We start from the raw sequence: 44645 nt of genomic DNA on the forward strand, positions 1-44645 counted from the left end.
GCGAAGGACAGCGGCAACCCGCAGGTCGATTACTTGGTCGCCTGGAAGCCGCCGGCTTCGGTGTTCGACGAACAGACGGCGCTCAAGGGCATCGTCAATCTGGGTGCCGGGGTGGATGCCCTATTACAGAACCCCTCGCTGCCCCGCGAGCTCCCCATCGTCAAGCTGCGCGACGCCGGTATGGGCGAGTTGATCGGCGACTATGCGCGCTACGGCGTGCTGCATTTCCAGCGCGACTTCGACCGCTACCGGCGTCAGCAGGCGACGAGCGAATGGCGCGAGGTGCCCGTGGTCGACAAGCCCGACTGGCCGATCGGCGTGCTGGGTCTCGGCGCCATCGGCACGCGGGTGGCGCAGATGCTCGCCGCCGATGGTTATCCGGTCCTCGGTTGGAGTCGCTCGCCCAAACAGATCGACGGACTCACCTGCCATCACGGCGACGACGGGCTCGACACGCTGCTGCGACAGGTCAAGACGCTGATCACCCTGCTGCCGGATACGCCGGCCACGCGCCACATCATCGACCGCGACAATCTGGCCAAGCTCCCTAATGGGGCCAGTCTGATCAACCCCGGTCGCGGCACGCTGATCGACGAGCCCGCCCTGCTCGACGCACTCGGCGATGGAGAGTCGGAAGGCCACCTGCGCGGCGCTCTGCTGGATGCGTTCCCGAATGAACCGTTGGCCGCAGACAGCCCGCTATGGCGCCATCCGCGCATCCTGATCACCCCGCACATGGCCGGACCGACCCCGATCGGCGCTGCCGCCGATCAGGTCGCCGACGCGCTGGACGCGATGTCGAAGGGCCAGGCGGTCGAGACCATCGATCCCGAGGCGGGGTATTGAACTTTTGATAGGCGGAACCTGACCGGGCAAACGACGTCTGAAGGGGACTCTAGTTTTCACATAGGAGCTCCGATGCCGACGAGCCTATTCAAACCTCGCATCGCCGCCCTTCTGGTCGCCTTGCTCTGCTGGAGCGGCTCGATATTCGCCGCGCCGACGCCGTTCACCGCCCACTATCAGCTCGACATCAGTGGCTGGCCGGACGCGACGATCACCCACCAGCTGTCGCGCGTGAGCAATGACTCGCACCCCGGCGGTGGCTGGGACAATGTCTGGGAGAGCACCATGCGCGCCAGCATCAAGGTCGCCAGCGGCGAAGAGCGTGGCCAGTTCGAGCTGGACGGTGACCGCGTGCAGGCGATCGACTACACCAGCGCCTATTCGCTGGTGGGGATCGGCGACGAGTATCACTTGGACCAGTCGCAGCTGCAGTCGCTGCCGGACCGCCAGACGGCGCTGTTCGAGCTGTCGCGCAAGGCGCCTGACGCCCGCTGCGCCAGCACGCAGGTATCGCCCTGCGAGCTCGACTACCAGAACCACAAGGGCAAGACGGAAACGCTCTACTACCGCGTGACAGATCGCGGCGATATCGATACGCCGGCCGGTACGTTTCCGGGCGTTACCGTGGATACCTGGGATCCGGAAAAGCGTGATCGCCATCTCTACTTCACCTTCCACCGCGAGATACCGGCTTTGCTGCTGAAGATGCGCTACGTCAAAGAGGGTGAGGAGCGTAGCCACCTGACGCTGACCGATCTGACACTGGATCGGCCGAACGACGCCACAGGAAGCACCGCAGAGCGATAACCGTCCGGCTGTCTTCCCTCTTCGACACGGATCCTCTAGAGTTCCTGCCCATTCACGGGCGCCGATTTATCGGCGTCCGTTTTCGTGTTGTGCTCGCTTTCCCTTGATACGCGCCTGGAGTCGGCATGCTGCTTGGACTGTTGTGGATTCTGCTCCCTCTGATCGTGGGCTACCTGATACCCGTACGACAGGCCGGGATCCGTCAGGCGATCGATCGTGGCGTCGGCGCGTCGGTCTACGTGATTCTGCTGCTGATGGGCGTGAGTCTCGGCGGGCTCGAAGATCTGCTCGGCCAGCTATCGCGGATCGGAGCCACGGCGCTGGTGCTGTTCGTGGTGATCTCGCCGATCAATCTGCTGGCGCTGGCCTGGTTATCGCGGCGACGGCTGGCGCGCCGTCAACCGCTGGTGAATAGTGACGAAGGCGGCTCGGCTCCCGCCGGCAAGCTGCAGGCGATGCTAGGGTCATTGCAGCTGGCAGGGGTCGTGCTGCTCGGCGTCTGTCTCGGCGCGGGCGCTCAAACTCTCGATTGGCACTTGGCTCCGCTGGCGGAAACACTGGCAACCTGGGCACTCTACGCCCTGCTCTTTCTGATCGGCTGTCAGCTGCGTAATTCCGGACTCGGCCTGCGCCAGATTCTGCTCAATCGGCTGGGGCTGGCGATCGCGGTGACGGTATTCGTGAGTTCGATGCTGGCAGGGCTGATCGCGGCACCGCTGCTGCAACTGCCGTGGAACGAAGGTATGGCGCTGGCGTCAGGATTCGGCTGGTATTCGCTCTCCGGGATTTTGATCGGCGACCAGCTCGGGCCGGTGCTCGGCGGCGCGGCCTTCTTCAACGACCTGGCCCGGGAACTGCTCGCCTTCCTGCTGGTGCCGCTGTTCATTCGCCGCGCCATGCCGCTGGCGATCGGCTACGCCGGCGCGACGTCGATGGATGTGAGCCTCCCGGTGATCCAGCAGTACGGCGGCATCACCTGTGTACCGCTGGCCATCGTCAGCGGCTTTCTGCTGTCGCTGCTGTCACCACCGCTGATTCTGCTGTTGCTGTCATTCTGACCTCGAGCCATCATTCTCACCCGATCACTCCCGCGATCTACGACGATGGCCCAAAGGAAAGGGTCAAACCACACATGATAATCTGCCTAGAAGTTACCGGTAACAACCGAAACAACAACCGGTCATAACCACTCGCTTCCGGGGATTGCCATGCCGCGTCGTTCATCGGGGCGCGTCACGCTTCAGCATATTGCCGAACGTGTCGGCGTCACCAAGGTCACGGTGTCACGCGCCCTGCGTGAACCCCATCTCGTTTCCGCGGCGCTGCGACTACGCATCGAATCCGCCATCGACGAGCTCGGCTACATCCCCAACCATTCCGCCGGGGCGCTGGCCAGCGGGCGCTCGCACAGCGTGGCGTTGTTGATTCCCTCGCTCTCCAATTCGGTGTTCTCGGAGATCCAGCGCGGTATCGAGGAAGGGCTCGGCGCCGCAGGCTATCAGGTACTGATCGGTCATACCGGCTACTCGATTCTCGAGGAGGAGCGGCTGATCGATACCTATTTGTGCTACGGCGTCGAGGCGCTGATTCTGCCCGGCTCTCGCCATACCGATCATGCTCGCCGCCTGCTGATCCGAGCCCGGGTGCCGGTGGTCCAGACGCTGGAACTGACCGAGACGCCTCTGGATATCAACGTCGGGCTCGACCAGCACGAGGCCGGCAGGGCGATGACGCAAACGTTCCTCGATCAGGGCTATCGGCGGGTCGGCTTTCTTGGCGCGCGCATGGATTATCGTGCGCAGCTGCGCCTGGCCGGCTGGGAAACGGCCATGCGCCAGGCGGGCCTGTCGACCGAGCGCTGCCTGACGACGCCGCACCCCTCCTCCTACCGGCTGGGCGGAGAGATGCTGGCGTCGATGCTGGAGCGATGGCCGGATCTGGAAGGCATCTTCTGCGGCAACGACGATCTGGCCGCCGGCGCGTTGTTCGAATGTCAGCGGCGCCGTCTCGACGTACCAGCGCAGTTGGCTTTGGCCGGCTTCAACGGATTGGACATCACCGAGGCGACCGCGCCGCCGCTGGCGACCGTTGTAACCCCGCGACGCCGCATTGGCGATACCATCGCCACACGGCTGCTGGCACGGCTCAAGGGCGCACCGCTGGCGCCGAACAGCGAGGATCTGGGATTCCGGATTCGGCGCGGCGGCAGTCTGTGACGGAGATATCAAACCGGCTTTTCATCACACCGGGTTTTACCGCTCTGCAGCCAGAAAGCGCTTTTCGAGTTTCAATACCGATTCATTGACCACCTGCTCGAGCGTCCCGGCGATATCGACGGTGACGGCTTCGTCATTGCCCGGTGCCTCGAGCGTGGCCAATTGGCTGTCGAGCATCGCCTCACCCTTGAAAAAGTGATCGCGACGCGACTGAATGCGCTGCAGCAGCAGTTCGCGGCTTCCGGCGAGGTGAACGAAGGTCAGGGCCTCGTCGCCTTTGCGCAGGATATCGCGATAACGGCGCTTCAGTGCCGAGCAGCCGATGACCAGCGTCTCCCCCTGCCCCTTGGCTTCGGCCAGAAACTCTGCCAGCCGGTTCAGCCAGCCTGCGCGATCGTCGTCGTCGAGGGGCTCGCCGCGAGACATCTTGGCGACGCTCTCCGGCGAATGGTAGTCGTCCCCGTCCAGGAAACGTCCGCCTAGTGCGGTCGCCAGTCGCTGCCCGACTTCGGTCTTGCCGCAGCTCGATACGCCCATCACGACGATGCGCTGACCCATCTTTGCGTCCATGACGTTGCCTTCCGATTGATGCGTGTGTGATTGATGCTTGAGCGGTTCTTGACCCAGTGATTTTTGACCGAACGATTCTCGCATAGCTGGCTGATGCCTGCGTCGTTCGCGTCGAGCCCTCGCCCCCTTCAGCCCGGCGACTCGCCCGATTCGATTATCGAGGAATCCGGACCCACTCGGCGACGGTTTGGCCTAAACCAATTTGGCCGTGATTGTCTCTACACCTTTAGGTGCATTGTTGAGATCGACTTGTTACCGGTAACATTCATTTTCTCCAACTCTACCGCGAAGCACAACGCCACCAAGGGCGTATATCCAGCTCTTGCGTCACGTGTTCTCACAAAGGATTTTCGTTGCCATGGATAGCCCCACTTCCCTGATACTTGCCGCATTGGGCAGCATCATCGTGCTGCTCTATCTGGTCATGAAGCTGCGCCTGCATGCGTTCGTCGCCCTGCTGGTGGTCAGCGGGCTGGTCGGGCTGTTTACCGGCATGGACGTCGACCAGTTGCTGGATACGGTCGAAAAAGGCATGGGCGGCACGCTGGGCTTCGTCGCTACCGTCGTCGGCCTGGGCGCGATGTTCGGCAAGATGCTGGAAGTCTCCGGCGGTGTCGACCGTCTGGCCAGCACGCTGCTCGATAAATTCGGCGAGAATCGCTCGCAGTGGGCGATGGGCGTCACCGGTTTCCTGGTGGCCATCCCGGTCTTTCTCGACGTCGCGTTCATTATTCTGGTCCCGTTGATCTATGCGCTGTCGCGCCGCACCAAACGTTCGCTGCTCTATTACGGCATTCCGTTGCTGGCCGGGCTCGCCGTCACCCACTCGTTCATTCCGCCGACGCCAGGCCCGATTGCCGTCGCCAAGCTGATCGGCGCCGATCTCGGCTACGTGATCCTGTTCGGTGCCATCTGTGGCCTGCCGGCCATGATCATTGCCGGTCCGCTATTCGGCCGCTGGATCGCCAAGCGCATCGATGCGCAGATCCCCGAGTACATGGATCTGCCGAAAAACGACGTCGATACCACCGGCCTGCCCAGTTTCAAGCTGATTCTGGCAATCATTCTGCTGCCGCTGGCGCTGATCGTGCTCAATACCGTTTCCGGTGTCATTCTGCCGGACGATAGCCCGGTCCTGGCCGCCCTGACCTTCCTGGGTCATCCGTTCGTGGCACTGACACTGGCCACGCTACTGGCGTTCACCTTGCTGGGCACGCGCCGCGGCATGAGTCGTGAACAGGTCATGGAAGTCGCCACGAAGGCGCTGGAGCCGGCCGGCATCATCATTCTGGTTACCGGTGCCGGCGGCGTATTCAAGCAGGTGCTGATCGACTCCGGCGTGGGCGAAGTGATGGGCAACATCATGGCCGACAGTGCGCTGCCGCCGATTCTGCTAGCGTTCCTGATCTCCGCCGCCGTTCGCGTGATTCAGGGCTCGGCCACGGTCGCCATGATCACCGCCGCCGGCCTGATGGCGCCGGTCATCACCACGCTCAATCTAGACGGCCCGGTGCTCGGCCTGCTGGTGATCTCGATCGCCTCCGGCGCCACGGTGCTGAGCCATGTCAACGACTCCGGCTTCTGGCTGGTCAACCGCTATTTCGGCCTGACCGAGGCACAGACGCTGAGAAGCTGGACGGTAATGGAGACTCTCATCGGGGTGATCGGGCTGGTGATGGCGCTGATTATTGGCCTGTTCATCTAGGCAAACGAGATGGACTGACGCAAGACGCCCGCTGCGTGAAACACGCAGCGGGCGTTGTCGTTGGCGGCCTCGGCGTCGCGCTAGCGGCCTTCCAGCGCCTCCCGCACCGTCTCTTCGCGGCGGCGCGACAGCTCCTTGCCCAGTTCCGGGCCGCGAAAGCCGTCATCGAGCAGCGCCTGGGGCAATATCTGCGCGGCCAGCCGCCAGGCCAGCGCCAGGTCGTCCGCCAGCTCGCCGTCATCATGCGCGATCAAAGCCAGCAGCGGCGCCACCCGCTCCGGCCGTCGCCAGGCATCGATGGCGTCGAGCCAGGTCATGATCGCTTCGGCGCGACCACTTTCGGCCGCGGGCCGCTCACCGTCCAGCTGCCGACGCAAACGACGGGACAGGGACGCCAGACGCATGGCATCCCGATACGCATTGGGCGCCTTGACGGCGTCGTTGAGCCGGGCCTGTTCGACGTCCTCGAGATGCTCGCCGAGTCGCGCCCAGCGCCACAGCGCCTGCTGCGACGTCGTGGACTCGTCCGGCACGCGACCGAGCCTGGCAATCACGTCGGCCAGTGCCGGCGTCGCCAACGGCGGCATCAGTTCGGTCAGTGCCCCGCAGTCGTCGAGCGTCTCGAAGTAGGCGCCGGGGTCGGCTTCGCCGAGGGCCTTGTGTGTCTCGGTCCAGACGCGTTCGGCGACCAGATGACGCATCTCGCCACTGGCCACCAGCTGACCCATCAGCGCCTGGGTTTCCGCTGCGATCGTGAAACCCAGTTTGCGATAGCGGGCCAGAAACCGGGCCGCCCGCAGCACGCGCAGAGGATCTTCGACGAACGCCGCCGAGACGTGCTTGAGCTGTCCGACGGCGAGATCGGCGGCGCCCCCGTAGGGGTCGATCAGCTCGCCGTCCGGCGTCTCGGCCATGGCGTTGATGGTGAAGTCGCGCCGCGCGAGGTCAGCCTCCAGCGTCACGTCGGGGCTGGCGTGAACCTCGAACCCGGTATAGCCGTGACCCTGCTTGCGCTCGGTGCGGGCCAGCGCGTACTCCTCGTGTGAATCGGGATGCAGGAAGACCGGAAAATCCCGACCGACCGACTTGAACCCGCGCTGGCGCATCGATTCCGGCGTGGTGCCAACCACGACCCAGTCACGATCGCCCACCGGCCACCCCAGGCGGGCATCGCGAACGGCGCCGCCGACTAGATAGACCTCCAGGCCGTCGAGTCGCGGGTCGAGACGTGAATCGGGTTGCGTGTTCATCGTCTGGCTCCGTAGTCAGTGCGGGGCGAAAACCTAGCGCTCGACGTTTTCGGGCCGGCGATGCTCCCAGTCCACGAAGCCACCATCCAGGCTGTAGACCTCGTCGAAGCCCTGGCCGGCGAGCCAGCTCGCGGCCTGCTGACTGGAATGGCCGTGATAGCAGACCACTACCAGCGGCGTTTCACCGGGCGTCTTTTCTACCAGGTCCGCCACCGTGGTGTTATCGAGATGGCGGCTGCCGGGGATATGGCCCTGCGAGAAGCTCAGCGGATCGCGAATGTCGACCAGCTGCAACGGCCGCCCTTCGCTCAGCCATTGCGCCAGCGTCGTCGGATCGAGGTGTTCGAAGGACTGAGTCATGGATCACTCCTGATCGGGGATGAGGAAAGGGCTAAGTCTTGAGACGAATCGGGCGCTGGGCAGGGGTCGCCAGAACGATTCAGCGATTCCCACGCCGGGAGGGTTCTTCGATGCGTTCGCCGCTGCCGAGATCGAGGGCGGTCAACGAACCGCCCCACACACAGCCGGTATCCAACGCTTCCACGTCGACTCGCGCCTCTGGGGTGACGCCTTCCAGCGCCGCCCAGTGGCCGAAGATCAGCGTAACCCTCTCCTCGGCAAGCGTAGACTCACGCGGCTTCTCACGAGAGTACTCGCTCGAAAGCTCTCGTGGGTAGGTGAACCAGGGCGCGAAGCCCGCCGGGGCGCTGTCGAGCCCCTCCTTGGCGGCGAAATCCAGCGTGCCGTCGGCGGCGATGAAGCGCATGCGGGTAAAAACGTTGATGATGGCCCGAATACGGTCCTGGCCGGTCAGCTCAGGCGTGAATCGCGCCGGAAGATTGCCGTACATCACGCTCAGAAAATCATCGACATCGTCACCGCGCAAGACCGCTTCCGCCTCGGCGGCCAGTTCGCTCGCCTGGGCTATCGACCACTGCGGCAGCAGCCCGGCGTGGGTCATCACGTAACGTTTGTCGAAAGCGTCATGCTGGCTATCGGTAACCATCAGCGGCTGACGACGCAGCCACTCCAGCATTTCGGTTCGATCCGGCGCTTCGAGAATTTCGGTCAGGGTGTCATGGCGCTTGAGCTTGCCATGACCGCGTGCCACTGCCAGCAAATGTAGATCATGGTTGCCCAGTACCACGCTGGCGGCGCCATCCAGCGCCACGCTCCTGCGCAGGCACCCCAGCGAATCGGGACCCCGGTTGATCAGGTCACCGGTCAGCCACAGATGGTCTCGAGAGGGCGAAAAGTCGAGCCGTGCCAACAGCGCTTCGAACTCGGCGTAGCAGCCATGCAGATCGCCGATTGCGTAGGTTGCCATGCCATTCCTCGTGTAGGTGATACGATCCGGGTGATGAAGCGATGCCGATAAAGAGACGCCATTCTAATGGCCGTCGAATCTCGTCAGTCAGTGGATCTGATTGGGACCGGCCAGACGAAATGGCGCGATGGCGACATCGAAGGAGGTCTGACTGGCGAGATCGACGCAGGTGTAGCTGCCCTGCATGACGCCTACCGGACACTCGATCACCGCGCGACTGGTATAGCGGAAGCTGTGACCGGCGGCGATCGTCGGCTGCTTGCCCACCACGCCGTTGCCGCGCACTTCCTGCACCTTGCCGTGGCCCTGGGTGATCTTCCAGTAGCGCGACAGCAGCTGCACGCTGTGCTCGGACTGGTTATGAACGGTCACCGTGTAACTGAACACGAAGCGCTTGTCGCCGGGTGACGATTCGTCTTCGCGGAACGAAGGCTCGATCTCGACCGTAACGGTGGGAGGCGCCTCGCTCATGAAGGTCTCCTCGTTACCGGGCTGTCTGTCGAAGCGTCGCCCATCGAATCACCGTCCGTCGAATCGCCGTCCGTCGCACCCGCACTCGTCAGATAGTTGCTGATGGCGACCAGCTCGTCGACACGCAGCGTCTGCGGCCGACGCCCGGGATCGATGCCCAGCGCTTCCAGCGCCTCGACCTCGATGACGCCCTTGAGGTTATTGCGCAGCGTCTTGCGTCGCTGCCCGAAGGCTTGCCGCACCACGTCGGAGAAATGCGCCTCGTCGTTGGCCGGTGAAGGCAGCTCGGCAAACGGCGTCAGCCGCACGATCGCGGAGTCGACCTTGGGCTGCGGCACGAAGGCATCCGGCGAGACCACGAACAGCGATTCAACCTCGCAGTGGTACTGGGTCATCACCGACAGCCGGCCCCAGTTGGTTCCGCCGGGCTCGGCCGCGAGGCGTTCGACCACTTCCTTCTGCAGCATGAAGTGCATGTCGGTAATCGCCCCCCGAGCAGCCAGCAGATGGAAGATCAGCGGCGTCGAAATGTTATAGGGCAGATTGCCCACGACACGCAGCGGCCGGCCATCCTGCTGCGATAATGCTTGGAAATCGAACTTGAGCGCGTCGCCTTCGTGAATCGTGAAGTCGGGATAGTCGTAGAACTGGACCCGCAGACCGGGAATCAAATCGCGATCGAGTTCGATCACTTCGAGCGCCCCGTTGGCCTCGAGAATCGGCCCGGTAAGGGCCCCCTGCCCCGGACCGATCTCCACCAAGCGATCCCCGGCGCGCGGACCGATGGCCCGGACGATGCGCGAGATCACGCCGAGATCCTGGAGAAAATTCTGACCGAAGCGTTTCCGGGCCCGAGGCAGCGGGGAACGATCGGAGGAACGTGTAGACATGAAAAACGAATTCCTTCAGTGGGCGCGGGCGGCCATCTGCCGAGCAACCTGCAAGGCGACCCGAAGGCTGCCGACGTCGGCCACGCCGCTACCGGCGAGATCGAGCGCGGTGCCGTGGTCGACGGAGGTGCGTACCAAACCCAGGCCCAGCGTGATATTGGCGGCCTGCCCGAACCCGGCATACTTGAGTACCGGCAGGCCCTGATCATGGTACATCGCCAGCACGGCGTCGGCATGATCGAGATGGCGTGGCGTGAATAGCGTATCCGCCGGCAGCGGGCCGACGATATCGAGACCCGCCGCGCGCAGTCGGTCCATCGCCGGAGTGATGATCTCCAGCTCTTCGCGGCCTAGATGACCGCCCTCTCCCGCATGCGGATTGAGCCCGCAGACCAGTATCCGGGGCGAAACGATGCCGAATCGATGCGTCAGCTCTTGAGCCAGAATGCGCGTGACGCGAGTCAGACCCGCATCGGTAATCGCGCCGGGCACCATCGAGAGCGGTAGATGGGTGGTGGCCAACGCCACCCGCAGCGGTCTGGCGGTACGCTCGGTGGCCAACATCATCACCACCTCGTCGACACCGCAGGCGTCGCGCAGATACTCGGTGTGGCCGGTGAAACCGGCGTATCCGCCGTCGATGATCGCGCCCTTGTGCAGCGGCGCGGTCACCATGGCGTCGGCCACTCCCCGCCGGCAGGCCTCGATGGCAACATCCAGCGTCTTCAGCACGTAGCGGGCATTGGCAGAGTCAAGACGGCCAGCCGTCGAAGGGGCTGCCAGCGAGACAGGCCATACCGGCAGCTTGCCGTTGACCGGCGCCGGCAAGGGATCGCCGGGGGTCAGAACTTCCAGCTCGATCGACCAGCCCAGGTGCCGTGCGCGTTCGGCCAGCAGATCCGGGTCGCCCACGGCGACCACTGTCGCATCGAGCCGCTGCCAGTCCCGAGCTGCCGCCAGGGCAAGCTCGGGGCCGATGCCGGCCGGCTCGCCGGTGGTCAATGCCAGTACCGGCGAAGCCATCACTCTTTATCGAGACGGTTGTCGATATAGGCGCTGGCACGGATCTCCTGGATCCAGGCTTCGATCTCGTCGTTGACCTTGCGTTCGAAGATCGCCTGGCTGGCCTGATCGCGACTCATCTGCTCGCTGCCGCCGCCCCGGGTATCGAGCAACTTGACCAGGTGGAACCCGCTGGGGCTGCGAATCGGCTCGCTGACCTGGCCCTTGGAGAGATCGGGGATCACGTCGGCGAAAACGGTCGGAATCTGTGCCGCCTGACGCCAGCCGAGATCGCCACCCTGCAACGCCTGGGCATCGTCGGATTCGGCCACGGCCAGCTGCTGGAAGTCGGCGCCATCCTGAAGCTGCTGGTAGATTTTCTGCGCCTCGGCCTGGGCCTGGGTCACCTGATCCGGCGTCGGCGACTGCGGCACGGCGATCAGGATCTGCGCCAGGTGATACGCCATGTTGCTGTTCTCGCTGCGCTGGGCCAGAAAGCGATCGACCTCGCGATCGGAAACGGTGATCTTGCTGGCCACCTGGCTCTGCTGCACCTGCCGAACCAGCAGCTCACGGCGGACCTGCTCGCGCACTTCAGCCAGGCTCTGGCCCTGCTTTTCCAGCGTATCGGCGAACGCTTCCAGGCTCATGCCGTTGTTCTTGGCAATGCCACGCATGGTGGTGTTGAGCTGGGTCTCGTCGATGCTCAGCTTGGCGTCGTCGGCCATCTGCAGCTCGATCTGTTCGACGATCATCCGATCCAGCACCTGACGCTCCAGCGCCTGCTCGGGGGGCATCTGGATGTTGTTGGAGCGGAGCTGGTCGCGTGCCTGGGCAACGCGGCTTTCGAGCTGACTGTGCATGATGGCATCGTCGTTGACCACGGCAACGATACGATCCAGCGGCACGACTTCCGCCATTGCGGGCAACGGCGACAGCAGCATTCCCAGCGCCAGGGGGATCCATACTCTAAGACGCATGCCTACCTCTCTTGCTTTGATGGAGAGGCGGGCCCTGCGGGCCCGCCGTTATACATTGATTGACCGCGTTCGTTGACCGGCTGGCTCTCGTTGACTGCTGAACCGACGCTTTCGATCGACGAATCTCGACAGCCTGTTTCTCGATTCCGTCCGTCTATCAGAACTGCGTCGCCTGATAACCCGGCACCGACCGCTCGAAGTAGCTGTCGGCTTCTTGACCGACGCCGCCCAGGCCCTTGAACACGAAGCGCAGGAACAGACCGCGATCGGTGTAGTCATCGTCCGTGTTATTGGCGGTGTCGTTGTCCTCGACCCATTCACGCCACACGACCTGCACGGCACTGCAGCAGCTGTTGAACTGGACGCCGCCCAGGGTTTCCAGATCGCGGCTGTTGGTGTTGTCGTACAGATAGCGACCGATCAGGTCCAGCGACGACGTAGCCTTGTAGGCGAACGAGACATCGTAATCCTCGCGGTTGTAGCTCAGCCGATCGTCGTCTTCACCCGAGGGGTCGAACCCTTGGAGCTGCCAACGGTAGCCGAGGTTCACCACGTGGCCGGCCGGGCTCAGGTACTGCAGGTAGGCCGACGCCTTTTCGGTCTTGGAGCGGTCCGCATCGTAGAACCATTCGTAACGCGTACGCCACTGGTCATTGATGCGCCAGTCCAGCTGGCTGATGACCGGCGAGCGATCGCGCGTGGCACGATACCAATCCTCGTAGTCGGTTTCCTTGTTCGGCAGAGTATCCGGATCGCCGTCCATGTCGATATTGCGATCGGAGAAGTACGCGCTCTGCCCCACCGACAGCGACAGCCGCTCGCGCCCGGTGTCGTCCTCGAGGAACCGGGTAGAGGCGCCGTAGGAAAGCTTGTCGACGTCGCCGACGCGATCGGACCCGGTAAAGCGATACGGCGACCACAGCTGACTCCAGGAGATCGCTCGCTCGTCGGTATCGAAGTCCGGCAGCTCGGACTGGTCGCGCTCCGGTACATAGGCGTAATAGAGCCGCGGCTCGAAGGTCTGCTTCCATTGCTGGTCGAACATCGACACGTCACGCTCGAAGATCAGGCCGGAGTCCAGCGAGGAGACCGGTACCGTGCGCGACAGGCTCTCGTCGCGATCCGTGTTGCGGTTGCCGTAATCGAGCTGGTAGTCGGTCTGCCACAGCTGGAAGCGCGGCTCCAGGAAACCCCAGCTGGGCTGCCCGCGCCAGCCGATGGCCGGGGTCAGGTTGACGCGCGAGCCGTTGGCCGCTTCGCGCAGCCGAATCTGGCGAGTGTTGCCGGTCTCTTCGTCCTCCCAGAAGCCGTCACTGTCGACCCCATGAAGATCGCGCCAGAAGTACGTCGCGTTGGAATTCCACTCCTGATAGAAGCCGTTGTCCTGATCCCAGCGCGCATTGGCGGACAGGCTCGGCAGCTTGTAATAGGGCCGATCGTTCTCGTCCAGCGGATAATCCATACGCTGGTAGCCCTGGGCTCGCGCATCGAGATTCCAGGTCGTGCCCTGGTAGCTCAGACGCGCCAGCCGCTCGAGATATTCGGTGTCCTGCTCGCCGAAATCACGCCCGAAGTCATCGAAATAACGCCCGTCGCTGGCAGCGCCATAACGCATGGCGTAGTCCAGCCGATCACTGAACTGACCGTAATGGCTATAGTCGATGTACCAGCGATCTTCGCCGTCGAAGGCATCATCGGGATCGTTGGGGTTCTCGCTCTCGCCGCCGCTGTCGTTGGGCAGGTAGGCACCTTCGACGGTTCCCTGATCGCTGCCGAACAGATAGCGGAATTCGCCGCCCAGCATGAGGCCGTGGTCGGTGATCTCGCGTGGGGTGATCGTGGCGTCGTAGTTTGGCGCCAGATTGAGATAGTAAGGCTGGCTGTAATCGAGGCCGTCGCTGGAGATCCCCATCGTCGGCCACAGAAAGCCGCTCTGACGCCGATCATCGATGGGAAAACGGACCCATGGCCAGTAGAAGACCGGCACGTCACCCATTTCCAGTCGCGCGTTGGAAGCGGTGCCGTAGCCCTGCTCGCGATCGATAGTAACGTCGCTGCCCACCAGTCGCCACAGGCGACTGTCCGGCGCACAGGTCGTGAAGCTGGCCTCGGTCATCCGATAACGGCCGTCGTCCAGGCGCTGCATCGACCGTGCATCGCCCCGCAGGCGCTGGTCGTGGACTACGTAGTGGGCGTCATCGATGCGGGCGGCATCGCTATCGAGCGAAACCTGGCCGTCTTCGCCGCGCACCAGCATGCCGGGGTAGCGAATCGTCAGCGGCCCATCGGCAAAGGCCGTATCCCGGGCGGCGTTGACCCGAACCTGCGGCGACTCCAGCTGGCTTCCGCCGCGACGCAGCACGACATTGCCACCCAGAATGGTTTCGCCGTCGTTGCCGTACTCGGCCGACCCCGAGTCGGACAGCACTTCTTCGGGAGTCTTGCCCTCGGGCAGGATATAGCCCGGTTCGATATAGCGGCCACCACAAAGGTCGCCGGCCGGTGCCTGATCGCCCCAGGGCGCCCAGTCCAGCTGATCCGCCGGTAATGGTGCGGGGGGCGCCGCCTGAGCCGTCGATGAAATCAGGCCAGTCAGGGCAGTCCAGACCAGTCGCTTGCCCATGTCCTCTGTGTCCTTGCCGTGTGGAGCCGGTAGTATACAGACCTCGACGGGACTTGCCGCGAAGCCATTCCTTGTTGAACCGTCTGGGCCTTGGCCGAACGCTGCTACAGAAGCCGACGATATCTATCGATTCAGTGACGCCTATCGATTCAGCGACGCCCTCAGGGCTGGCGAGGCTCTACGATTTGGCGGCGCCGGACAAAAGCGGCACACTGACCGACGGTCGCGGAGCCACCATCACGGTCGCCCTGCGAGACTCATGATCGCTCCGCGAAGCACTGTCTCGTACCGTCGGGCGAGGCACGGTTCGCACGGCGCGCCCAGAATGGAACCCAGCATGCGGTGCCATTCCCGGCCCGTCAACTCGCTGCGTCATCGGGCGACGACGAGCCACCTCAACGACCGACATCTCGATCGTCACACGACATTAAGCCACGCCCCAACGACCGGAAACCCGCATGACCTTGCGCCTCGATGCTCTTCGCCACTGGATCACTGCCCGCCATCACCTTGCGCCAGAGGCATGTCGGTTGGAAGCCGTCGCCGGTGACGCCAGCCTTCGCGGTTACTGTCGCGTCATTCTTCCCGACGCCAGCACCCGGATCGTCATGGATGCGCCACCGGCGCTGGAGGATAGCCAACCCTTCGTGACCATCGGCCGTGAATGGCACGCGGCGGGCCTGCCGGTACCGATGATCCATGCCGTCGATCTCGAACAGGGCTTCATCGAACTCGACGATCTCGGCAACGACAGCCTGCATCACCACTTCGATACCGACGCCGGCGCGCGGGCGGGTACGAGCCGTGCGCTTGTCGTACTCGACGAGATCGAACAGCGCGCCCCGAGCGTTTCGCTGCCACGTTACGACCTCGATTTTCTCGAAGAAGAGATGGACCGCTTCCCCGACTGGGGCCTGACACGCTGGCTGGGGATCGAAACGCCGTCGCAGTGGCCTGAGGTCAAGCGTCATCTGCTCGGCCATATCGCGACACTCCCCACTGTCGCCGTGCATCGCGATTTCGACGCCATGAATCTGATGATTCATCAGGACCGGCTGTGGATCATCGATTTCCAGGGCGCGCTGGCCGGTCCGCTCGGCTACGATCTGATATCGCTGCTGCGAGGCCGCTATCACCGCTGGTCGCGGCAAGAGATGGACCATTGGATCGAGGATTTTCGCCAGCGCTGCCTCGCTGCCGGACGGCTCTCGCTGGATACCGATGGCGAGACGTTCCGGGCAGGCGTCGAGGCGATCGGCGCCCAGCGCCAGCTCAAGATCCTGGGCCAGTTCTGCCGGCTCTGTCTGCGCGACAGCAAGCCGCGCTATCTCGAATGGCTGCCCCACTTCTACGCCCATCTCGACGAAGGGCTCGCTGCGCTACCGGCGCTCGGCGAGTTCCATCGCTGGCTGCGCGAGAGCTACCGTCCGGCGATGGAAGCCCGCCTGGCCGAGCACAGAACGAACAGCGGTGCCGGAGGGAGATCATGAAAGCGATGATTCTCGCCGCCGGTCTCGGCACGCGGATGCGCCCGCTCACCGATCACTGCCCCAAGCCGCTGCTGCCGGTCGCCGGCAAGCCGCTGATCGTCCACCACCTCGAACGTCTGGCGGCAGCGGGGATTCACGACATCGTCATCAACGTCAGCTACCGGGCGCAGCAGATCATCGACGCCCTCGGCAATGGCGAACGCTTTGGCGTCTCTCTGACCTTCAGCATCGAGGAGACCCCGCTGGAAACGGCCGGCGGGCTCCGCCAGGCCCTACCCGAACTGGACGAGGCGCCCTTCGTGCTGGTCAACGGCGACGTATGGACGGATTTTCCGCTCGAACGACTCGCCCTGGCCGAGGGCGATCTGGCTTCGCTGGCGATGGTCGACACCGCCGATTTCCACCGCCGTGGCGACTTTCATCTCGACGATCGCGGGCGGCTGCATGCCGAGGGCGAACCGCGCCTGATCTATGCCGGGCTGGGCGTCATTCACCCCCGATTGATCGCCGATCTTCCAGTCGGCACGGTTGCCAAGCTGGCGCCGCTACTGGTGGATGCAATGCAGGCGGGTCGCGTCGGCGGCTGGCATCATCGGGGAGACTGGGTCGACGTCGGCACCCCGGAACGGCTGGCCGAGCTGGAAGCAAGGCTCGTTTCGGACTCGGCGTCGAGCTGACGTCCGGCGAGGATGTTATCCTGCCGCCATCATCCACCGCGCGATTCGGCAACGAATCCCCAGCAAGGAACTCTCATCATGAAAGCCACAGTCAAATGGACCGACGGCCGCCAGTTCGTCACCGAATCCGGTAGCGGTCATAGCGTCGTGATCGACGGCAACCCGGACAACGGCGGCCGCAATACCGGCCCGCGGCCGATGGAAATGGTGCTGATGGGTCTCGGCGGCTGCACCTCGTTCGACGTCATCCAGATCCTCGAGAAGGCTCGCGCCGAAGTCACCGACTGCGTCGCCACGCTGGAAGCCGAACGCTTCGACGGCACGCCCAGCGTCTTCACCAAGATCCACGTCCACTTCGTCGTCACCGGCAAGGGGCTGAAAGACGCCGTCGTGAAGCGCGCCGTCGATCTCTCCGCCGAGAAATACTGCAGCGCTTCGCTGATGCTCGCCAAGGGCGGCGTCGAAATCACCCACGACTACGAGATCGTCGAGGCGTAGGCCGCGAACCGCCGAGAAAAGCCAACCGATCAGCAAGAAACACGCCAGCGACAACGTCGCTGGCGTGTTTCGTAGCTCGTAGCTCGTAGCTCGTAGCTCGTAGCTCGTAGCTCGTAGCTCGTAGCTCAGATCCGATATACGCTCGTCGTCATGACTTTCGACACTAGCCGCATACCCCACTTCAGCGGCAGCGGGAAGCGCTGGCCGCCGGATTCCAGCGCCGAGAGCTCGTGCTGCGCTTCGTCGATACGCATCTGTTCCAGCACCGCACGCGAGCGCTTGTCGTCCATCGGCAATTTGCGCAGATGGGCTTCTAGGTGCCGCCCGACTTGCTCTTCGGTCGCCGCCACGAAGCCGAGACTGACCCGGTCGCCGATGGCGCCGGCCAATGCCCCCAGCCCGAAAGAAGCGGCGTAGAACGCCGGATTGAGATAGCTGGTGCGGCTATCGAGCTCCTGCAGGCGCTGATCGCACCAGGCCAGATGGTCGATCTCCTCCGCCGCGGCCTCTTCCATGCGCTCGCGGGTCTCGGTCAGCTTGGCCGTCAGCCCCTGGCCCTGGTAGAGCGCCTGGGCACAGACCTCGCCGGTATGATTGATACGCATCAACCCCGCGACCTGATGACGCTGCTCATCGTTCAGGACACTCTCGGGCTGGACGTTGGCCGGCGATGGGCGACTCGGCTGGGCGGCCTTGGGCACCAGCGTACGCAGCACGGTATCGAACTGGTGAATCAGATTATCGGCGCGGGAAATCTGGCGAGTCATCGATGTCTCCTGGCAATCTAACGGCTGAACAAGGTCGACTATTGTCGACGAGCTGGCACAAGATGCGCCTCGAACGCGTCTTCCCTCAGCCCGGCGGCCATTGCATCGAACGGCCACCCAGCAGATGCATGTGGATATGATAGACCGACTGACCGCCCGCCTCGTTGCAGTTCATCACCACTCGATAGCCGTCCTCGGCGAAGCCGAGCTGCTTGGCCAGCCTGGCCGCGGTGTATTGCAGCCGCCCGACCAGCGCCAGATCGCCTTCCTCGATGTCATTGAGCGTGGCGATCGGCTTCTTGGGAATGATCAGGATATGCGTGGGCGCCTGCGGATTGATGTCGTTGAACGCCAGCACGTGGTCGTCTTCATAGACGATATCCGCGGCTATTTCGCGATCGATGATCTTGCTGAAGAGTGTCGGCTCCATGATAGCTCCTGAGTTCGAGATGATTTGCCGGCAGCGGCGGCTGGCGCTCAGCGAAAGCGACGCTGGGCCAGCAGTTGGCGCACCTGGGGCGCGAGGATCAGATCCATCGCCAATGACAGCCGTGCGCCCGGCACGACCAGCGTGTTGGGCCGGCTCATGAAGGCATCATGAATCATGGTGACCAGATAGGGAAAGTCCACCGCCGCGGGATCCCGGAAACGAATCACCACGAATGACTCGCCGTCATTGGGTACGTCCTGCAGTTCGAACGGGTTGGAGGTATCGACCGTCGGCACACGCTGGAAGTTGATGTGCGTGCGCGACAGCTGGGGCTGAATATAGCGCACGTAATCGTGCATGCGTCCGAGAATGGTATCGATGACCGCTTCCTGGGAGTAGCCGCGCAGCTTGGTATCGCGATCGATCTTCTGCAGCCACTCGAGATTGATAGTTGGCGCCACGCCGATCAGCATGTCGACGTGCCGGGCGATGTCGACCTCGTGAGTGACCAGACCACCGTGAAGCCCTTCGTAGAGCATCAGATCCGTACCGCTGGGAATCGGCTGCCAGTCGGTGAAGGTGCCGACCTGCCAGCCCGCCTCGATCATGCGTTTGTCTTCGGCATGAATGTAGTGGCGATAGGTTCCCTTGCCGTTCTCGCCGTACTCCTGGAATAGCGCGTCGAGCTGATCGAGCAGGTTGGCGTTGACCGAAAAATGCGAAAGTTCGGCCTTGCGCTCCGGCTCGGTCTGCAGGATCTGGGCCAGCTCCGCCCGGGAATAACGGTGAAAGGCGTCGCCATCGATGAACGCGGCATGCACATCCTCGCGGGCGAACATGCGCTCGAAGGTGCGCTTGACCGTAGTAGTGCCGGCCCCCGAGGAGCCGGTCACCGCGATGATCGGAAATTCACGCGACATGCCAGGCCTCCCCGACGACGAGATTCAACGAACTCCCGAGATCGCTCGAGAAGTCGATCCGTTGTCCGGCCATTCTTTGGCACGTCACTCGCTGCATCGCGGATTCCCTTGTCTCTAAACTGCCCGATTTTCTCTCAGTAACTGACTATCTCTCAGTGACTGACTATCTCTACATAGCCGACTGACAGGACGGCCGGCGCTCTTGTCACGCCGGTCGACAGGTTTTCTCAGGTTGACCGACGCTCTCTGGCGATGGCGCGATAGGCGATATCGCGGCGGTACTCGGCGCCGGCCCAGCGGACTACCTCGACGCTGGCATAGGCCTGCGATGCCGCCGCGCCGACCGTCTCGCCGAGAGCGGTCACACATAGCACACGGCCCCCGCTGGTGACGACGCGACCATCGTCGCTGACGCGAGTGCCGGCGTGGAACACCTTGCAACCAGCGGCATCCGCGGCATCGAGCCCGCCGATCTCGTCACCCTTGCGATAGTCACCGGGATAGCCTTCCGCCGCCAGCACGACACCCACGGCGGCACGCGGATCCCACTCGCACTCGACCCGATCGAGCCGCTGCTGCAGCGCGGCCTGGCATAGCGCCACCAGATCGCTCTTCAACCGCATCAGGATCGGCTGAGTTTCCGGATCGCCGAAACGACAGTTGTACTCGATCACTCTGGGAGCGCCATCGGCGTCGATCATCAACCCAGCGTAGAGAAAGCCGGTATAAGGATGACCTTCGGCCGCCATGCCGCGGACGGTGGGCAGGATCACCTCGTCCATGATGCGCTGATAGACGCTCTCGGTGACCACGGGGGCCGGCGAATAGGCGCCCATGCCGCCGGTGTTGGGGCCGGTATCGCCATCGCCGGCGCGCTTGTGATCCTGGCTGGTAGCCATCGGCAGCACGTGCTCGCCGTCGACCATGACGATGAAGCTCGCCTCCTCGCCGTCGAGAAACTCCTCGATGACGACCCGAGCCCCGGCGTCGCCGAAGGCGTTGTCCTCGAGCATGTCGCGAATCGCCGCTTCGGCTTCGGCTTCGGTCATCGCCACGACGACGCCCTTGCCCGCGGCCAGGCCGTCGGCCTTGATCACGATCGGCGCCCCCATCTTCCCGAGATAGGCCAGCGCCGGCGCGACGTCGCTGAAAGTCTGATAATCGGCGGACGGAATCGAGTGGCGCGCCAGGAAATCCTTGGTGAAGGCCTTGGAGCCTTCAAGCTGCGCGGCGCCTTCGCTCGGCCCGAAAATCGAAAGCCCCACGGCCTGGAACGCATCGACGACGCCAGCGACGAGCGGCGCTTCCGGCCCCACGATGGTCAACTCGATCGCGTTGTCGCGAACAAAGGCGATCAGCCCTTTGCTATCCATGACATCGATGGCAACGTTGGTCAGTCCGGGCTCGCGCGCGGTGCCGGCATTGCCCGGTGCCACGAAAACCGTCTCGACCTGCGGCGATTGTGCCGCTTTCCACGCCAGCGCATGTTCGCGCCCGCCCCCGCCAATGATCAAAACCTTCATCGCTAGCCTTCTTGTGCCGAGCCTTGGCTGGCTGTGTAAGAGTGTGTGTGGGTAAAAGCAAGGGGGCATTATGTCAGAAAGGTGCTGTGCTCGCCGCTGTGTTCAGGTAACGCCCGTTCGGGCAGAATGGCCGCCCGGCCCGATCCCTTTTCACGATGTCTCGAACGCCCGCCCATGAACCTGATTCTGCTGCAACCCGATGAATGGCTGGATGACACTCACGCCGTCATTCGCGACCCCCGCCGCCTGAGCCACCTGCGCGACGTCCACGGCGCCAGCCCCGGCGACGTGCTGACTGTCGGCGCCCTCGATGGCCTGATGGGGCGCGGTGAGCTGCTCTCGCTGGAAGAGACGCAAGCCCGGTTCCGGGTCACGCTGGACCGCGAGCCGCCGGCGCCACTGCCGGTTCATCTGCTGCTGGCGCTGCCGCGACCACGAATGCTGGCACGGACGCTGGAGCACGTCGCGGCACTGGGGGTCAAACGCGTAACGCTAATGCATACGCGCCGCGTCGAGAAGAGCTACTGGCAATCCCCCGAGCTGAAGCCGGACAAGATCCGCCAGCATCTGCTGCTGGGGCTGGAACAGGCCCGCGATACCCGGCTGCCGGAGATCACGTTCGAGACGCGCTTCAAACCCTACGTGGAAGATCGATTGCCGGCCCTGCTCGAGGGTCAGCGCGGCCTGCTGGCGCATCCCGGCCTGAGTCAGGAGTGCCCGCGCGGGATCAGCGATCCGACCCTGCTGGCCATCGGCCCGGAGGGCGGTTTCGTCGATTACGAAGTCGAGAAATTTCTCGAACTGGGTTTCGAGGGCATTCATCTGGGGGAGCGGATTCTACGGGTGGAAACCGCGGTGACGGCGCTGCTGTCGCGATTGTTCTGAACGGATGGCCGGACCGGCCCGGGCGCCACGTGCCGGTCGTTCGTGCTAGCCGCTCGAACTAGCCGCTCGCTGCCGATACGCGACCCGACGCGATCAGACGACGCTGCCAGTCGGCCGGGTCGCGCAGCAGTTCGACGTTCAGAAAGCGTTTGAGAGTCGTGCCCAGATTGGCAAGCAGGCGCATCGTCGCGGGATCCAGAGCAGGTGCACCCTCTTTATCGTCATCGTCGAGCCAGAGCAGCAGAGGCAGAGAGGTGGCGGAAGCCGCTGGCGCGGTGATGGGTGTCAGTGCGCGCTTCACGCAGCGGTAGAGATCGGCCACGTCGAGCCCAACCTCGCCAACCTCAGCCACATCAAACCCAGCCGTATCGACCCATAGCATCCAGGCCGTCACGCTCGTTTGCCGAACCTGATCGTTGCGCAGGGCTTGCCAGCGACGGCCTTCGACGCGGGGAAGTTGCGCTAGCGCTCGCCCTAGCGCGTCCTCTCCCGGATCGCCGATCACACCCAACACCAGGGAATCGGGGCGCTCCGCCCAGGCACGCAGCCCCGCGGCCTGATCCCTCACGCCGCAACCGTTCGACCGGAAGCGGTGACGACGCCCGCCTGCGTCAGCGCGTCATGGGCGCTCAGCGTATCCATTAGCGCTTCCAGCAGCGCCTTGGGGCGGCGCCCGCAGCGACGTTGCGCGATGCCCGATAGACGCGCGCGAACATCCATCGCCCAGGTTGCGTCTTCCGCGCCCAATCGCAGGGCCAGCGCGGCCAGCATCGAGGCCAGATGCCAGCGCTGCTCCCGATCCTTCATCAGGCCGCGCTCCTGCATCAGCTGATCGGCCTGCCGGGTCAGCCCGGGCAAGGCTTCGACGAGCACGGCCTGAGGCATCCGCGATGCCATATCCAGCCCCGCATGACTGCTGCTCAACCAATAGCGACGTACCAGTCGGCGGCCATCATCGGCATCCCGGATCTCGCCGCACCACGCCAGCACCGGCAACCCGTGGGGATCCTGCCGGCGCTGACTGATGCTCGTCTCCAGTCGCGTCAGATGAAGACTGGCGGCGCGCCCCTGGTGGCGAACGGGCTGCGGTTCGACGGCCTCACCCAGCGCCATCGTCTGCGACAGCGCCTGAGACAACGTCAACCATTCGCCGGCGTGACGAATCCGCCGCGCGCCGGTCACCGCGGCCAGCCAGCCGCCACCGGCGGCGTCGAGGCGTTCGAGATCGGCGACGGCCGGCAGCTGCATCAACAGGTGCCAACCGGCTCCGAGCCCATCGGCCCAGCGCTGCTGCTCGGCATGGCCCGCGGGCAGCCGATGGCGCGGCCAGCTCAGAGGCTGGGGCATGCCCTGATGATTCAGCGAGACCAGCGGCATCGCCCGATCGGCACCGCTGACGCTGGAAGTCCTCGACCAGTAGAGCGCATGCGGCGCGTCCTCTGCCGTGAGCAAACCTTGCTGGGTGGCGTCGGCCATCAGTTGAGCAAACTTGTCGGGGCCGTTATTGGGACGTTTTGCCCGTTGCCAGACCTGCTCCAGCAGCGTCATGCCCAGGTTGTGCTGTCTCAGGGTATCGAGGGTGGCCGCCAGAGCGTCGCTCTGGCGCAGCACGCCTCGCGACAATGCCTGCTGGCGTGCCTGCTGCGGGGCTAGCTCGCGTCCCGCCGGGGCACTTGAAAAAGGGGATTCCCCCGCGAGCGACAGCGCTTCGTCGAGCAGGGATTCGGCATCCGCGCGCTCGAGATCTTCCGGCACCCGTTGCCCACGCGAGACATAGCAGAGCTTGAGCCGGTGACGCATGACCACGTCCAGCACGCTTCCCAGCCGCGCCGCTTCATCCAGCTTGGTCAGAATACAGCCCCACAACGGCTCCCCCGCTTCCATCGACGCCTGCTGCCAGGCCTCGATGACCTGCGCCAGGGTATCGCCATGACTGGCCGCATTGAGCACCAGCACCCGCCGAACCGTTGCCGGGCCGCTGCCCAGCCGCGCGATCTCGCCCATCAGACGCTGATCGCGCTGGCTCATGCCGACGGTGTCGATCACCGTCAGCTTTTTCCCCGAACTGCGCGACAGCAAGGCCCGGCGCGGCTGGGTCAGACGCGTCAGCAGGTCGCCGAGATCACCGTCCGCCTCCAGCGCATGGACTTCCGTGCCCAGCAGCCGCGCGTAGATACGCAGCTGTTCGGCGGCGCCGATCCGGTAGCTGTCGGTCGTCACCAGCGCGACATCCTTGGGGCCGTGACGCATCACGTAGCGCGACGCCAGTTTGGCCGTCGTGGTGGTCTTGCCGACGCCGGTGGGCCCGACCAGCGCAAACACGCCGCCGGCGTCGAACACGGCGTCCTCGTCCTCCAGCAACGACAGCCGCGAGCGCAGCTGACGCACCAGCCAAGCTTTCACTGCGGGGGATTCCGGGGCTTCGTCGCGCAACTCCTCCGGCGGATCCTGCAACACCTCATCGGCCAGCGTGGCGCTGAACCCGGCCTGAACCAGCTGCTGGCGCAAGCCGGTAATAAGCGTCGACACAACGGATGTCGAGGCGGATGGCGTGGAAACAGTGCTTTCGCGCAACATGATGCGGACATCATCGAGCAGCTGCCGGTTGAGCGCCTGCAGGGTTTCTACGGTCGCGTCACCGAGGGGTTCGGCGGCCGGTGTCGCGACGACGACCTCCGTCGTCGAAGGATCGAACTCGGAAAGCGCCTGCTCATGCTCCTGTTCGGGCATGGCAATGATCTCGACGCCGCCTTCGACGGAGCGGTTGGAAAGAATCAACACCTGATCCCCCAGCGCCGATCTCACTTGGCGCATGGCTTCGCGGCTGTTGCTGGCAATGAAACGCTGGACGCCCATGGCTTCCTCGGTAGCTCGAGGCAGCCACTCGGTCATCGCGGGCTGCTCTGGAAAATCGCGCCCACAGTCTGCCAGCCGAAGCGACTCGGGGAAGGATCGGAATGGCATTGAAATCGGCGCCAATTCGCCGCGTGAACGATCCCTACGAGATTGGGATCGATACGGCTCTATCGGCGTTTGAACACATGAAGTCTGCGAGGAGGATGGCTAGACGAGACCGACGCCAAGGTTCGGCGCCGGTTCGACGGTCGCGATCAGCTGTCGGTGAGTTGCTGGATCAGCGACTGAGTGGGATAACCGTCGGGGATGACGCCGATACTGCGCTGATAGTCACGCAATCCCGCGCGGGTATTGGGTCCGACCAGCCCATCCGGCGTGCCGACCTCGAAGCCGTGATCGTTGAGACCCTGCTGCATGCGGCGGATGCGATCCCGCGATAGTGCCGGCTCATCACGCGGCCAGTCGCTCTGGATACCCGGGCGCCCGGCCAGCCGATCCGACAGTGTCGCCACCGCCAGCGCATAGCTGGTCGAAGCGTTGTAACGCATGATCACGCGGAAGTTGTGACCCACCAGAAAGGCCGGCCCCTTGGCGCCGGCGGGCGCAATGACCGAGGCCTGATCGAAGTCCGGCAACGATTGGCCGTCGAGGCGCTTCACACCCTGCGCCTGCCAGTCCTGGGCCGCATGGCGCACCGATAGCTCGGTCTGCGAGTAATCGAAATCATCCGGCAGTGTCACCTCGACGCCCCAGGGCTGGCCGCGCTGCCAGCCGGAAGCATCCAGATAGTTGGCGGTCGAGCCCATCACGTCGGGAATGCTGCCCCAGATGTCGCGCCGACCGTCGCCATCTTCATCCACCGCATAGGCCAGGAAGCTGCTGGGGATGAACTGGGTATGGCCCATCGCCCCGGCCCAGGAACCCCGCATGCGATCGCGATCGATATCGCCATTCTGCAGAATCTTGAGCGCCGCCATCAGTTCGCTCCGCGCGAACGACTGACGGCGACCGTCGAAACCCAGCGTGGAGAGCGCGTCGATGGTCTCGAAGTCGCCGAAGTTGCTGCCGTAATTGCTCTCGATGCCCCAGATGGCGACGATCACTTCGCCAGGAACGCCGTACTGCTGCGTGACCTCCTCCGCCGTGGCACGATTTTCCGCGAGCCGTTCACGCCCGTTGGCGACGCGAGTCGACGATACGGCCGTGTCGAGATAGCTCCATATCTGACGGGTGAACTCCGGCTGGGAGCGATCGAGCTCGAGAATGCGCGGCTGGTAGCGGGCTTGATCGAAGGCTTCGGCAAGCGTTGCCTGGTCGATGCCCTCGGCAGCGGCGCGCTGGCGGAAATCGTCGACCCAGGCATCGAACTTCGAGGCATCCTGAGCGACCTCCGGGTCCGAATCCCGATCTGCCTCATCGTCTATCGCCGTCGTCGAGGACGCCTGCGAGTTCGATGGCTCGGACCGCGGCGATGCCGGCTGGGGTGAAGTCGCTCCAGACGGGTTCGTTCCCGAGGGGTTCGCGCTGGAAGTCGCACCCGCGTCCGAGGCGCTCGGCGCCGTGTGGGTATCGGCAACGCTCTGACAGCCCAGGAGGGCGAGACAGAGGCACAGCGAGAGTGTGGCTGGGGCCTTGACCGGCAATGAACGCTTCACGAGAGCACATCCTTAATGCTGAGTTCTTGATGCAGAGTTGTTCCGAAATCACGCTGGACGCGGTGGAGCTCACCATTGCGCCGCATCCGCAGTGTAGCGCATCCCATCACCGGGGGAATTCGAGGATGGCGAGGAAGCGACGGTAGAGGGTCACCGGCCAGCCCCGCTTTCAGCCACCGGCAGCGAGCGCCACGACCCGGTCGCCGGTGTCGCACCCTATAGCTAGGTGTATATCGGCATGGTACAGTCGGTGCGACACCCTCGTTCGAATCTCGTAAATCACCAGGTTTTTCAGTGATTTCGCTGCGCGCGAACGATGATCGAGCGTTTTCTACCCATCGCGCGTTTCGTGCAAAGAGGAGAGACACCATGCCGGGCCACATGCCTAGCCAGCGATCGCTGACATGCGCGACCTGCCGCATCGGTGCCCACGCTCCGTCGTCCCTTACCGGTACGATCCAGGACCAGACTCCCGCCTGGATGCTGGCCCCTCGCGGCGCTCGCCGCCCCTATCTGACCGATCCGCCTCGGCGTCTCTGAGCTGGCACGGAAGCTCGGGCGGCCAATAGCGTCGCTGCCCTCTCCGTTCGTCAGCCGCATCGTTGGGTAGATGAATGCTCCTGCCGCTTCGCGCGGAACAAGCTCACCAGGCCCCCGCGTCAACTCCTGATCCCGACGACACGATGCCATTCTCGTGCGACTGGCGACATCGCTTACACTGAACCAGGAAGCGATTGCAGACCCGGAGCGACAAACGCGAGAACGAAGCTCGACCCCTTGGCTCGCGGCCCTGTGCCGGGCCGAACTCGAGCCTCCCTGATCCCAGAATAGAGCGACAACTTCATGTCACTGCCGCTAATCGTTCTGCTGCCCCTGCTGGGCAGCCTGATACCGATGCTGAGCAACAACCAGCATCGAACGATCAATGCTTGGTCCACCGCGCTGCTGCCGGCCATTGCGCTGGGCATCGTCATCGCCCATGCGCCGGGCGTGATCTCCGGCGAGGTCTACCACTTCAGCGTGAACTGGGTGCCTCAACTGGGGCTCGATCTGGCGTTCCGGATCGATGGGCTCTCGCTGCTGTTTTTGCTGCTGATTCTGGGCATCGGGCTGCTGATCATTCTGTATGCCCGCTACTATCTGTCGCCGGACGACAGCATGCCGCGCTTCTACGCCTATCTGATGCTGTTCATGACCTCGATGATCGGCATCGTCATGGCCGACAACCTGCTGCTGCTGTGGGTGTTCTGGGAGCTGACCAGCCTGTCGTCCTTCCTGTTGATCGGCTACTGGTCTCAGCAGAGCGAGGCCAGACGCGGCGCTCGGATGGCGCTTGTCGTTACCGGCATGGGCGGGCTCGCGATGCTGGCCGGGTTCCTGCTGATCGGCCATATCGTCGGCACCTACGACATGCAGACCGTGCTCGACAGCCGCGACCTGATCCAGGCCGATCCGCGCTATCTGCCGGCACTGCTGCTGGTGCTGCTGGGCGCCTTCACCAAGTCGGCGCAGTTCCCGTTCCACTTCTGGCTGCCGCATGCGATGGCAGCGCCGACACCGGTGTCGGCATTCCTGCACTCCGCGACCATGGTCAAGGCCGGGGTGTTTCTGCTCGCGCGCATGCACCCGGCGCTGGCCGGCTCCCAGCTGTGGCTCTATATCGTCACTCTCACCGGGCTGGTGACGATGATCTACGCGGCCTATTTCGCCCTGCTCAAATACGACCTCAAGGGCGTGCTGGCGTTCTCTACCGTCAGCCATCTCGGCATGATCACCATGCTGTTCGGCCTGGACAGCAAGCTGGCGGTCGCCGCGGGCCTGTTCCACATCATCAACCACGCGCTGTTCAAGGCGTCGCTATTCATGTCAGCCGGCATCATCGATCACGAAACCGGTACGCGCGACATCCGCAAGCTCAGCGGCCTGCGCCACAGCATGCCGATGACCGCGCTGCTGGCCGGATTGGCCGCGTCATCCATGGCCGGCGTGCCCCTGCTCAACGGTTTCATCTCGAAAGAGATGATGCTGACCGAAGCGCTGGGGACCGGCATTCTCGGCGGCCTGGCCTGGCTGATTCCGGTGCTGGCGACGATCGGCAGCGTGCTGTCGGTGGCCTATTCGCTGCGCTATGTGCGTAACATCTTCTTTGGTCCCGAAGCCAAGGATCTGCCCCAGACGCCCCACGAGGCGCCGTTCATGATGCGGCTACCGATGCTGGTGCTGGTCGGACTCTGCGTGATCATCGGTCTGATGCCAGCACTGATGGTCACGGGGCTGCTCGATGCCGCCGCCCAGGCCACAATCCTGTCACCGCGCCCGGAGCTTCATCTGGCGATATGGCACGGGTTCAACCTGCCGCTGTTGATGAGTGCCGTCGCGCTGGCCGGCGGTGCCGGGCTCTATGCGGTTCGTCGCAATCTGTTCAACTTTCAGCGCCAGTTTCCGCAGCGCAACGCCCTAATGGCCTTCGAGCAGAGCATTCTGCGGCTCCTGCACGGAACGCAGACGGCGATCGACCGTCTCGAGAACGGCTCGCTTCAGCGCTACATGCTGTGGTTGATCATCGCCGTGCTGTTCCTGACCGGCGGCGGCCTGCTGGATCTCGAGCAGCTACAGGGCCCGCGCCAGCTGCAGGCCCTCGACGGCCTGCTGATCGTCGGCGCCGCAATTACCATCCTGGCCGGGCTGGGCACGGCGATCCTGCATCGGCGACGGCTGGTATCGTTGATGATGCTGTCTGTCGTCGGTCTGATGGTCTCGCTGGCTTTCGCGCGTTTCTCGGCCCCCGATCTTGCCCTGACCCAGCTGGCGGTCGAGGTGGTAACGGTGATCCTGCTGATGCTGGCGCTGTTCTTCCTGCCGCAGCGCACGCCCAAGGAGTCCAGCGGACCGCGAGTGGTCAGGGATGTGCTGGTGGCGGCGGGATTCGGCGGCGTGGTCGCGAGTCTCAACTACGCCCTGCTGACCCGGCCGCTGGATACCATCTCCGGCTTCTTCCTCGACAACAGCGTCAGCGGCGGCGGCGGTCACAACGTGGTCAACGTCATTCTGGTCGATTTCCGCGGTTTCGATACCCTGGGCGAGATCACGGTGCTGTGCATCGCGGCCATCGGCATCTACAAGCTGCTCAATCGCCTGCGCCTGTTCATGCCGTCGAGCGACAGCGAAGGCCGTCCGTGGTCGAAGGATCTCCATCCGATGCTGCTCGGGACGGTATCGCAGACGCTGCTGCCGCTGGCGCTGCTGGTTTCGGTCTATATCTTCCTGCGCGGCCATAACGAGCCCGGTGGCGGTTTCATCGCCGGGCTGGTGACTGCGGTGGCGCTGATCCTGCTCTACATCGCCCGTGGCGTGGATTGGTCCCAGCAGCGACTGTCGTTCAACTATCAACCGATCGCGGTGACCGGGGTCGCCATCTCCGCATTGACCGGGCTCGGCAGCTGGGTCTTCGGTCACAACTTTCTGACCTCCGCCTTCGGCCATTTCTCGATTCCCTACATTGGTGAGGTCGAGCTGGCGACGGCCATGCTGTTCGACCTCGGGGTCTATCTGACCGTCGTCGGCGCCACCCTGATGATCCTGGCCAACCTGGGCAAGTTGACGACACGCCATCGTCCCAGCAAAGAAAATGACAAGGAGACCGTCTGATGGAAGCGCTCTATGCCACCGTGACCGGTTTCCTCGCCGCCAGCGGCCTCTACCTGGCGCTGCGCGGGCGCACCTTCCCCGTTGTCGTGGGCCTGACCCTGCTCTCCTATGCGGTCAACCTGTTCCTGTTTTCCACCGGCGGCCTGACCACCAACGGCGCCGCGGTGATCCAGGAGGGCGTCAGCTACTACGCAGATCCGCTGCCCCAGGCTCTGGTGCTGACGGCGATCGTGATCGGCTTTGCCATGACGGCTTTTTCGGTGATTCTGGCGATGCGTGTGCGAGGCGATCTGGGTAGCGATCAGGTCAATGACCAGCGCGAAGAGTCGAAGGAGGACAAGTCATGATGCATCACTTGATCATCCTGCCGATCCTTCTGCCACTGCTGAGCGGCCTGCTGATGCTGGTCAAGCGCGACTCGGTGGTACTGCCGCGCCGCGCGATCGCCCTGATCAGCACCGCGACGCTGCTGGCGATCAGCGCCGTGCTGGTAGTCCAGAGCGACAGCGGCGAGATCACCTACTATGCGCTGGGTGACTGGCAGCCGCCGTTCGGCATCATCCTGGTGCTCGACCGACTCTCCGCGCTGATGGTGTGCCTGACGAGTTTCCTGGCGCTGGGTAGCGTGGCCTACGCCTGTGCCGGCGATGACCGCAAGGGCAGCAATTTTCACGGCCTGTTCCAGCTCCAGCTGATGGGTATCAACGGCGCCTTTCTGACCGGCGATATCTTCAACCTGTTCGTGTTCTTCGAGGTGCTGCTGATCGCCTCCTACTCGCTGCTGATGCACGGCGGTGGCAAGGACCGGACCCAGGCCGGCTTCCACTACGTGGCGTTGAACCTGGCTGGGTCGGCGATGTTTTTGATCGCTCTCGGTGTGCTTTACGGCACCACCGGCACCCTCAACATGGTGGACATGTCGCAGAAGGTGGCAACGCTCGATCCCAGCCGGCTGGGCTTGCTGAAGGCGGGGGCGTTCCTGTTGCTGGTGGTGTTCGGGCTAAAGGCGGCGATTCTGCCGCTCTATTTCTGGCTGCCGCGCGCCTACAGCAGCGCGCCGGCACCGGTGGCGGCACTGTTCGCGATCATGACCAAGGTGGGTGTCTACGCCATTCTGCGGATCTACACGCTGATCTTCGGGGGTAGCGCGGGGGAACTGGCCAATTTCGTCCAGCCCTGGCTGTGGTGGTTCGCGCTGGCGACCCTGGCGCTGGGTGGCGTGGGCGTGCTGTCGGCGCGCGATCTACGCAGCCAGGTGGCCTATCTGATCATCATCTCGGTGGGCACGCTGCTGGTCGGCGTCAGCATGAGTCGAGAGGCACCTTTCGCCGCCCTGCTTTACTACATGATCCATACGACCCTGGCCACCGGCGGACTGTTTCTGCTCGCGGATGCGATCAGCGAACAGCGTGGCAAGGCCGGGGCGCGTATCGTGTCCGGGCGCGGCGTCACTCAGCCGGCGCTGCTGGGTCTGTTCTACTTCGTCGGCGCAATGACCGTCGTTGGTCTGCCACCGCTGTCGGGTGCGATCGGCAAGGTGCTGCTGCTCGACTCGGCCCTACCCAGCGAACAGCCCTGGCTGTGGTCGCTGCTGCTGCTCTCGAGTCTCGCCGGGCTCATTGCCATGTCGCGCAGCGGTTCGGCGGTTTTCTGGAAGGCGACGCGTGGCGATGAGGAAGGACCGCGCCTGAAGGTCGCCATGCTGGCCGGCCTGATCCTGCTGATCGGTGCCTCGCCGGTGATGTCGATTCTGGCCGGCCCGATCACACGATTCACCGATGCCAGTGCCACGCAGCTGCTCGATCACAGCGCCTACGTCGAGGCGATCCTGTCCCACAACGTCGCTGGAGGTGATTCATGATTCCTCCCACTCGCTGGCTGCCGATGCCGGTTCTGTCCCTGCTGCTGCTGGTGGTGTGGCTACTGCTGCAGCACAGTATTTCACTCGGCCAGTGGCTTCTCGGCGGCTTTCTGGCGATCCTGATTCCGGTGCTGTGTCGTCCGTTCTGGGAGCGCCAGCCGACCATCAAGCGACCGCTGAAGCTGGTCGGCTACTTTTTCCGTGTCCTGGGCGACATCGTGACCGCCAATCTGCAGGTCTCGAAGTTGATTCTCGATCCTCGTGGCCGGATGCGCCCGGCCTTCGTCGAGTATCCGCTGACGCTGAAGGAGAATTTTCCGATCACCATTCTCGCCAGCACCATCACCATGACACCCGGCACCGTTTCGGCCCACCTGCGTCTGGATGGCAGGACTCTGCTGATTCACGCGCTGGACGTGGGCGATATCGACGCCCTGATCAACGACATTCACCAGCGCTACGAGCGCCCGTTGCTGGAGATCTTCGAATCATGATCGATACGGCTCTGTGGATCGCACTGGCGCTGTTCTGCGCCGCCATCGTGCTCAATTTCTATCGTGCCGTGGTCGGGCCGAGCCTGCCGGATCGCATTCTGGCGGTGGACACCATGTACATGAACTCGATCGCGCTGATCGTGCTGTTCGGTATCTGGGTCAACAACAAGGACTACTTCGAGGCGGCACTGCTGATCGCGATGCTGGGCTTCGTCAGTACCATTGCCGTCTGCAAGTATCTGCTGCGCGGCGATATCATCGAATAGGAGGCGAGAAGATGCTGGATACGATGATTGAAGGCGCGATCGCCTTCATGCTAATCGCCGGGGGTGCGTTTGCCTTCATCGGCTCGTTGGGCCTGACCCACCTGAAGGACTTCTACATGCGCCTTCACGGCCCTTCGAAGACCACCACGCTGGGAGTCGGCTGCACGCTGATCGGCGCACTTATCTTCTTCAGCCGCGAGGATGGGCCGGTGATCCAGGAACTGCTGATCACCATCTTCGCGTTCATCACCGCGCCGGTTTCGGCACATATGCTGGCCAAGAGCGCGCTGCACCATAAGCTCAAGCCGGATCCCCGCACCCGCGGCAATCCGGTCGAGCTGGAGAGTGAAAAGCCCCGGCACACGATCGAGGAATCCCCTCAGGGCGACTCTCCCCTGCCTTAGCTTTGGCCTTGGCCTGGGCCTAAAAACCGCCCGGGGAGTGCCTGGAACAGCGTGCGTCGCCCGCCACCGCGGCTTTACCAGCCTGCGGTGTGCTGTTCGACCAGATTGGCCAACAGGGTGATGTGCTCGGGGCGTTCGTTGAGTGCAGGGATATAGCGGTAGCGCCCGCCTCCGGCGTGCTGGAAGTATTCGCGGTTCTCGGCGTCGATCTCTTCCAGCGTCTCCAGGCAGTCCGCCGCAAAGGCGGGGCTGATGATGTCGACGCACTCGGTCTTGTCCGCGCCCCACGCCTTCAAGGTTTCGTCGGTGTAAGGCTTGAGCCACTCCTCCCGCCCGAATCGCGACTGATAGCTCTGGAACCACTCTCCCTTGCCCAGCCCCAGCTCTTCGGCCAGCAGCCGGCTGGTCGTCTGGCAGTGCCGAGCGTAGGGATCGCCGTTATCGACGTAGCGCTTGGGGATGCCGTGGTAGGACATCAGCAACCGACCGCGGTCGCCGTTAACCTCCCAGTGCTGACGAACGCTAGCCGCCAGCGCGGCGATGTAGTCAGGATGGTCGTGATAATCGCGCACGAAACGCAGTTCCGGCAGATGTGGGCAGGGATCCAGCGCCTTGGCCAGGCGCTGGAATACCGCGCCGGTGGTGGTACGCGAGAACTGCGGATAAAGCGGCAATACCAGAATGCGGTCGACCCCGGCGTCGCGCAGCCGCAGCCCAGCCTCTTCCATGCTCGGCTTGCCGTAGGTCATCGCCAGCTCCACCGGGATTTCCTCACCTTCAGAGCTTGCCAGACGCGCATGCAGCGCGCGCTGCTGGCGCCGGCCGATCGCCAGCAACGGCGACCCCTCCTCCTGCCATACCGAGGCGTAGGCCTTGGCGACCTTGGGCGGACGAATACGCAGAATCACGCCATGAAGAATGGGCCACCACAGCCAGCGCGGCGCGTCGATGACCCGTGGGTCGCCGAGAAACTCGCCCAGATACTGCCTCACCGCCTTGGGGGTGGGCGCCTCGGGCGTACCCAGATTGACCAGCATGACTCCGTAACGGGCCGTCATTTATACCACTCCTGTCCCTGCCATCTTGGGGCGAAATTCTATCACTATCGGTTTGCACGAACCCGATCATCTTATACGATCAAATCCATGTGTATAAGTTATGGATAACTTCATGTCGAAACCGCTGATCCTGATTCTGGGCGATCAGTTGAGCGAGGCACTGGACGTCCTCGCCAGCGCCCCGCCCAATGCCGTGGTCGCACTCTGCGAAGTCAAGGCAGAGGGAGACTACGTCCCCCACCACCCCCAGAAGATCGTGCTGATATTGTCGGCGATGCGTCACTTCGCCGATACCCTGCGCGACAAAGGGTATCAGGTCCACTACAGCGCGCTCGACGACGATGACAATCGCCAGGACCTGCTGGAAGAAGCCGAACGACTTGCCGACGCCTACGGCTGTGACGAGATCCGGGTGACACATCCCGGCGAATGGCGGCTGCTCGAACGCATTCAGCGTAGAGGGACGCGTTGGCGACTGTTCGAGGATTCACGCTTCTACTGCTCGATCGATGATTTCGGCGATTGGCTCGAGGGGCGCAAGCGCTTCCGGATGGAAGATTTCTACCGCCAGATGCGCCAACGTACCGGCCTGCTGATGGAAGATGGCGAACCCGCCGGCGGGCAGTGGAACTTCGACCATGACAATCGCCGGCCACTCGATAGCGACCTTGTCTTTCCCACTCCGCCAAGACACCGCCAGGACGAGATCACGCGGGACGTCACGGCGCTGGTGGAAGCGCATTTCGGCGATCATTTCGGCACGCTGGAGGGGTTCAACTGGGCGGTGACTCGACGTCAGGCGCTGACGGACCTGCGCCACTTCATCGCGCAGGCGCTGCCCGACTTCGGCACCTACCAGGATGCCATCAGCGATAGCGAACCGCTGCTGTTTCATTCGCGACTGTCGGCATCGATGAACATCGGCCTGCTTTCGCCAAGGGAGGTGTGCGAGGCGGCGCAGACGGCCTGGCAGCAGGGTCGTGCGCCGATCAACGCAGTGGAAGGCTTCGTACGTCAGATTCTGGGCTGGCGCGAATACGTGCGCGGTATCTACTGGCAACGAATGCCGGACTACAAGAGGGAGAATCGGCTCGACGCTCGGCGCGGCCTGCCCGACTTCTACTGGACCGCGGAGACCGATCTGCGCTGCGTGCGCCGTGCGCTGGAGATGACCCGCGACAACGCCCATGCCCATCACATTCAGCGGCTGATGGTCACCGGCAACTTCGCGCTGCTTTGCGGTGTCGCACCGGCGGCGCTTTGCGACTGGTATCTGGCGGTCTATGTCGACGCTTTCGAATGGGTAGAACTGCCCAATACGCTGGGCATGACACTCTACGCCGACGGCGGCTACCTCGGCTCCAAACCCTACTGCGCCTCGGGAAAATATATCGATCGCATGTCGGATCACTGCCGTCACTGCCGCTACGACGTCAAGCAGGTCACCGGCGAACACGCCTGTCCCTTCAACAGTCTCTACTGGCATTTTCTGGATCGCCATCGCGAGCAGCTGCGCGGCAATCATCGCATGAAACTCATCTACGGCAGCTGGGATCGCATGCAGGAAGACAAGCGGACGGCGATACTCGATCAGGCCGGAAAGTTCATCGACTCGCTCACCTTCGAGGCCGCATACGGCAAAGGCGATCACGCCAATGGCTACCGACGTCGCTGAGAAGCGAGAGCAGCAAGATCGGGACGACTAGCGAAGAAAGGATCGGATCGAGACGGGATGACAACCTGAACGAGACACGGCAAGAGAACTGCGCGAGAGCTGCATGGGAACTGCGTGAGAGCTGCAGCGACAAAGCAAACTTCCCTCCAAAGCAGGGCAAGTCAATTCTGAGCTTGCCGGAGGGAAACGGGGTGGATGAATGAAGAAGGGTGGCGGTTGCGGCGTTCGAACTGCGGGATCAGAAGACCAGCGGCATCCGGGATAACAGCGGGTCATGATAGCGCGCTTCGTGCCCGACGATCTCGTCGTTGGCGACCTGCTGAACCAGATAGGCGCGACGAATACCGGCCTGCTTCAGCTCGCCGTAGACATCGTCTAGCGAACGAAACAGCATCGGCTTGCCGCGCCGGGTCAAGATTTGCGTGGCCCCGTCTGCCGGTTCCAGCATGACCTGATAGTAGCGACTGCCGGCGTGGGCAATGACACGAATCTCGAAATTTTCGTGCTGTCGCTGATAGTGCGCGAACTCCGTGAGTTCCATGATTGACTCCTACAGGTGGATCGTTAGTGAATGAAAACTTCTTGCTTCGGGACTATCAGGGATCAAGCCCCCAAGTTTAAAAGACTCAGACTCAAGAGCCTTAGATGTAAGACTTTCAGCGCTAGTGATCGTTCCAGCGACGTCGTGACGAGATATGAAGCGACAGGCGCTACGTCGCAGCGATCCAGGAGGGTCGATACGGTAGACGTGGAAGCCGGGGCGGGCATGGGTTGCCAATTCCTTGCCAGGATTCGCTCGAGGATCGGCACGAGGCGGAAACAACCAAGCATTATGTCGGAGATCACATTCATGCCCGACATTGAACGGTAGTGTTGTGACAGGAAAATGACAGGCGCCGCCGTCGACGCCTTCACGAACGGTGATTACGAGCTCGGAGGGGTATTCAGCGAGGCGCTACTGATAATCGGCGGGGTCGATGGCCTTGCCCAGCGAGTTGCGATCGACCCATTTCCCCGCCTTGGCTTCCTTGTAGCGAAACACGACCCGGTCGCCGACGCTCACCGGTATCTCGGAGTCTTCGGTCTGGTAGCTATAGAGCTCGCCGTCGACGGTCAGCCAATGGCGGTAGAGATCCGGCATCCCCAACCACTCCTTGAACGGCCCTTCCCGCTCATGCTTCTCCAGTTGGCCGCGTACTTCGATCTTGGGTGTACGTTGACGACGCCCCCGCTGAAAACCGCCTGCCATGTTTGACTCCTTGATGTCTTTCCCACGTCGGCAATGCCGACGCGCTTCAGTTTGTATCGAGCTAACTGTTCGAGCTAACCGTATCGAACTAAACGTCTCGGCCTATTCGCATGCAGGCCTGTTCGCAGTGCTGACCTGTTCGTAGTGCTGGCCTATTCGTAGCGCTGACCTATTCATAGTGCTGCCCATAGCTATCCGGGGCGAGATCCTCGAACCGCGTGTACTTGCCGATGAACGCCATGTGGACAGTGCCGATGGGGCCGTTACGCTGCTTGCCGATGATCAGCTCCGCCAACCCCTTGTTGTCCGGGTTGTCGGCATTGTAGACCTCGTCCCGGTAGACGAAGGCGATGACATCGGCGTCCTGCTCGATGGCGCCCGACTCACGCAGATCCGACATCACCGGGCGCTTGTTGGGGCGCTGCTCCAGCGAGCGGTTAAGCTGCGACAGCGCCACCACCGGGCAGCCGAATTCCTTGGCAAGCCCCTTGAGCGAGCGCGAGATTTCGGAGATTTCCGCGGTACGATTCTCGGAGAGCCCGGGCACCTGCATCAGCTGCAGATAGTCGATCATCACCAAGCCGATATTGCCGTGCTCGCGAGCAATGCGTCGCGCGCGCGTGCGCAACTCATTGGGTGACAGTGCCGGCGTATCATCGATAAACAGCTGGCGATCCTTGAGCAGATTGACCGCCGAGGTCAGCCGCGGCCAGTCCTCGTCCTCGAGCTGGCCGGTTCGCACCCGCGTCTGATCGATCCGGCCCAGCGATGACAGCACACGCAGCATCAGCGATTCGGCAGGCATCTCCATCGAGAACACGACCACCGGCTTGTCGTTGGAGACCACCGCATGCTCGACCAGATTCATGGCGAAGGTGGTCTTGCCCATCGATGGGCGTCCGGCGATGATCACCAGGTCCGAGGGCTGCAGCCCCGACGTCATGTCGTCGAGATCGCGAAAGCCGGTTGAGATCCCGGTCATCTGGCCCTTCATGTTGAACAGCTCGTCGATCCGGTCGACCGCCTTGGTCAGCAGATCGCTCATGCCGATCGGCCCGCCAAACTTAGGTCGCGATTCGCTGATCTGGAACACCAGCCGCTCGGCCTCGTTGACCAGCTCGTCCGGGAGCCGTCCTTCCGGCGCGTAGGCGCTGTCGGCGATCTGACGCGAGGCCTGGATCAGCTTGCGCAGCGTCGCACGCTCACGGACGATATCGGCGTAGGCTCGAATGTTGCTTGCCGAAGGGGTGTTGCGCGCCAGTTCCGCCAGGTAGGCGAGCCCGCCCACGCTTTCGAGTTGGTCGCGACGCTCGAGGGCTTCCGACAGGGTCACCACATCGAGCGGATGGGAGCTTTCGGCCAGCTCGGCCATCGCGTTGAACGTCAGCCGGTGCTCATGGCGATAGAAATCGTCCGCGACCAGACGCTCCGATACGGTGTCCCAGCTGCTGTTGTCGAGCATCAACCCGCCGAGTACCGACTGCTCCGCCTCCAGCGAGTGTGGCGGCATCTTCAGCTGCGCGGTTTCCCGATCGTTGTCGACGCGTTGGTTCATGCTTGGCATTCATCCTGTGTCGTGCGCTGGACACGCAAGAATTCTCAGGCGCTCATTCTACCCAGTCGAGCGCGAGCACCGCCACGTCGACGGTCATGAAAAAGGCACGCAGGGCGTGAACCCTGCGTGCCTTGGTCAGACGTCGCGATCAATGATCGTGGTCGAGACTTACTCGGCCACCACCACCACACGGACGCTGGAAGTGACTTCGGCGTGCAACTGCAGCGCGATGTCATATTCGCCAGTCTGACGAAGCGGACCTTCCGGCATGCGCACTTCGCTCTTGGCGACTTCGATGCCGGCCTGAGCCATGGCTTCGGCCAGATCGCGCGGGCCGATGGAACCGAACAGCTTGCCTTCTTCACCCGCCTTGGCCACCAGAGACAGTTCAATCTCGGCGAGCTGAGCGGCGCGCGTTTCGGCCTGGGCCTTGCGCTCGGCAGCCTGAGCTTCGAGCTCGGCGCGCTGCGTTTCGAACGCTTCGACGTTGTCTTTGGTCGCCGGTACGGCCATGCCGTAAGGAACCAGGTAATTACGACCGTAACCGGGCTTGACGGTGACCTTGTCACCCAGATCGCCCAGCTTGCCGATGTTATCGAGCAGAATGACTTCCATTCTCGTGAACCTCTCGTCAATCACTGCGTGTCAGTCGACCGCGAAAATCCGCGAAGGTATCTACCAACGCCAACAGCAGTACAATCAAAATCGTGGGCCAGGTGGTCAACAGCAAGGCATAGAAGCCTACCAGCCAGAACCCGCTCATTCCCTTCAAACCAATAAACCCATGAACCAGCGCGACACCGGCAACCAGCAACGGTATCCAGGCCAACAGACTGGCGGCAGGAACGGCAAATACGACACCCACCGCCATCAGTCCGAGCAGCAGCAAAAGTTGTCGCCGCGAGAGCTTCAACGAATGAAACTCCTCGCGAAACCCGCCGGGGTTATAAAGCCCCGCCTGCCAGCTCCTGGCGAGTGCCAGACAGGCAATTCCCGCCAACAGCACTACCAGCCCGGTCGCACCGCCGATCACCAATGTCGCCATTCTCTCGGTGTCGATGCCCTGTGCCGCCAGCTGATCCAGCATGTTGGCCACTTCCGACGAGCTTTGCCGCAGCTCGTTGAGTAGCGGTCCGGTACCGCCGGTCGGTACGAAGATGCTCAGTTGCACCATCGCCATGCAGACGACGCTGCCGACGATCAGCGCTTCCGACCAGCGCATGCGTGCCCGCAGGACGGTCGCCATCAACGTCACCAGCAGGATACTGGACAACGGTACCGCATCGCCCTGAATCCACCACCAACCGGCAGGGATCGCCGCAGCGATCAGTACCGGCGCTGCCGGGGTCATGCCTCGGCGCAGCGTGACCAGACCCGCCACGGCGGCGCTGAACCAGAACAACCAGGGCACCAGCGCTGTCAGTGCGGCCGCCACCAACGCTTGCGGCGTACCGCGCATGATCCAACGGGCCAATGCCAGCATGACACCTCGTCAAGGTTTACCGGGTCAGGATTTACTGGTGGCTGTCGGAGTACGGCAGCAATGCCAGGTAGCGCGCCCGCTTGATCGCGGTGGACAGCTGACGCTGGTAGCGCGCCTGAGTACCCGTGATGCGGCTGGGAACGATCTTGCCGGTCTCGGTGACGTAGGCTTTCAGCGTATCGATGTCTTTGTAGTCGATGTACTTCACGCCTTCGGCGGTGAAGCGGCAGAACTTACGGCGACGGAAAAAACGTGCCATGAGAATCTCTCCTTAGCGAAATCGAATCAGTGGGTTTCTTCAGCAGCTTCGGAACGCTCGGGGCGCTCAGAACGCTCACGATCGCCACGCTCGGAGGGCTTGTCGTCACGGCGACGGCTCTTTTCTTCAGCCGGCTTCATCATCGGCGAGGCTTCAGTCACGACCTCTTTGCAACGCACGATCATGCTGCGGATGATGGCGTCGTTGAAACGGAAGATGTTCTCGATTTCGTCGAGAGTCTCACCGCTGCATTCGACGTTCATCAGCACATAATGTGCCTTGTGAATCTTGTTGATCGGGTACGCCAGGTGACGACGACCCCAATCTTCGAGACGATGCACGGTGCCGCCGTTCTCGGTCACGAGGCCGGTGTAGCGCTCGACCATGGCCGGGACCTGCTCGCTCTGGTCCGGGTGGACCATGAACACGATTTCATAATGACGCATGTTAGCTCCTTTCGGTTTGGCAGCTTCCACGCGGGCCCTCGTTTGAAGGGGTACCACGAGAAGCAAGGAGTCGATATCGGGTCGCGGCGCAAAACCACGTTGCCATCCAGATATTCAGACCAATTGACGCTCTGCTCGGGCAAATCGCCTGGATCAGACTCACCTGACCCGCCGATTCATCCCGTAGACGAGGCGCGCTCCGTGAGCATAGCCTGCCCACAGAACCGCGCAATTGTAGAGACCGATCGCCTCGGGTGCAAGCTCAAGTGGAGCTGGCACGCCCTCGCTGACGAACGGCTTCGAACAGACAGATGCCCGTGGCGACCGAGACATTGAGACTGGACACGCCGCCCTGCATCGGCAGCTTGACCAGTCCGTCACACGCTTCGCGGGTCAGACGGCGCATGCCCTTGCCTTCCGCCCCCATCACCAGGGCGCAGGGAACGGTGAAGTCGGCATCGAACACCAGCGCGTCGGCTTCCCCGGCCGTTCCGGTAATCCAGACCCCGGCCTGCTTGAGCTTCTCCATGCAGCGCGCCAGGTTGGTGACCTGAAACACCGGCACGCTCTCGGCCGCGCCGCAGGCGACCTTGCGCACCGTGGCATTGAGCGGGGCCGACTTGTCCTTGGCAACGATGACGCCATCGACACCGGCAGCATCGGCGCTGCGCAGACAGGCACCGAAGTTGTGCGGATCCGTCACCCCGTCGAGAATCAGAAAAAGCGGCGGCCGGCTCTGCTGCCATTGGTCGAGGCGCCACCATAGCGCCGTCTCATTCTCCGCGATCAGCGGCTCGGAAAAACCGATCACGCCTTGATGAGAGGCCTGACCCGAAATCACGTCGAGGGTTTCCCGCGGCACCCTTTTCAGCTCGCAACCAGCGGCATGGGCCTGCTGCAGCAACGCCTCGAGACGTTGTTCGGCATGCCCCTGCTGAATCCACAGCACTCGCGGTGGCTGCCCACGTTCGAACAGCGCGCGCACCGCGTGAACGCCATAGACGGGTTCGAGTCCGTCTGGCGTCCGGGGAAGATCCGGCGATCTGCCGGCTTGACGTCGATGGGTTGGGCGACTCATGGCGTCACCTACTCCATGCCGCGGAACGACAGATCACGGCACTCATCGCTTGCCCCGGCGCTGGCGCGGCCCGCGGGAGCGCCGCTTGGGAGCGCCACCCTCCTTGTTGCCGCTCGAGTCGCTGTTCGTCGAATCGTTATTCGCCGCCCCGTTACTCGTTGACTCGTCATTCGTCGAGTCATTACCCACGGCGTCGCTGCCGGACTTGCCACCCTGACGCTCGCGCTTGCCGGGGCGATTCTTGCTCGCTGAAGGCTTCGCGTTTCCGCCGCCCCCACCCGTCTTCTGGGCGCGCGGCGTGCGGCGATGACGCGGCGCCGCATCAGCGAGGTCGAAATCGATCTTGCGATCGTCCATATCGACGCGCGCGATGCGGACGGTGACGCCGTCACCCAGGCGATAGGCCACACCGCTGCGCTCGCCTTTCAGACGATGCTTCTCGGCTTCGTAGTGATAATAATCGGACGGCAGCGAGGTCACGTGGACCAGACCTTCGACATAGACGTCGTCGAGACGCACGAAAATACCGAACTGCGTCACGGCGGCGATGGTGCCTTCGTAGACTTCGCCGACCTTGTCGGAAAGGAATTCGCACTTCAGCCAGTCGGTGACGTCACGCGTCGCGTCGTCGGCGCGGCGCTCGGTCATCGAACAGTGCTCACCCAGCTCGATCATCTGCTCGAAGGTGTACGGGCACCAGGTAGAGGGCTTCTCCACCGGTGCGCCCTCGGCCCGCAGGACCGTCTGGGTCTGACGCGGGCCGCGAATGACGGAGCGAATCGCACGGTGCACCAGCAGATCGGGATAGCGACGGATCGGCGAGGTGAAGTGCGCATAGGCCTGATAGGCCAGCCCGAAGTGGCCATCGTTCTGGGGCGAATAGACGGCCTGACTCATCGAACGCAGCATCACGGTCTGAATGATATCGAAGTCCGGGCGCCCCTGGATCGCCTCGCGCAGCGCCTGATAATCCTTGGGCGTCGGCTCGTCGCCACCACCCAGCGTCAATCCCAGCTCGCCGAGGAACACGCGCAGGTTCTCGAGCCGCTCCGATGCTGGCGCCTGGTGCACCCGGTAGAGCGCCGGCAGGTCATGCTTGTCGAGGAAGCGCGCCGTGGCCACGTTGGCCGCCAGCATGCACTCCTCGACCAGCTTGTGGGCGTCGTTGCGGCTACGCGGGACGATCTTCTCGATCTTGCGCTCGTCGTTGAAGACGATCTGCGTCTCGGTGGTCTCGAAGTCGATGGCGCCACGCACGTCACGCGCCTGTCGCAACACCTTGTAGAGCGCATGCAGGTTTTCGAGCGACGGGACCAGCTCGCGATACTGTTCGCGCAGCGCCGACCCTTCCTCGCTGTCCGGCTCCTGCAACATGGCGCCGACCTGGTTGTAGGTCAGCCGTGCATGCGACTGGATCACCGCTTCGTAGAACTTGTAGCGACTGATGGTGCCGTTCTGCGAGATGTTCATCTCACAGACCATGGTCAGGCGATCGACGTGCGGGTTGAGCGAACAGAGCCCGTTGGAGAGCAGCTCCGGCAGCATCGGCACCACCTGACCGGGGAAGTAGACCGAGTTGCCGCGAACGTAGCCCTCGTTGTCCAGCGCGCTGCCGCCGCGGACATAATGGGAGACGTCGGCGATCGCGACGACCAGTTTCCAGCTGCCGGACTTGGTCTTCCAGGCGCAGACGGCGTCGTCGAAATCCTTGGCATCTTCGCCATCGATGGTCACCAGCGGCATCTCGCGCAGATCGATCCGTGCGGCCTTGTCCTCGTCCTTCACCTCCGCGGACATGCCGGCGATCTGATCGTCGACTTCCGGCGGAAAGTCCGCAGGAATATCGTGCGAGCGGATCGCGATGTCGATCTCGAGCCCCGGGTCCATTCGCTCGCCGAGGATCTCGACCACCTCGCCGACCGGCTGCTTGCGGGTCTCCGGCTGCTGAGTGATCCGGACCGAAACGATCTGACCGTCTTTCGCCCCACCGCTGACACTGTGAGGGATGATGACCTCCTGACTGATCCGCGAATTTTCGGGAATCAGGACCGCGAACTCGGAGGTATTCTGACGGAACACGCCGACCAGCGTCTGGGTATTGCGCGCCAGCACTTCAGCGATGGTGCCCTCGGCACGGTTACGCCGGTCCCGGCCGCTGATACGCGCCAGTACCACGTCGCCGTTGAACACGCGTCGCATCTGACGCGGAGGCAGCACCAGATCGGGTTTGACACCGTCATGGCGAATCAGGAAACCCATGCCGTCCCGGTGACCCTGAACGCGCCCCTTGATCAGATCGAGCTTGTCGATCAGTGCGTAGGCGCCCTTGCGATCCTTGAGGATCTGACCGTCGCGCTCCATCGCCGCGAGCCGGCGACGCACCGCCTCCAGCTGGTTGTCATCTTCGAGCCCCAGCATGGCGCTCATGTTTTCGTGGGTAATCGGCTTGCCGTACTCCTCAAGGCGCGCGAGCAAGTACTCACGGCTGGGTACGGGACTGTCATATTTGTCTGCTTCACGAGCCGCGTGCGGGTCGTCATCCAATGTCCAATGAGTCATGCAACCATCGTCCTTGCGTTGAGCCTACTGGGCTTGGGCTGTGGAGAGAATTCACGCGGCAGGCGGCTTGAGCCGTTCAATTTTTTTGGATTCATGCGCCAAGTATAGCGGTCACGCCTGCCTGACCCAACCATGCACTGTGCAAACGGGGCAATAGCGTTGACGAAGAGCCACCGTGGAGCGCCGCAGTGGCAAGGTTCGGGAGGATAAATCGCCGACAAT

General features: G+C 63.3%; 43 protein-coding genes. 17 read left to right on the forward strand and 26 right to left on the reverse strand.

Translation table 11 applies throughout. The features are described 5' to 3' along the window. The 4 genes from BTW08_RS16405 to BTW08_RS16420 all read left to right on the forward strand — a co-directional run. On the forward strand, window positions 1-846 hold an 846-nt coding region (locus BTW08_RS16405; RefSeq protein ID WP_075563589.1), incomplete at its 5' end, for a glyoxylate/hydroxypyruvate reductase A. Window positions 847-918: 72 nt separating this feature from the next. Then, entirely contained in the window at window positions 919-1653 is a 735-nt protein-coding gene (locus tag BTW08_RS16410; protein WP_075563590.1) for a hypothetical protein, read from the forward strand. A 125-nt stretch (window positions 1654-1778) separates the two neighbouring features. Beyond that, window positions 1779-2711, forward strand: coding sequence for a lysine exporter LysO family protein (locus BTW08_RS16415; protein ID WP_075563591.1), 933 nt, complete (start codon window positions 1779-1781; stop codon window positions 2709-2711). A gap of 150 nt (window positions 2712-2861) precedes the next feature. Then, on the forward strand, window positions 2862-3869 hold the full coding sequence (locus BTW08_RS16420; protein ID WP_139313698.1) for a LacI family DNA-binding transcriptional regulator: 1008 nt from the start codon (window positions 2862-2864) through the stop codon (window positions 3867-3869). Between the two features lie 36 nt (window positions 3870-3905). On the opposite strand, the gene BTW08_RS16425 is transcribed toward BTW08_RS16420, so the two are convergent. Further along, a complete protein-coding gene (locus tag BTW08_RS16425) occupies window positions 3906-4439 on the reverse strand; it encodes a gluconokinase (RefSeq protein WP_075563628.1) in 534 nt (177 codons plus the stop codon). A gap of 358 nt (window positions 4440-4797) precedes the next feature. Between BTW08_RS16425 and BTW08_RS16430 the strand changes: the two genes are divergently transcribed. After that, on the forward strand, window positions 4798-6144 hold the full coding sequence (locus tag BTW08_RS16430; protein ID WP_075563593.1) for a gluconate:H+ symporter: 1347 nt from the start codon (window positions 4798-4800) through the stop codon (window positions 6142-6144). An 80-nt stretch (window positions 6145-6224) separates the two neighbouring features. Here BTW08_RS16430 and BTW08_RS16435 read toward each other — a convergent pair whose 3' ends face one another. The 8 genes from BTW08_RS16435 to lptD form a co-directional block, all read right to left on the reverse strand. After that, window positions 6225-7394 (reverse strand): polynucleotide adenylyltransferase, encoded by a 1170-nt coding sequence (locus BTW08_RS16435; RefSeq protein WP_075563594.1) that lies wholly within the window; start codon window positions 7392-7394, stop codon window positions 6225-6227. Window positions 7395-7427: 33 nt separating this feature from the next. Continuing rightward, window positions 7428-7754: a thiosulfate sulfurtransferase GlpE gene (gene glpE, locus BTW08_RS16440; RefSeq protein ID WP_075563595.1), complete on the reverse strand. Its 327-nt coding sequence runs from the start codon at window positions 7752-7754 to the stop codon at window positions 7428-7430. Between the two features lie 79 nt (window positions 7755-7833). Beyond that, on the reverse strand, window positions 7834-8721 hold the full coding sequence (locus tag BTW08_RS16445) for a symmetrical bis(5'-nucleosyl)-tetraphosphatase (protein WP_075563596.1): 888 nt from the start codon (window positions 8719-8721) through the stop codon (window positions 7834-7836). 87 nt (window positions 8722-8808) lie between these two features. Beyond that, on the reverse strand, window positions 8809-9192 hold the full coding sequence (gene apaG, locus BTW08_RS16450; RefSeq protein ID WP_075563597.1) for a Co2+/Mg2+ efflux protein ApaG: 384 nt from the start codon (window positions 9190-9192) through the stop codon (window positions 8809-8811). Further along, a complete protein-coding gene (rsmA, locus tag BTW08_RS16455) occupies window positions 9189-10082 on the reverse strand; it encodes a 16S rRNA (adenine(1518)-N(6)/adenine(1519)-N(6))-dimethyltransferase RsmA (RefSeq protein ID WP_075563598.1) in 894 nt (297 codons plus the stop codon). The genes apaG and rsmA overlap by 4 nt, the downstream gene beginning before the upstream one ends. A gap of 15 nt (window positions 10083-10097) precedes the next feature. Continuing rightward, entirely contained in the window at window positions 10098-11105 is a 1008-nt protein-coding gene (gene pdxA, locus BTW08_RS16460; protein ID WP_075563599.1) for a 4-hydroxythreonine-4-phosphate dehydrogenase PdxA, read from the reverse strand. Further along, a complete protein-coding gene (locus BTW08_RS16465; protein WP_075563600.1) occupies window positions 11105-12064 on the reverse strand; it encodes a peptidylprolyl isomerase in 960 nt (319 codons plus the stop codon). The genes pdxA and BTW08_RS16465 overlap by 1 nt, the downstream gene beginning before the upstream one ends. Window positions 12065-12221: 157 nt before the next feature. After that, window positions 12222-14687 carry an LPS assembly protein LptD gene (gene lptD / locus BTW08_RS16470; protein WP_075563601.1) on the reverse strand — a complete coding sequence of 822 codons (2466 nt, stop codon included), beginning with the start codon at window positions 14685-14687 and terminating at the stop codon, window positions 12222-12224. Between the two features lie 458 nt (window positions 14688-15145). Between lptD and BTW08_RS16475 the strand changes: the two genes are divergently transcribed. From BTW08_RS16475 to BTW08_RS16485, 3 genes are all read left to right on the forward strand, one after another. Then, on the forward strand, window positions 15146-16177 hold the full coding sequence (locus tag BTW08_RS16475; protein ID WP_075563602.1) for a phosphotransferase: 1032 nt from the start codon (window positions 15146-15148) through the stop codon (window positions 16175-16177). Continuing rightward, the gene (murU, locus tag BTW08_RS16480; protein ID WP_075563603.1) at window positions 16174-16854 is read left to right on the forward strand and encodes an N-acetylmuramate alpha-1-phosphate uridylyltransferase MurU; all 681 of its coding nucleotides are present in this window, start codon (window positions 16174-16176) and stop codon (window positions 16852-16854) included. Before BTW08_RS16475 ends, murU begins: the two co-directional genes overlap by 4 nt. Window positions 16855-16932: 78 nt before the next feature. After that, window positions 16933-17352, forward strand: a complete 420-nt coding sequence (locus tag BTW08_RS16485; RefSeq protein WP_075563604.1) for an OsmC family protein — start codon at window positions 16933-16935, stop codon at window positions 17350-17352. A gap of 125 nt (window positions 17353-17477) precedes the next feature. Here BTW08_RS16485 and coq7 read toward each other — a convergent pair whose 3' ends face one another. From coq7 to purD, 4 genes are all read right to left on the reverse strand, one after another. After that, window positions 17478-18119, reverse strand: coding sequence for a 2-polyprenyl-3-methyl-6-methoxy-1,4-benzoquinone monooxygenase (gene coq7 / locus BTW08_RS16490; RefSeq protein WP_075563605.1), 642 nt, complete (start codon window positions 18117-18119; stop codon window positions 17478-17480). A gap of 85 nt (window positions 18120-18204) precedes the next feature. Then, a complete protein-coding gene (locus BTW08_RS16495; protein WP_075563606.1) occupies window positions 18205-18549 on the reverse strand; it encodes a histidine triad nucleotide-binding protein in 345 nt (114 codons plus the stop codon). A gap of 47 nt (window positions 18550-18596) precedes the next feature. Next, window positions 18597-19469 (reverse strand): phosphoribulokinase, encoded by an 873-nt coding sequence (locus tag BTW08_RS16500; RefSeq protein ID WP_075563607.1) that lies wholly within the window; start codon window positions 19467-19469, stop codon window positions 18597-18599. Between the two features lie 227 nt (window positions 19470-19696). Beyond that, complete coding sequence (gene purD / locus BTW08_RS16505) at window positions 19697-20992, reverse strand: phosphoribosylamine--glycine ligase (protein ID WP_075563608.1); 1296 nt, start codon at window positions 20990-20992, stop codon at window positions 19697-19699. Between the two features lie 174 nt (window positions 20993-21166). On the opposite strand from purD, the gene BTW08_RS16510 reads away from it, so the two are divergent. Further along, on the forward strand, window positions 21167-21877 hold the full coding sequence (locus BTW08_RS16510) for a 16S rRNA (uracil(1498)-N(3))-methyltransferase (RefSeq protein ID WP_075563609.1): 711 nt from the start codon (window positions 21167-21169) through the stop codon (window positions 21875-21877). Window positions 21878-21935: 58 nt separating this feature from the next. On the opposite strand, the gene BTW08_RS16515 is transcribed toward BTW08_RS16510, so the two are convergent. The 3 genes from BTW08_RS16515 to BTW08_RS16525 all read right to left on the reverse strand — a co-directional run bounded on the left by BTW08_RS16515 (window position 21936) and on the right by BTW08_RS16525 (window position 26388). Next, on the reverse strand, window positions 21936-22445 hold the full coding sequence (locus BTW08_RS16515) for a hypothetical protein (protein WP_075563610.1): 510 nt from the start codon (window positions 22443-22445) through the stop codon (window positions 21936-21938). Beyond that, window positions 22442-24769, reverse strand: coding sequence for a flagellar biosynthesis protein FlhF (gene flhF / locus BTW08_RS16520; protein WP_168170680.1), 2328 nt, complete (start codon window positions 24767-24769; stop codon window positions 22442-22444). The genes BTW08_RS16515 and flhF overlap by 4 nt, the downstream gene beginning before the upstream one ends. Window positions 24770-24987: 218 nt before the next feature. Then, complete coding sequence (locus BTW08_RS16525) at window positions 24988-26388, reverse strand: lytic murein transglycosylase (RefSeq protein ID WP_246837779.1); 1401 nt, start codon at window positions 26386-26388, stop codon at window positions 24988-24990. 369 nt (window positions 26389-26757) lie between these two features. Here BTW08_RS16525 and BTW08_RS19175 point away from each other — a divergent pair, with 369 nt between their 5' ends. The 7 genes from BTW08_RS19175 to BTW08_RS16555 all read left to right on the forward strand — a co-directional run bounded on the left by BTW08_RS19175 (window position 26758) and on the right by BTW08_RS16555 (window position 33061). Then, window positions 26758-26928, forward strand: coding sequence for a hypothetical protein (locus BTW08_RS19175; RefSeq protein ID WP_168170681.1), 171 nt, complete (start codon window positions 26758-26760; stop codon window positions 26926-26928). A gap of 303 nt (window positions 26929-27231) precedes the next feature. Further along, window positions 27232-30036 (forward strand): monovalent cation/H+ antiporter subunit A, encoded by a 2805-nt coding sequence (locus BTW08_RS16530; protein ID WP_075563611.1) that lies wholly within the window; start codon window positions 27232-27234, stop codon window positions 30034-30036. Further along, window positions 30036-30383: a Na+/H+ antiporter subunit C gene (locus tag BTW08_RS16535; RefSeq protein WP_075563612.1), complete on the forward strand. Its 348-nt coding sequence runs from the start codon at window positions 30036-30038 to the stop codon at window positions 30381-30383. Before BTW08_RS16530 ends, BTW08_RS16535 begins: the two co-directional genes overlap by 1 nt. Further along, window positions 30380-31897: a monovalent cation/H+ antiporter subunit D gene (locus tag BTW08_RS16540; RefSeq protein ID WP_075563613.1), complete on the forward strand. Its 1518-nt coding sequence runs from the start codon at window positions 30380-30382 to the stop codon at window positions 31895-31897. Before BTW08_RS16535 ends, BTW08_RS16540 begins: the two co-directional genes overlap by 4 nt. Continuing rightward, a complete protein-coding gene (locus BTW08_RS16545; RefSeq protein ID WP_075563614.1) occupies window positions 31894-32391 on the forward strand; it encodes a Na+/H+ antiporter subunit E in 498 nt (165 codons plus the stop codon). Before BTW08_RS16540 ends, BTW08_RS16545 begins: the two co-directional genes overlap by 4 nt. Further along, window positions 32388-32657, forward strand: coding sequence for a K+/H+ antiporter subunit F (locus BTW08_RS16550; protein WP_075563615.1), 270 nt, complete (start codon window positions 32388-32390; stop codon window positions 32655-32657). The genes BTW08_RS16545 and BTW08_RS16550 overlap by 4 nt, the downstream gene beginning before the upstream one ends. An 11-nt stretch (window positions 32658-32668) precedes the next feature. Continuing rightward, window positions 32669-33061, forward strand: a complete 393-nt coding sequence (locus BTW08_RS16555; protein ID WP_075563616.1) for a Na+/H+ antiporter subunit G — start codon at window positions 32669-32671, stop codon at window positions 33059-33061. A gap of 74 nt (window positions 33062-33135) precedes the next feature. On the opposite strand, the gene hemH is transcribed toward BTW08_RS16555, so the two are convergent. Next, on the reverse strand, window positions 33136-34119 hold the full coding sequence (gene hemH, locus BTW08_RS16560; protein ID WP_075563617.1) for a ferrochelatase: 984 nt from the start codon (window positions 34117-34119) through the stop codon (window positions 33136-33138). Window positions 34120-34231: 112 nt separating this feature from the next. Here hemH and BTW08_RS16565 point away from each other — a divergent pair, with 112 nt between their 5' ends. Next, window positions 34232-35794, forward strand: a complete 1563-nt coding sequence (locus BTW08_RS16565; protein WP_075563618.1) for a cryptochrome/photolyase family protein — start codon at window positions 34232-34234, stop codon at window positions 35792-35794. Between the two features lie 238 nt (window positions 35795-36032). Here the strand turns inward: BTW08_RS16565 and BTW08_RS16570 are convergent, their stop codons facing one another. From BTW08_RS16570 to rnr, 9 genes are all read right to left on the reverse strand, one after another. Then, window positions 36033-36335 carry a DUF6482 family protein gene (locus tag BTW08_RS16570; RefSeq protein ID WP_075563619.1) on the reverse strand — a complete coding sequence of 101 codons (303 nt, stop codon included), beginning with the start codon at window positions 36333-36335 and terminating at the stop codon, window positions 36033-36035. A 414-nt stretch (window positions 36336-36749) separates the two neighbouring features. Continuing rightward, window positions 36750-37043: a hypothetical protein gene (locus BTW08_RS16580; protein WP_075563621.1), complete on the reverse strand. Its 294-nt coding sequence runs from the start codon at window positions 37041-37043 to the stop codon at window positions 36750-36752. A gap of 169 nt (window positions 37044-37212) precedes the next feature. Next, complete coding sequence (dnaB, locus tag BTW08_RS16585) at window positions 37213-38598, reverse strand: replicative DNA helicase (RefSeq protein WP_075563622.1); 1386 nt, start codon at window positions 38596-38598, stop codon at window positions 37213-37215. A gap of 168 nt (window positions 38599-38766) precedes the next feature. Then, window positions 38767-39213 carry a 50S ribosomal protein L9 gene (rplI, locus tag BTW08_RS16590; protein WP_075563623.1) on the reverse strand — a complete coding sequence of 149 codons (447 nt, stop codon included), beginning with the start codon at window positions 39211-39213 and terminating at the stop codon, window positions 38767-38769. Between the two features lie 16 nt (window positions 39214-39229). Beyond that, entirely contained in the window at window positions 39230-40081 is an 852-nt protein-coding gene (locus tag BTW08_RS16595) for a hypothetical protein (protein WP_075563624.1), read from the reverse strand. Window positions 40082-40112: 31 nt separating this feature from the next. Beyond that, window positions 40113-40340 (reverse strand): 30S ribosomal protein S18, encoded by a 228-nt coding sequence (gene rpsR, locus BTW08_RS16600; RefSeq protein ID WP_035472385.1) that lies wholly within the window; start codon window positions 40338-40340, stop codon window positions 40113-40115. Between the two features lie 26 nt (window positions 40341-40366). Beyond that, window positions 40367-40786 carry a 30S ribosomal protein S6 gene (gene rpsF, locus BTW08_RS16605; protein WP_075563625.1) on the reverse strand — a complete coding sequence of 140 codons (420 nt, stop codon included), beginning with the start codon at window positions 40784-40786 and terminating at the stop codon, window positions 40367-40369. 262 nt (window positions 40787-41048) lie between these two features. After that, the gene (gene rlmB, locus BTW08_RS16610) at window positions 41049-41864 is read right to left on the reverse strand and encodes a 23S rRNA (guanosine(2251)-2'-O)-methyltransferase RlmB (protein ID WP_075563626.1); all 816 of its coding nucleotides are present in this window, start codon (window positions 41862-41864) and stop codon (window positions 41049-41051) included. Between the two features lie 42 nt (window positions 41865-41906). Further along, window positions 41907-44423, reverse strand: coding sequence for a ribonuclease R (gene rnr / locus BTW08_RS16615; RefSeq protein ID WP_075563627.1), 2517 nt, complete (start codon window positions 44421-44423; stop codon window positions 41907-41909). Window positions 44424-44645 lie beyond the last annotated feature (222 nt).

Origin of the sequence: Salinicola sp. MH3R3-1, assembly GCF_001937155.1 — a bacterium.
Lineage (GTDB): Bacteria > Pseudomonadota > Gammaproteobacteria > Pseudomonadales > Halomonadaceae > Salinicola > Salinicola halophyticus.

Bases quoted from the DNA above. Each gene is read 5' to 3' on its own strand.
- BTW08_RS16595 (WP_075563624.1), bottom strand. From the start codon at position 40,081: ATGCTGGCATTGGCCCGTTGGATCATGCGCGGTACGCCGCAAGCGTTG.
- BTW08_RS16410 (WP_075563590.1), top strand. From the start codon at position 919: ATGCCGACGAGCCTATTCAAACCTCGCATCGCCGCCCTTCTGGTCGCC.
- rpsR (WP_035472385.1), bottom strand. From the start codon at position 40,340: ATGGCACGTTTTTTCCGTCGCCGTAAGTTCTGCCGCTTCACCGCCGAA.
- apaG (WP_075563597.1), bottom strand. From the start codon at position 9,192: ATGAGCGAGGCGCCTCCCACCGTTACGGTCGAGATCGAGCCTTCGTTC.
- BTW08_RS16555 (WP_075563616.1), top strand. From the start codon at position 32,669: ATGCTGGATACGATGATTGAAGGCGCGATCGCCTTCATGCTAATCGCC.
- BTW08_RS16465 (WP_075563600.1), bottom strand. From the start codon at position 12,064: ATGCGTCTTAGAGTATGGATCCCCCTGGCGCTGGGAATGCTGCTGTCG.
- BTW08_RS16535 (WP_075563612.1), top strand. From the start codon at position 30,036: ATGGAAGCGCTCTATGCCACCGTGACCGGTTTCCTCGCCGCCAGCGGC.
- rnr (WP_075563627.1), bottom strand. From the start codon at position 44,423: ATGACTCATTGGACATTGGATGACGACCCGCACGCGGCTCGTGAAGCA.
- BTW08_RS16570 (WP_075563619.1), bottom strand. From the start codon at position 36,335: ATGGAACTCACGGAGTTCGCGCACTATCAGCGACAGCACGAAAATTTC.
- rsmA (WP_075563598.1), bottom strand. From the start codon at position 10,082: ATGTCTACACGTTCCTCCGATCGTTCCCCGCTGCCTCGGGCCCGGAAA.
- BTW08_RS16500 (WP_075563607.1), bottom strand. From the start codon at position 19,469: ATGTCGCGTGAATTTCCGATCATCGCGGTGACCGGCTCCTCGGGGGCC.
- hemH (WP_075563617.1), bottom strand. From the start codon at position 34,119: ATGACGGCCCGTTACGGAGTCATGCTGGTCAATCTGGGTACGCCCGAG.
- BTW08_RS16565 (WP_075563618.1), top strand. From the start codon at position 34,232: ATGTCGAAACCGCTGATCCTGATTCTGGGCGATCAGTTGAGCGAGGCA.
- BTW08_RS16495 (WP_075563606.1), bottom strand. From the start codon at position 18,549: ATGGAGCCGACACTCTTCAGCAAGATCATCGATCGCGAAATAGCCGCG.
- pdxA (WP_075563599.1), bottom strand. From the start codon at position 11,105: ATGGCTTCGCCGGTACTGGCATTGACCACCGGCGAGCCGGCCGGCATC.
- BTW08_RS19175 (WP_168170681.1), top strand. From the start codon at position 26,758: ATGCCGGGCCACATGCCTAGCCAGCGATCGCTGACATGCGCGACCTGC.
- BTW08_RS16550 (WP_075563615.1), top strand. From the start codon at position 32,388: ATGATCGATACGGCTCTGTGGATCGCACTGGCGCTGTTCTGCGCCGCC.
- BTW08_RS16510 (WP_075563609.1), top strand. From the start codon at position 21,167: ATGAACCTGATTCTGCTGCAACCCGATGAATGGCTGGATGACACTCAC.
- rplI (WP_075563623.1), bottom strand. From the start codon at position 39,213: ATGGAAGTCATTCTGCTCGATAACATCGGCAAGCTGGGCGATCTGGGT.
- BTW08_RS16425 (WP_075563628.1), bottom strand. From the start codon at position 4,439: ATGGACGCAAAGATGGGTCAGCGCATCGTCGTGATGGGCGTATCGAGC.
- BTW08_RS16435 (WP_075563594.1), bottom strand. From the start codon at position 7,394: ATGAACACGCAACCCGATTCACGTCTCGACCCGCGACTCGACGGCCTG.
- BTW08_RS16445 (WP_075563596.1), bottom strand. From the start codon at position 8,721: ATGGCAACCTACGCAATCGGCGATCTGCATGGCTGCTACGCCGAGTTC.
- murU (WP_075563603.1), top strand. From the start codon at position 16,174: ATGAAAGCGATGATTCTCGCCGCCGGTCTCGGCACGCGGATGCGCCCG.
- lptD (WP_075563601.1), bottom strand. From the start codon at position 14,687: ATGGGCAAGCGACTGGTCTGGACTGCCCTGACTGGCCTGATTTCATCG.
- BTW08_RS16485 (WP_075563604.1), top strand. From the start codon at position 16,933: ATGAAAGCCACAGTCAAATGGACCGACGGCCGCCAGTTCGTCACCGAA.
- flhF (WP_168170680.1), bottom strand. From the start codon at position 24,769: ATGACCGAGTGGCTGCCTCGAGCTACCGAGGAAGCCATGGGCGTCCAG.
- BTW08_RS16540 (WP_075563613.1), top strand. From the start codon at position 30,380: ATGATGCATCACTTGATCATCCTGCCGATCCTTCTGCCACTGCTGAGC.
- BTW08_RS16530 (WP_075563611.1), top strand. From the start codon at position 27,232: ATGTCACTGCCGCTAATCGTTCTGCTGCCCCTGCTGGGCAGCCTGATA.
- BTW08_RS16475 (WP_075563602.1), top strand. From the start codon at position 15,146: ATGACCTTGCGCCTCGATGCTCTTCGCCACTGGATCACTGCCCGCCAT.
- BTW08_RS16430 (WP_075563593.1), top strand. From the start codon at position 4,798: ATGGATAGCCCCACTTCCCTGATACTTGCCGCATTGGGCAGCATCATC.
- glpE (WP_075563595.1), bottom strand. From the start codon at position 7,754: ATGACTCAGTCCTTCGAACACCTCGATCCGACGACGCTGGCGCAATGG.
- BTW08_RS16420 (WP_139313698.1), top strand. From the start codon at position 2,862: ATGCCGCGTCGTTCATCGGGGCGCGTCACGCTTCAGCATATTGCCGAA.
- BTW08_RS16415 (WP_075563591.1), top strand. From the start codon at position 1,779: ATGCTGCTTGGACTGTTGTGGATTCTGCTCCCTCTGATCGTGGGCTAC.
- coq7 (WP_075563605.1), bottom strand. From the start codon at position 18,119: ATGACTCGCCAGATTTCCCGCGCCGATAATCTGATTCACCAGTTCGAT.
- BTW08_RS16545 (WP_075563614.1), top strand. From the start codon at position 31,894: ATGATTCCTCCCACTCGCTGGCTGCCGATGCCGGTTCTGTCCCTGCTG.
- rlmB (WP_075563626.1), bottom strand. From the start codon at position 41,864: ATGAGTCGCCCAACCCATCGACGTCAAGCCGGCAGATCGCCGGATCTT.
- dnaB (WP_075563622.1), bottom strand. From the start codon at position 38,598: ATGAACCAACGCGTCGACAACGATCGGGAAACCGCGCAGCTGAAGATG.
- rpsF (WP_075563625.1), bottom strand. From the start codon at position 40,786: ATGCGTCATTATGAAATCGTGTTCATGGTCCACCCGGACCAGAGCGAG.
- BTW08_RS16580 (WP_075563621.1), bottom strand. From the start codon at position 37,043: ATGGCAGGCGGTTTTCAGCGGGGGCGTCGTCAACGTACACCCAAGATC.
- purD (WP_075563608.1), bottom strand. From the start codon at position 20,992: ATGAAGGTTTTGATCATTGGCGGGGGCGGGCGCGAACATGCGCTGGCG.